The sequence below is a fragment of the Dyella sp. RRB7 genome, assembly GCF_022761115.1.
Taxonomy (GTDB): domain Bacteria; phylum Pseudomonadota; class Gammaproteobacteria; order Xanthomonadales; family Rhodanobacteraceae; genus Dyella.
On the sequence record NZ_JAKWJS010000003.1, the window covers coordinates 1 to 57,671 of the forward strand.

Consider the following 57,671-nt stretch of genomic DNA (forward strand, 5'->3'; position numbering starts at 1 on the left):
ACCGACCTCCTCGACTGCCAGAAATTATGGCTCGAAGATGTCTACGAAAGGCTGGCCGGTCCAAAACGTGGTGTAACTATCGACTCTCTTCTGATTGCGGGTAGAAAGTCCAGCACGATGAAGGCAACCAAGAAAGCTGCCACAAAAGTGGTCAAGAAAGTGGTACGCAGGAAAGCCAAAGGCTGACCTTCTGCTCTGAACAACTAAAAAAGCCCCCGGATCTCTCCCGGGCTTTTTTTTATCCAATCTCGTTGAAATCCACATCCAACCCCAATCCACAAACACAGCGCAATAGCCCGCCTTTCCTATTTCTTAGCAGAAGAAATGCATTCTCTAACAGAGAATAAGCCGATGCGCAAAATCTCGTCCAATGACATAAGCACATCGCCGCGTAGATCGTCGGTCTTATTGAATGCAGAGAGCAATGAAGCGTGGGCACTTCTCAGCGATATGAGCCTGTATCTGCTGTTATAGAGAAACTCCATCTGGGCAATCCCAGAAGCCTCAAACGCAGTGAACTTAGTATTCGAGCTCACTCCTTCTTTAGCATCCGATAGCAACTTTTGCAAGTATTCTTCCAACTCTTTCTTATTCTCCGGTGTAAGAACGCTAACTTCCTTGTTCATAGCTGTTCTTGCCAGCTTTGCTATTGGCTCTCCTGCTGCCGCTTCCATCTTTTTCAAAGTGTCGCCACTATTGATAAGAGCCAGCATGAAGAAAAAATTCTCCAGAGCCAGCCTGTTCAGCGTTTCCGCCTCCTCAAGAAAATTTTCATCAATAAGCGCGACTGCGGCTTGTGAGTTATCCAACATTTTCTTCCAAAATACCAAGACCAACTTCTCGTTTTCCGCAGCGAGTGCTTGCACATTATGTTGGAGTTCGGACCTCGATTCCTTTATGAGGTTCAGAATGCTTTCTCGGATATCCATACCGTCCCTTTCCTTTCTGTTAGTTATACGAGTTAATCGAATAGAGTAAGTTCTCACCTTACCTCTATATGTCCTTCATACTCTGCAAAGAGTGATTCAATGCCGTAAGAACCGACATGGCTGGTTGATCAATAGGTTCGTTCCAGCACAAGTTAAACATGTTCAGTCTGGTAGGAAGAATGTTTCCATTCCTAAGCGTCGCGGTGGATGTTGGAAGGTACATCAGATATGCAGGGATAGACTTTTTACCCCTATACATATCGACCCAGTTATCTTCGCCAGAAGCAATGATGATTTCCTTTTTGAGCTTTTCTGAGAATTCTCGAAGCTTTCCAATAGGAATATCAGCGCTTGAATAGGCATCAAACACGTACTCTCCATCCGCACCCTTCTTCGCGCCCCACATCTCGTCATGAACAATAATATTCTTCGCATTGAGGACGGGAACACCCCTTTGCGCCGACGAATTTTCAATTTGAAGGATCGCCTTCTCGATGGCTTGCAACATTGTCATGCCAGACGTCGTATGTAAGGCCTTGCACGCAAACCCCCACCTCACACCTTCGAAGGTCGCAATCACATCGGGATTTTTTCCATCAGATTGGTCTGGGTTATCTAGCTCCACATCTGAAGCGCCAGCACCCAAACAAAGGCATGCAATAAACAACTCGAACAGTTTGTTGTTTCCCGAGTCTAGATATCCTGATTTGCTGTTCATCAGCGGAGAGGACTCATTCAGAAGCATGAGGTGTGGCTTCAAGGCCCCAAACGCCGGATGACCGCTTACTGAAACCAGCTTGGACGCGATGTCCATAAGGCCCAAGCACTCTCTATGGAATGGCCGTATGTCCTTGTCTCCCGCAGGCCTCAATTTAGGATTTTGGTACTGCTCAACCAACCTCATAACACTGTATGACATACCTTCCAGAAGGGAATTTGGTGCGATTTTTATATCAACGCCCCGAAGCACTCGCTCCAGCTCAAAAACCAATCTTTCCCCGCTTTCGTAGCTGTGTGTGTGCGCCATATCCATATACCACGCTCCTCTTTTATCAATGAAGGCAACCCATTAGTTGATTCCGTGTGACTTTCGCTGCCGCGTCACTAGAGAAAGCCGAAAGGTCATCCATGACCTGCGCATCTTCGTCCATTAGATTAGTACCGTCTTAGCGTCGGGCCCTTAGAGCATTGCCAAAATCAAATGCTTATATAATATGTAATTATATATTCATTAGACTAAAGGGAAACGCAGACTTCCTCAAAACCGATTTTTGGCGAAAGAAATTTTGAGGAAGTCGCTCATTTCAATATATCCAAAGAAACTGTATATCAATATGCCAGTTATTGGACGCTTGTCAATCAAAGAAGCGACCAGTCGATTTATGTGCACGCGACATTTTGACTCAACCAATAACTTATTATTCTTGATGTGATTTTCAGCAAATAAATTGAATTGACGAATCTCTGTCTGGTGTTAAACCAAGCGCCCCCTAAGCTTTGCTAGGAGGCCATCACCTAAGGAGACGTCATGCAAGACTTCGCACAACCCCAGCTTCAACCCTACACACACCCCTGCATCATTGAGCTACCCGGTGGATACCGGGTCTATGGTCAGGACAGAGACCGCTTGAATGAAGGACTGAGTGTCCTGCTTGAAAACGGCATCCAGTTTCCCTCCCCCAACCTCGTCCAGCACTACGCAGAACCCCCACCAAGGTATTTAGTACCGGCCGACTCCTCCTCTTCCAGCTCGATTTCCACACAAACGGTCACTGCAACGCCAGCCACCGTTGCAAAATCGGAAGAGGCGTTCAAACCGTTTGGGTACTACCGGGACTTGTATCTGCTTCGGCAGGACCGGCGAAACATCAATGATGAAACGTACGCATCGGACGCTTTCATCACCGAACTCGCCCAAGACAACCGCTTACGCGGCTTGATGCCAACGGACTCGCGATGGTCGTCATGATCGCTCCGAAGACACCAGACACCGTGATCGCCTAATGCCTCAAGAGCCTCTCCAGCCCATGTTTTCGCGAGGCTCACTGGCATTGCACTTGCTTGTTCAGTCCATGCGTTCCTGCATTGGCAGCAATCCACGGCTTGGGGATGTCCCCAAAATGCGCGTTCATTTGGTCAAAAGCCCACCCATCCCCCATATGGGGGATGGAGTCAGGCGGTGCGTGAGTGGATCATCAGAAACAAGTGATGGCATGCGCTGGGGACAATAGCTGGACCAAGGCATGGGACAGCGCCGTTGCGATCGCGGCTGCAGTTCGCATCGACGGTATCGCTTCACATCATTTTCCCGTCGTTTTCGATGGGGATTGTCGCGTGATTGGCCATGGGGGAATGGGGAAATGTGGGGACGCCCCTCAAAGCAACGCATGGCCGCCGGACATGTACGCCAAGCTACCACCGTGTCGCGCAGGGCATGCATCGGGCCAGTTTGCGTAGTACCTGATCGATCTGTCGCCGCATGGCTTGAAGGCCGCCCCGATACGTGTGTACTGGGGATGCCAACGCGTGATCGGCGCTCCTTTGGCCAACCACCATCCACAGTAGATTGATCCAATGCAGAAGGTTGACTGCCGGCACAGCGATTTTCTCGGGGCGACTCGCTGGGCGGCGCTCTTACTAACGGTCGCCATGCTTTGCGTGACCAGCCGCCTGCATGCGCAGGTCCAGAGCACGGTCACCGCGCCCGACTCCACCGCCACACGCGTGATGGCCTGTACGGCCTGCCATGGCGAGAAAGGCCAAGGTAGCCGTGACGACTACTTCCCGAGGCTTGCCGGCAAGCCAGCCGGGTATCTGTTCAATCAACTGGTCGCATTTCGTGATGGCCGGCGCAACTACCCGCCCATGAATTATCTGCTCGCCTACCTGCCGGATACCTATCTGCGGGAGATGGCCGATTACTTCGCGAACCAGCAAACGCCATTTCCGGCGCTGCCCAAACCCAATGTCACGCCGCAGGTGCTGGCCTTGGGGAAAAAACTGGCGTTGAACGGTGACGATGTACGCCACGTTCCCGCATGCGCTGCCTGTCATGGACCATCCTTGACGGGCGTCTCGCCCGATATCCCGGGCCTGCTGGGTTTGAACAGCAAGTACATCAGCGCACAGCTCGGGGCGACGCGCTATGGGACGCGCGTTACGACAGCAACCAACTGCATGCAGAAGGTAGCCGCGCAGCTCTCGGAAGGCGACATAGCGGCTGTTTCGGCTTGGCTGTCGTCGCTTCCCGCGCCCGCCAATCCCGCCCCGGCGCCCGCCGGTTCACTGAAGTTGGCTCTCACTTGCGAAAGCGCCGAAACGAGATGAGCACACTATTGCCACCTTCAATGGCTGGACGTCGTGCAGCGACCGTACGGCGAATGCTTTGCCTGGTGCCTGGTCTGTTTGCCCTGGCTTCGCTCGGGCACGGCCAGGACCTGTCGGTCATTGCGCAGGGCCAGTATCTGGCGCGCGCGGGCGACTGCGTCGCATGTCACAGCAATCCCGGCGATAAACCCTTTGGGGGACGCCGACCCATGGCAACGCCATTTGGCACGCTCTATTCGCCAAACATTTCGTCGGATCCGGCCACCGGCATCGGCGCATGGTCGTCCGATGAGTTCTACACCATGATGCATACCGGGCGAACGCGATCGGGCGAGCTGCTTTACCCGGCCATGCCATACGCCGCCTATACCAAGGTAACGCGGGCAGACTCCGATGCCATCTTCGCCTACCTGAAATCGGTGCCGCCGGTGCATCAACAAAACCGCGATCAGGACCTGCGGTTTCCCTACAACAATCGCAGTCTTCTCACCGGTTGGCGAACGCTCTACTTCAAGGAAGGCGAATACAAACCCGACCCTTCGAAATCGAGCGATTGGAACCGCGGCGCTTACCTGGTGGAAGGACTCGGGCACTGCTCGATGTGCCACACCGCCATCAATGCACTGGGCGGCAGTTCGGAGTCGTCCGCCTACCAGGGCGGCTTGATTCCGATGCAAGAGTGGTACGCGCCGTCACTGACATCCAATCGCGAAGCGGGGCTTGGTGATTGGACCATCGAGGACATCTCCGATCTCCTGCAGGCCGGCGTGTCAAAGCGAGGGGCTGTCTATGGGCCCATGGCGGAGGTCGTGTACAACAGCCTTCAATATCTATCAGACGCCGACATTCACGCCATGGCGGTCTACCTCAAGGACCTGCCATCGACCGGCGAGACGGCTGCCCCCACCCCGGCCGAAGCGCAGGACAAGCTGCGCCTCTTTCCCCTCGGAAAGAAAATCTACACGGTCCAGTGCGCCATGTGCCACGGCACCAATGGCGAAGGCAAGGGCTGGGATTTCCCGCCCCTTGCCGGGAATCAGTCGATCCAGATGACCTCATCCGTCAATCCGATTCGAATGGTCCTCAACGGCGGCTTTCCCCCTGGAACCACACGCAATCCAAGACCCTACGGCATGCCGCCATTTGCTCAAGAGTTATCCGACGAAGAAGTGGCCGCGGTGGTGACCTACATTCGCACGGCCTGGCAGAACCACGGAACAGCGATTGAGGCGAAGGACGTGAACGCATTGCGTTCGGCTCCGCTGAATTGAAGAGGGGCGACATCGGCATGAGCGGCAACGACGACGAATCTACCAAGAGTGAGGAACAGCGCGTTGAGGGCATCGTGCGCGCCGGGCCACGAGGCGCACTGGCGGTCACGGGTATCGCCGTGGCCATCGTCTTCGCCCTATGGTTCCTTTTTTACTTCCTGGTTTTTCTTCCACGTGGTGTGATTCATTAAAGGAAGGGTCATGGTCCAAGCGTCTCCGGCCGATCCACACGACAGCGCTGCGCTGACCGCGCGTATCGAGAAGCGCTGGGCCCTCATGGTCGTCAGCATCGTCGCCCTACTGGTGGCGATGGTGATCTTCACCGGCCTGCACTGGGCCATGATGCCGCCTTCCCGTGTCGAAACGGCCGACCCGACCACCTTGCACGTGTCGGGAGAATTCGTCGAGAGCAATCTCGGCAGCTCGGTCGAAGCCGATGGTTCGGTGACGGTGAGAATGATCGGTCAGCAGTATTCCTTCACGCCGCAATGCATCGTCGTGCCGGCGCAAACGCCTATCACGTTCCGGGCGACAAGCGCGGACGTCGTGCACGGCATGCTCATTACCGGGACCAACATCAACTCGATGATCGAGCCCGGCTACATCTCGACGTTCAAGACGGAGTTCGACAAGCCGGGGAACCACCTGATGCCATGCCATGAGTTCTGCGGTGTCGGCCACGAGGCCATGTGGGCCAATGTGAAGGTCGTGGACAAGGGTACGTTCTCGAAAATGGCGGCCGATACGCGGAGACTGACTTGTGATCTCTAACAAGCGACTCGTGCTTGCCCATTTCTGGCTGGCGTTTGCCATTTTCGGCCTGGCCGTTCTCCTGGGCGAATGGCAAATGTTCATCCGAAGCCCGCTGCATGGCTGGATACACAATCCCGATCTGTACTATCGATCGGTGACCGCGCACGGCACGGTGATGGGTTACGTGTTCCCCACGCTCATCGCGATGGGGTTCGGCTACGCCATTGCCGAGCTTTCCTTGAACCAGCCCCTCATAGGGCGGCGCTGGGCGTGGGCGGGTTACGCGTTGATCATCGTCGGCTCGATCTCGGCCGTGATACCGGTGGCGATGGGGCTCGATTCGGTGCTGTACACCTTTTATCCCCCCATGATCGGAAACGCGTTCTACTACATCGGCGTGGTGCTCGTGGTCGTCGGATCGTGGATCTGGGTCGCCCTCATGGGCATCAACCTCCATGCGTGGAAGCGCGCCCATCCGGGGGCGCCGGTGCCGCTGGCGATGTTCGCCAATGTTGCCGGGGCCTACCTTTGGGGATGGACCGCCATTGGCGCGGCCCTTGAACTGCTGTTCCAGATCCTGCCGGTGGCGCTCGGGCTATCCCACACCATCAATGCGGGGCTTTCGCGGGTGTTGTTCTCCTGGACGCTGCACGCCATTGTTTATTTCTGGCTGATGCCGGCTTATATCGCCTTCTACACCATCGTTCCCCGCGCCATCGGCGGACGTCTGTACAGCGACACCATGGCCCGCATTTCGTTTGTGCTCTTTCTGGTGTTCGCGATGCCGATCGGCATCCATCATCTATTTGCCGACCCGCAGATAGGTTCAGGCTTCAAGTTCGTCCATTCCGTGTTTACCGCCATGGTTTCGGTGCCGACCTTGCTGACGGTGTTCACCATCTGTGCTTCCGTGGAAATCGCGGCACGCCTGCGCGGCGGCAAGGGCGCCTTTGGTTGGCTCAAGGCGCTTCCCTGGGACAACCCGCAAATGCTCGCCCTGACCTTCTCGTTTGTGATGCTGGGTTTTGGCGGGGCCGGTGGCTTGATCAACATGAGCTATCAGCTCGACTCCACCATCCATAACACCCAATGGGTCACCGGCCATTTCCATCTGATCTTCGGCGGCGCGATCGTAATCATGTATTTCGCCATTGCCTACGACCTGTGGCCGCATCTCACCGGCCGGGCAATGCAAGACCTCAGGCTGATCCGCACCCAGCTATGGCTGTGGTTCATCGGCATGATCGTGACCACGTTTCCGTGGCACTACGTGGGCATCCTTGGCATGCCGAGGCGCATGGCTTATTACGACTACACGGCGCCGGGCATGTCCGCCGAAGGCGTCGCTGTCGTCATGTCGGCGGTGGGCGGCGCGTTGCTGGTGCTATCGGCGCTGCTGTTCCTTACGATCCTGTACCGCAATCACTCGGCAAACCGGGTTGAGCCCGCGCCGTTCACTTTTAGCCAGGCCATCCACGAACCCACGTCGCTGCCATTGGCATTGAACGGCTTGGGCCTCTGGGTCGGCCTGATGATTGCGCTGACGATCACGAACTATGGCTATCCCATTCTTCAGCTTATCGGGTTGCACGATGCCGACGTGCCTGCGGTCTATAGCGGGGGGCAGCAATGAACGACAAACGATCGCGCCTCGTGTCGCTCCGAAACCCTTGGTTTACCACGAGCGTCGGTGCCACCCTCGCACTGTTTCTCTTTTCGGCCTTCGTGGGTTTCATTTGGCTGCCTTCCGCGCAAGACGACGCCCTGTTCAAAGGCCTGCTGAACGCCATTTGCGGTGCGGCGGGCATTCCCAGGACGTGGCTCAGTGAAACGAACCCTCCGGTGGCTCCGAAGGTGCCGTTGTCCACGGTGATTCTCACGCCGGAAATGTTGAGCGGGCCGGGCATGCGCGAGTCGGTTGGGCGGGGCGCGACCCTGGCGTTGCGCTGCACCATGTGTCATGGCGCCCGCGGGGTAAGTGCCGCGAATACGCCAAACCTGGCCGGACAGTACAGTCCATCGATCTACAAGGAACTTCGCGACTTCCAAACCGGCGCGCGTACCAGTGCCATCATGGCTCCCATGGTCGTTGGACTAAGCGACCAGGATTTGCGCGACCTGTCGATCTATTACGCGTCGCTGCCTCGCGAACCGTCGCCTGGTGCTGACGACGCATCACCCGCACTCGGCATCGTTGCCACAGGATCGCCGATGCGGAACATCGCTCCCTGCGGTTCCTGCCATGGAAGCCTAGCGAACAAGCTGGGTGCCCCGTGGTTGAGCCCCCAGCCACGCGCCTACCTGAAATCCCAGCTTGAGGCATTCGCCAACGGGACCCGCCACAACGACGTTAGCGGCCAGATGCGAAATGTCGCACGCCATATGACGCAGGATGAAATCAACGCGTCGGTCGACTATTACGCAGAAAAAAGATGAGTGGGATGCTTCGCGCAAGCGTCTCACGCCCAGCGCCGTGATCCATGACGAGGAATCCGGGGCCGGCAATATCTGCATGCGTTACGCTGCCCATCGATTTTGAAACGGACGACGATAGGCGTTCGGTCACTCGGAAGGCCCAGCACACTTTGGCTATCGCAAGGATGCTACGCGCCAAACGACCAGGTCTTCCAACCGTGCCATGGTCCTTTGATAGACGCCATTTCCATCCAGCCCGGCAAGCGATCGCCGGGCGTTTTGCGTCCTGCGGGCGAGACGCGAAGTCGGCAATGCATCGGTCGCAGGCGCTTTTCGCGAATTGTCCACGAAGACCTTGTTCTGATTCCCCGGCCCCGGGACCTTGGCAAGCCAGCCGAACGAAAAGGAACGCGGGGCGCGTCTGTTTGCCAAGCCCGCTGTCCGGGTCAAAGCCCTCAGCGGCCCATCATTGGACACGACACATCCAGGGCGCTCCGCTGTCATGCATCGCAATGCGACTCCCGGCGACTCCATCAATCGGCGATTCCACTACATCGTTTCTGTTATCTATCTGGTCGTCCTCACGCTGGTGCTGTGGTTATGCCTGGAACAGTGGCGTGGATACCGGGACGCGCGAGAAGCGCAAAGGGAATTCGTGATATTGCAGGCGGCGTTGCGATCCATGGCAAACATATCCGCGGAACGCCGGCCGACGTTTGTCTGGCTGATTGAAGCCTCGCAGGCTCCGGGCCAGCGCATGCAGGCATTGAAGGAGGCGCGCTACGCCACGGATGCCGACCTGAGCGAACTCGACGCTTCGCTGCAAAACCCCCGGTGCAAGAACTGCGCGCCGCTGCTGGCGACATTCGCACGAGCGAAGTCGATCGTGGCCGAGGCGCGGCGGGATCTCGATGTGAGCTATCAGCATGCGCCAACCGAGCTTGTCGTTGCGGAGGTTCTGCACGCCATCGATCACCTGGTTAGCGCGATACCGTTGCTCTCTTCCATCGCCGACACGAATGCGATGGGCGTCATCCGCGAGAATGCGGACGTGCAAAGCTACCTGCTGGCCGCGCGACTGGCGGCGCTTTTGCGCGAGCAGACTGGGCGGCTAGGCTCCGATTTCGTGCCGGCGGTGGCGTCCCACCGTGCGCTGACCCATGACAAAGCAGCCGACGTCGCCCGTACGCTCGGCGCGATCGAGCAGCTGAGGGTCCTTCTGGTGCCGAGTATCCGCAGCCTGCCACCCCGGCTGCAGGCGGACTATGCCCAAGTCGATCAAGACTTCTTTGGTAAGGAGCTCACGGATGTCAATCGCATATTGTCGATGCCCGCTCCCGAGGTCGATACCTCGCCGGCAGAGCTGGCCGAAAAATATGCATCGCGGATAGCCCCCATCAACCGCTTCCGCGACGATACCCTGGCACTGGCAAGCGACACGATCCGCTCGAACCTCCACTGGCATATGGCACTGCTGGGCGGCACGGCCCTGCTCGCCGGGGCGTTGACCGGAACATTGCTGCTGATGAGCTGGCGCTTCCGCGAAAAGATCGTGCGCCCGTTCGTGGAAGCCCGGCGGCTGATCCTCGCCATCGCCTCGGGTGACCTGTCGGTGACCATTCCGCAAACCGGCTATGGCGGGGAGATCAAGGACCTGTTTGGTGCACTGAACCTACTGAAGCAGCACAGCGCCGAGCGCATCCGGCTTGAGCAGGAGCGCAAGCGCCTGATCGGCGAACTGCAGACCATAGCAGAGACGGACCCGTTGACCGGACTGTTGAACCGGCGCGCCTTCGAAAGCCGGGCTGCCATGTTGTTATCCGACAAACGCGGTAACGACCCCGTCGTGGCCCTGATCATGCTGGACATCGATCACTTCAAGCGTGTCAACGATACCTACGGTCACGAAACCGGCGATCGTGCCCTGATTAAACTCGCGACCGTATGCCGCGAGACCATTCGCTCGGGAGACGTGGTCGCCCGCATCGGCGGCGAAGAATTCGCCATACTGTTGCGGGTACCGAACCACCTTCAGGCCTATGAACTGGCGCAGCGGCTGCATGGACGGCTTCATGAAGAAACCATCGTGGCGGTAAGCAGTGAGGTTTTCGGCGTCACGGCCAGCTTCGGCATCGCCCTGGCACGACGCGCCGACGACCCGGAAACCGCCGAGCTGTTGCGGCGGGCCGACACCCTGCTCTACCAGGCCAAGGCAAAGGGTCGTGACCGTATCGAAATGGATGCCACGGTATGAATGCCTTCGTGCTGTGGCGCTGATCTTCGGCGCGGCCGTCGCGGCTGCCCTGCCGACTCACCGCTCGCACGGGTCGTCGCTGTCGTCTTGCAGTACCGCTACCAGCAACGGCCATCGTTGTTTGGCGGCAAGCCAGACGTCCCGCGCCTGGCTGTCGAAATAACGCGCCGGGTCGATGCCCTCGGCGTAGTTGGCATACGTGTCCACATCGTTCGGCACCAGCATCAAGCGTGGATCGGGCGGCATGGCCATCACTTGCCCTCCATCCAGACGCCTTCGGGCGTGTGGATCACATAGCCGCTGGGCGTGCTCAGGGTCACGGTGTTTTCGTTCTCGCCCACCATGCGCGTCTGCGGCAGCTCATTGGCGTACTGCGCCAGCGGTGGCGCTCCCGCCTTGAACGGACTGTTGGCCACCAGGCCTGACAGCAGCTGCGCCAGCGCAAGGTAGCTGGTGGGCGTGTCGATGACGACACCAGGCCCATGCCGTTGCTCGGCCGCCGGTAATCCGACCAGCGTGACGCCCACGGGCACGTGGATGATGCGCGGCGTCGGGATCTCGCGCAGGCCGGATATCTGGCCGGCGTCACCGCGTAGCGCCGCGCCATGCTCGGGCACGAAAACCACTACGGCCTTGCGCCCCGAATGGGCGATCAGCTCCAGCAGGCGATCGATATCACCCAGCAGCTTCTTCAGGCGGATCGGATAGGACTCCGCGCTGCTCAGATTGCTGTTGGGCAGGCGATTGCCGTCGTGCAACGAGACCGTGTTGTAGTACAGCGCCACCGGGCCACCGCCCTGACCGATGCGCCCCTGATACCAACGGGCCAACGCATCGTAATCGTCCACCAGCGGCGAGCCGTCGAACTCCTTCATGGCGACCGGCAGGCCCTCGGTCGAGTGCGGCTGGATGCCCGCGCGGCCGATCTCCCGCTGCACCACGCCGCGGAAATCGTCGAAGTGGCCATCGTGGTTCATCATGAACTGCACGTCGTAACCGGCCGCCGCGAGGTCGGCAAATACGTGGCAATCCTCCGACGTCTGGCTGTAGAGATCCTGGTGCGCATCCTGGCCGCAGGAGGCACGCAGCACGCGGATCGCAGCAGGCCCGCTGTAACTGGCCGCGCTGCTGAAGTTCTTGAAGATGTAGTCGAACCGGCTGAACAACGGATTGTCGGTCATGCTGACCACATCGAGGTCGTCCCACGAGAGCGAACAGATGTGGATGACGATGATGTCGAACTGCGCGGCCGGGTCCTTGCTCATCGGGAAGAAGGCAACGCGCCGGCTCTTCTCGCTGTGATGGAACGCGGCGAGCTGCTCGTCGTAGCTGCCAGTGGCACTTGCCGCGCCAGCATTGGCCATGCCCGCATCGGCACCGGCGCTGACCGCAAGCTTCGACGACGCCACGGACTTGGCAATCAGCGTATCGATGCCCTGCCACAGCGGCAGCACCAGCAGCGCCAACAGTACGAACGTGGTGACGCGCACCCAGCGATTGACCACGACGTAGATCACCACCGCGAGGATGGGAATGTAGACCATGGCGGGCATGAACACGCGCCGCGCCAGCTCCATCATGTAACCCGGTGAGAACGAAGCGAGTCCCGGTATCTGCTTCAGCACATAGCCGAACGGCGGCAGGTTCGATTCGTGATACATCAACGCCGCCGCCACCAGCAACCCCACGACAACTCGCAGCACGCGATGCCAGCGACGATGCAGCGGCACGATCAGGGCCAGCGCGAACAGCAGGTTGAGCCACCACAGCGGCTTGAGCTTGCCGACCGAGGCCAGATAGATCTTGGCGATGAAATAGAGATTCCAGAATCCCATGGGCAATCCCGTTATCCAGGCGGCTGGCGCGGCCGGCGAAGCATGGTGGCCTCGACCGCATCCAGGCAGGCGTCAAAGAGCCGGAGCACGCCCTGGTAGCCCATTTCGACCACCTCGACGAAGCTGCGCAGAGGGCTATCGGGTACCAGCGCCTCTTCCCAGCGCACCCATGCATCCGCGCGACCGAACGTGCACTGGACGAGCTGCGCCTCCTTCTCGTAGGACCAGTCCTCGAACTTGAGACCCAGATGAAGGCCGCTATGGCGCGCAACCGCCGCGCGGAAGTAGTAGTCGGTGGAACCGCGCGACAAGGTCACGCCGATGGTACTGCCTCGCTCCAGCGAGAGCTGTGCCGGCAGCACGATGCCCAGGCCACCAGTGGAATAGTTCTCGGTGTGGCAAGCGATGGTCTTGCCGTCGGGCAGGATCAAGGTGGCAGGCACATGCAGCGGCACATGGTGCGCCACCCGGACCTGCCTGGCTTCCTTCGCCACGCCCACGGCGGCGCCGAGCATGGCTACGTTGAACAACGCCCACACCATGTTCATCAATACGGTGGCCGGCTCGTCGCTCTGCGTGGTGAAAATGCGCACGACGCCCACGACCAGGCCGGCCAGATTGACGGCGAGCAGCCACACATAGGGCTTGGAAGTCGCCCAATCGAGGTATTCCCGCTCGATGAGGCCACCCTTGGCGGTCACGTTGAACTTGCCCTTCTTGGGATTGATGAAGGCGATGGTGGTGGGCAGCACGGTGTACCAGGCCAACACCGACTCATACACTTCGGCCCAGAACGAGTGGCGGTACTGGCCCTGGATGCGTGAATTGGCCATGCCGGAAATAAACAGGTAAGGCAGCACATAGGCCATCACCGATACCGCGTCGGCATTGAACACGTGCAGGCCAAAATACAGATAGGCACACGGCATCAGCAGGAAGACCAGGCGTGGAACGCCGTAGAAGAAATGCAGCATCGCGTTGCTGTAGCAGATGCGCTGGAAGAAGCTGAGGCCCTTGCCGGTCCACGGGTTGTCGAGGCGGAAGATCTGCGCCATGCCCCGCGCCCAGCGGATGCGCTGCCCGATATGTCCCGACAGGCTTTCCGTCGCCAACCCCGCCGCCTGCACGATGCGCAGGTAGGCGCTGCGATAACCGCGACGATGCATCTTCAGCGAGGTGTGGGCATCCTCGGTGACGGTCTCCACGGCGATGCCGCCTACCTCCTCCAAGGGCGCGCGCTTGATCACCGCGCACGAGCCGCAGAAAAACGTGGCGTTCCAGAAATCGTTGCCGTCCTGCACCAGCCCATAGAACAGGCTGCCCTCGTTGGGAATGCGCAGAAACGTGTCGTAGTTGCGCTCGAACGGGTCAGGCGAGAAGAAATGGTGCGGCGTCTGCACCATCGAGCACTTGGGATCGGCCAGGAACTCGCCCATGGTGGTCTGCAGGAACGAACGGGTGGGAATGTGATCGCAATCGAAGATGGCGATGTACTCGCCACTGGTCAGCCGCAGCGCGTGATTGATGTTGCCGGCCTTGGCGAAGTGATGCTCCTCGCGGGTGAGGTAGCCCACGCCCACTTCGGCCGCAAACTGCTGGAACGCCTCGCGGCTGCCGTCATCGAGCACGTACACGCGCAGCTTGTCGCGCGGCCAGTCCATGCTCTTGGCCGCCAGCACGGTGGGCGTCACCACGGACAGCGGCTCGTTGTAGGTGGGGATATAGATATCCACCGTAGGCCAGCTGCCGGGGTCCTCAGGCAAGGGCTTGGGATGCCGATTCAACGGCCACGCCGTCTGGACATAGCCGAAGAGCAGCACGATCCAGGTGTAGATTTCCGCCGAGTAGAGCAGGTAGCCGAACACCGCCTCGATCGGCGAAGCGAAATGCAGCGTCTGCGTGGTTCGCCACCAGATGTAGCGCCCCGCCATCAGGATGGAGAGCGATACCATCAGCATGGTTGGCCAGCGACCAGGAATGCGCCGTGCCACCGCCATCACCACGCACATCAAGATAAACAGCTCGAACTGGGCGGCCAGCGGCACCGGCGTGGTCCAGAAAGCCAGCGCAACCAACAAGGCCATCAGCAGGATCAGCGTCTTGATATACGGCATGCGGTCGAGCGCGGCAGACCACTGGTTGACGTCATCGCTCACCCGCTGCCAGGGTACGCTGGGCAAGCGGGATGAAACCGCGCGACCGGCGCGGCCGGCCACGCCATACACGGGCTTGAGCCAGCCGCTGATCCTGCCGAGCAGCATAGAGCGCCCCTGCCTGCCGCGCTGACGACGCGCCTGCCGCAGGTCGGCCGCCAGGTGCCCACGCCGACGGCGGGGCCGGAAGCACAGGCGCGTGAGCCAGGCGCCCGCAGACTCGCCATCGCGCATGGCCAGCTCGTTGTGCAGATAGCGAGCCAATGCCTCGCTCCCGCGTGCCGCCCAGTCGCGCTGGCCCGGCCCAGGCGGCCGAAACACCAACCGCACCAGCCACAGGCGCATGCCATCGCCCGGCTCGACGCCGAGCCGTCGCGCTACCAGCGCCCTGATGCGCGCTACGCCGCGCAGGGATGCCTGCTCGCTCATGGCGCACCTCCCGCCACCTGCGCGGAGGCGCGCGATGCCTGCTTGATCCACGAGGACAGCCACGATGCCAGGCCCTGCAGGTCGTGCGCGGCCTGCGAGTGCGGCGCGGCGAGATGAAAGCTCTGGTTGCGCGCCAGCGCCTCGGGGATGCCCGTGTCCGCATGGATGCGATAGGCGGACAGCTCCGACCCCAATGCATGACGCAGCAGGGCAAGGATGTCGGTGTGCAACTGCGACGCCGGCGACACCGCGTTGGCGACATACAGGCTGAACTTGTCACGCGCCTTCAGCTCGGCGCGCAGGCGCGGCAACGTGGCGCAAGCCAGCGGCTGCGGCGGCACCAACACCAGCACCAGATCGGCCGCCTCGATCGCCTGGACGGCATGCACCGAGGGCCAGGTCGCCGCATCCACCAGGATCACGCCATGGGCAGGAAGATCGACCCGTGCCAGCAGGTCGCGCAGCCACGAGGGTTGTGCATGCAAGATCGCCGAAACCGCCCTGGCCTGCTCCGGGTCCGGTCCAGCGCCGCCGTCCCGGGCACCGCCCCAGGGCAACCACAGCACTCCATCGTCACTTTGCAACGCCGCTTCGGCCACGTGTCCGGCGGGTGCCAACACATACGAAGCCAGGCCTTGACGGGCCGGTTCGCGCAAACCGCCATAGAGCGCCAGCACATTGCTCGGGTCACATTCCACCGCCAGCGCTGCGTGCTTGCGCGCCATCAGCAGACTGGCCAGCGTGGCACTCAACGTCGTGCGTCCCGCGCCACCCACGCTGGAAACCACGGCAATGGTTTTCATAGGACGCCTCCCCGGCCGCCATGCCGACGCTTGCCACGGATCACCAGCGGCTGCAGCTGCGATGGCAGATGCAAGGTGCGACGAAGCAACCGCGAACGCAGGCGCGGCAGCCAATAGCGCAGGCGAAACCGCCAGGACAGCCACCACAGCGGCGCGGCAAGCATCAGGCCCCACACGAAATAGCCGAGGAAGATCTGCATGACGCTGCTATCCCCCCGCCTTGAGCGGCAGTGAAGCGGGACGTGGAGGACGCACCATCGCCGTGGAAACGGCAGTCTCCGGATCCTCCCCGCTCGTATCCGCGAGGCCCCATAGGGGCAGGCTGCTGGATGCCGTTGCCGGTGCGCCGGTGGACTCCGCGACGGGCAGCCCCTCTGCATAAGCGATGTCGCCGTCGGCCGGAGCCACGGCGACCTGAGTCGATTCCACCAGGCCGGAATAATCCGGCGGCGGCAACTCGGCGATTTCGTTTTCCAGCGCTTCCAGCGCGGCCATGATCGAATCGCGATCGCCGCAACGCAGCTCGCCACGGAACAGTTCCGCCAAGGGTCGGTCAAACACCTTGCCGATCGCCTTGGCGGCATCATCGACGTGGCAAGCGAAGAAAAATACGTAGACGCTGTCGCCGCTGGCCGTGCACAGGTCGCCGGCACGGCGCACCCGGCACGCTCTCACCGCGTCGAGCCCCGCCACGTTCGTTTCCAGCTTCAGCTGCAACAGCACGTTCGGCAGGCGAATGGGGCGACTGCGCTCGATCGCCTCGCGCACCAGGCTTGCAAAACGTTGCGCGGGTACGTAGCCGGTGGTGGAGTCGCGCATCGCGGCGGCGAGTGCGGCGCGATAGTCCTCCGGCACCGGGCGCGAGAACAATTGGCCCTGCACGCCATCGATGCGGATCTGCACCTGGGCCATGGAGGTGCCGCGTGGGATGATGGCGTTGGCCCCCAGGCTCAACAGCAGCAACTCGTAGCGGATGCTGACGTTGTCCTCGCGGATGAGAATCTTCAGTGCCCTGCCGCCTTGCCGGCGCAGAAAGTTCACCTGCTTGGCCAGCTTGGCCAGGTTTTCGCGGATGCCGTAATGCAGCACCACGGTGGCGGCCACGGCCTGGCTGGCCGCCGCCACCAGGGCGTCATTGTCGGGCAGTATCCGCCAGTCGCTGGGGGCCGAGCGCTCATGCATGATGGCGTCGCGCGACACCATCACCACGGCCTCGTCGGGCGCCAGCAACCCGGTGCATGGCTGCGTTTCGTCAATCACTGCCACCAGTCGGTGATCGGTGGGCGAGAAACGCAGGGGGATCGATTCACTGCCCGTCAGGGTGCCGCTGTTGCCGCGCCAGAACGCCACCTCCCAGCGAAACTCGCCTTGCACCTGGCGTAGCTGCGCCGCGCCGCCAAAGCGGATCTGGAAATCGGTCAACGGCAGGAAACCACCCTGCTCCACCAATGGCGGCAGCATCACCAGCAGCACGCTGTGCCGGGTTTTGCTGCACCACTCGGCCAAGGCCGCGCCCTGGTGAATCAGCCTGGCGCGATCCTGCCAGGCAAAACACGCCGCAGCACCTTCGATGAGGAACTGCGTGGCCGGCGAGGCGCACTGCTCGGACATGGCCTGCAGTGCCTCGATCAATACGTCGCAACCGTCACGATCGGGCGACATGCGCAGGGCGCACACATTGGAACGCGGATGCACCGCGCCGGGCTGGTCGATATCCAGGCCGTGCAGCTTCAACGCCAGTGCCACGTCGTCCGGCGAACGCGTGGACAACACGTTCACCGGCGTGAGCAAGGCGTGGGCCGCGGTCTTCCAGAACAGCGCGTCGCGTGCGGGCGAGCGGCTTGCGTACACCGCATAGACGTATCCCGTCGCCATCGCGGCCAGCGACGGTGGCAGCCCATCGATGGCCAACGACTGGTTCAGGCGCAGCCTGGCCGGCGCAAAGTGGCGTTGCGGTGGTTCAGGCGCTTGTTCGGGAAGATTCGTCACGGTGTTCATCCCAGGTGGCGGCGCTGCCGGTCAGTACGCGGAATATGGTTTCACCGGGTTCGGTGGGTACGGCACCGGCAAACGCTGCCGATCGAAGAAATAGCGCAGATAGATCGTGCCAAGGTTGGGGGCGTAATCGCGTGAACGGTCGAGCTTGAAGCGCGTGCCGATCACCCAGTGCGGTGTCATGCGGTACTCCAGCGCCCCAGCCACGGTGTAGCTGAAGCCACCGCCGGCACCGCCGCCGAAATACGGCGAGCCAAGGTCGGCCGCCTCCATGCGGGCCAGCGCCTGTTGCTGCAGGTCGGGACGCGTGGGGAAGTACGGTGATTCGTCCTCGCGCGTCCACGACTGGCCCAGCGAGGCTTCCAGTTCCCACGACCAGCGGCCGTGGCGACCTGTCCAGTCCAGCGGAATGGAGACGGAGAAGTACTTCTGCGGGCTGTAGTAGCCACCGTTGCCGAAGGTATAGAAGTGCTGGTTGTTGTCGTAATGCCAGTAGTTGATCACCAGCCCGCTGCTGAAACGCTGGTCCGGCTGGACGAATACCGGCCAGTCGATGCCGGTACGCACCTTGAACTCGTGGTTGTCCTCGGTGTTGCGACCGGTGAGCACGCCATAACCCACCGAGGCGAACAACGTGGTGATGCCCACGTCCCGCGCGCCGCGCACGGTGACACCGCTGCGCACCACGCCGCCCCAGGTTTCGCCCGAAGCGGGATCCCTGGCGCCCGCGTAGGACACCATGCTGCTGGTGACTGGCCGACGCGAGGCATCCACCGTCACCGAGGCATCATAGAAATCGTGGCGATACAAAAAACCGCCCAGCAGATGGGGCACGGTAAAACCCAGCGGCGTCGTGCCGATGTCGGCACGCCAGCTGTTGTTGGCGCCATCGAAATCGTAGCCCGCCGCCAATGCCACGCCCTTGTCGTTCTGCTGCGCCGGCAGCAGGCCCGCGTTGCCCAGCGCGGCGATCTGGCCGTACTTGTAGGCGGGATCGAACTGGTCGGCCGGCAGGCGGCCGGCATTGAGCAACACCGTGTCGGCGTGGAAGAAGTAGTGCCCGGTATAGCCGTCCGGAATGCGCAGGTAGATCGGGATCTCGGTGTCGTCCAGTCGTGACATGCCACTGCTGCCGGATTCGTTGGACTGGATCACCGCGGTGGCCACCTGCCCCTGGCGCCGATCATCCAACCCTTGCAGCGCGCGGCCCGCGGAAGTCAGGCCGTCCACTGGACTGGGCGTCTCGCCCTCGCCCTGCTCCTGCGTCAATGCCGTGCGATAGAGCCCAGCGGCGCCATTGAAGTCGCCCTGCGACTGCGCCACGCGGCCCGACTGCAAGGTGACATCGGAACGATCGGGATATTGCTGGCGCAGCGGATCGACCACCGCCCGCGCATCGTCGCTCCGGCCCAGCGCGGTATAGCGCCGCGCAATGGCCAGGCGCGTATCCACGTCGTCGTCGGCGGTATCGGCCAGCACCTCACGCACGGTCTGCTCCGCCTGCTTGCGCTGCCCAAGATGGGCCTGCATGCGGGCGATGGCCAGCGGCGCATCGGCGTCGCCGGGATGCGTCGCCAGCAGCTGGCGCGCGACGGCTTCGGCGCCCCGGTAATCGCGCTTCGCCTCCAGCAAGTCCACCTGCGCCAGCAGCCAGCGGCGATCGGCCTTGCCCGCCGCCGGCACCGCGTCCAGCGTGCGCCCGGCGCCCTCCAGGTCACCGGCATCGATCTGCCGCCCCGCGGTACGCAACGAAAGCCGCAGCAGCTGATCGTCGAGCTGTGCCTGCTGTTCGGGAGTCACGCCGGGACGCGCACGCACCTCGGCCATCCATGCGGGCAGTGCGTCATCGCGGTTGGCGGCCGCCAGCAGCTCGCCATAGCGCAGGCGCACGCCGATCGCCGGATCACCGGGATGCGCATCGAGCCAATCGCGCACCAGCTTCAGGCCCTTGTCCGGCTCGCCCAACGCGATCCACTCGCGCCCCACGCTGGCCAGCATCTGCGGGTCGTCGCGCGCTTCGGCGGCAACGCGATCGAGCCGTTGCCCCGCCTCCTGCCGTCGTCCCTGCACTGCCAGCTGGCGCACTTCGCGCAGGTCGCGCTGTGCCTTGAGGTTGGCGGCCAGTTCGCGCATGCCCGCGGAGCGATCCGCCTCGGGCACCTGCGCCAACACCGTGCCGGCGGTATCGATGTCGTCCAGCGAGTTGAGATAGAGCGCGCTGGCATAGCGCATGTCCGGCGTTGGCGCGACCTGCAGTCCATCCTGCATCACCGAGCGCCCCAGCGCGGGCAGGCCCATATCGCGATATTGCCGGGCCAGGGTGTAGCGCAGCCACGCATCCTGCGGGGTGAGCCGCACGGCCTCCTCCAGCGTCAGCAGCGCCGCGCCGTGCTTCTCCTGCGCCATGAACTGGTCGGCCTGGATCGACAGCAACTGCGCGCGCAACTTGCGCATGGCCTCGCTGGAACCCGCATAGCGCCGTTCCGCGCGATCGATCAGCGGCGTGACCTCGTCGGCGCGCTGCGTCTCGATCAACAGCTTGGCCAGCAGCTCCAGTGCATCCACGTCCGGCTGCGGCGCCTCCACCAAGGGGCGCAGCACCGCCTCCGCCTCGCCCCACTGCTTCTGCGCGATCAGTGCAGTGGCCAGCACGCGCTTGGCATCGACCTGGTTCGGCTGCTGGCGCAGCGCCTCGCGCGCCAGTTGCTCGGCCTGCGCCGGGTGTCCCTGCTCATTGGCGGCGCGCGCTTTCGACAGCGTGCCCCAGAACGTGGCGGTCGCCATCAGGCTGCGCCATTTGGAGGCATCGTCGGGGTCCAGCGTCAGCGCCCGTGCGAACATGGCGCGCGCTTCGTCGTGGCGCCCTTCGCGCAACAAGGCGAGCCCCTGCGCTCCCGCCGCCGCGCCTTGGCGCACGGCAGCCGACGATACGGCGGTCGATCTGGAAGACGGCCCCGTCGCGGGCGACTGCGCCGGCTGCGCTGGCGGCACGTAGTTCGCGCCGCCCTTCCCGGCCAGGGTGGCCAGCGCGCTTTGTGCCGTCGTGTCGCCGGGCACTTCCTTGAGATAGCGCTGGTACCAGACGTAGTACGCGGGATCATCGCTGCCCGCGCTGTTGAGCGCGCGCCGCCACAAGTCCAGCGCACGCGCGCGGTTGCTGTCGGGCCGCTGGTAGACGCGGTAGATGATGTTCAGCCCTTCGAGGCGCGTGCCGCTGCGATCGGTCAGCAGGTTGGCCAGGATCAGCGCCAGATCGAGATCATCGGGGTGTTGCGCGGTGCGCTTGCGCAGTTCGTCCAGCGCGCGGTCGCGTCCACCGGTCGAGGCGGCCATCGCGCGGTAGTAATCATCCGCCAGCGCACCGCTCGGGGCGCCACGCGGAAACAGCGCCTGCATCTTCTGCCAGGCTTCGTCCGACTTGCCTGCCCGCGAGAGCAGGCGGGCCTGGGCCAGCGCCACCTTGTCGGTGGTCGCCACCCGGTAGGCATCGGCCAGTTCCAGCGTGGCCGGATGGGTGGGGTAAAGCGTCTGCAACTGTTGCAGCAGCTTGGCCGCCTCGGCAGGCCGGTTCGAGGTCAGCTCGATCTGGCCCAGCAGGCCGAGCGCGTCGGGCTGGGTGGGATCGATAAACAACGCCTTCTGCACGATGCCTCGCGCCATGTCCGGACGATTCTTGGCTTGCCATACCCGCGCGGAGTCCAGCAACTGTTTCATCTGCGGGCTGGGCGCGGAGGCCTGCGCCAGCACCAGGGCCGGTGCGCCGCCGATCACCAGCAGCACCGCCGCCGGCAACAGTGCGGGGATCAGTGGGCCGCAGGACATGTCGATGTCCAGGCGGGAATCACGGCGCCATCCGCATCGAAGCGGTACAGCCCGTCGAGATAACCCAGGCCAAACAACGCAAGCACCTGGCTGTAATAACCCAGCGGTGCTTCGCGCGCGAGCGAACGTGTGCGCTGCGCCTGTGCCCGGGCCAGGTCATCGTGTCCCAGCGCCGCCAGGTACGGCGCCACCGCGGCGGAGAAACCCGCATTGCCGGCGTTGCTGCCGGCCGTGCCGGTCTGCGTGTCCACCCGCTCGGGGGGAAAGCCGTGCGATGCCACGAAGTCCGCCATGGGTCGAAAAACCTCCAGCGCGGCGCCGCGCGATGGCGCATCGGCCGCCAGCATGCCGGCCCACAGATAGACGCGGATCGCGTTGTACGCGCTCTCGGCCTTCGACGCCTCGTCGGGCTGAAAACCCTTATCGCGCCGATACAGCACCCAGTCCGGCGAAAAACCGCGGGGGGCCGTAGCGGTGACCAGCTTGACCGAGCTGTCGTAGACAGCCGTCCATGCTGCCTGCTGCGGCAGCGCCGTCAGCAACCGCCGCATCACCTGCAGCGGGACGTAGCTGGGGTTGAGCCGCCACGCCTCTTCTTGCGGATGAAAGCCCACGGGCCCGGGCAACAGCGTGCGCCCGAGCCCGGGCAGCACCGCCGTCTCCTGGCTCAGGATGGTGCGTGCGAGCACCGTGCCCAACGCGGTGTAGCTGCGCTCATGCCACAGGCGCCCGGCCTCCAGCAGGCTGTAGGCGATCCACAGGTCCGCATCGGACGCCGGATTCGCATCGATGACGCCCCATCCCGGCGACGGGCTCTTGTCGCTTCCGGTCGCCTCCTTGGCCTCGTGACGCCCCCAGATCCACGCCGGCAGGTGCGCGGTGAGGTCACCCTGGGCAAGATTGTTCTGGGTCCAGTTCAACACCCGGTCGAAGGTGGGACGATCATTGGCCACCAACGCGAAGAACAGCGCGTAGGCCTGCCCTTCGGACACCGTAGCCTGCTGAGGCGTGCTGCGGTCGACAACGCGACCGTCCTCGCTCAACGTGCCCTGCTTGAAGCTGTCCCAGTCGGGCCACGCACAGGTGCCCGCCATCGCGCGGGCGGAAGCGATCATCGCGATACCCATCAGCAGCGCCCGTAGCAGCGGCATCAATGCGCCTCGCATGCATCACCTGTCGAGACGACGCGCGGCGATACGACCCAAGGCCCAGAACACGGTAAGCGCGACGAACAGCCCCGCCAGGATGCCCGCGATCGCCATCAACGCGGGATACCGCGAAATATGCACCCACAGCCACGCGTACCACGGCAGGTGGCCGACGTAATAGGTGTTGCCCACGCTCAGCGCGGTGACGAGCTTGCCGCGCACCACGGTGAGATCGCCGCGCACTTCGCCCACCTTGGCATCGTCACCCAATACGTCGAGCAGACTGCCAAGCTGGTCCGACGTGTTGGCCGCCAGCGCCACCACGCTCCTGCGTTTGGCCAGCGGCGACTCGAAACCCACCAGGGCCGCCACGGGACCGTTGACGCTCATGGCGGCGCGCCCCATGGCGCCACTCACCACACGGCCATCCGGCGTGGACGGCTCGCGCAGCGAAAGCTCGGTCTGGCTGCTCGCGATCAACATCGGCAGCGCCTTGCCCCACTTCGCCAGCAACGCGCTGGACGAGCCGGTGCCGATGACCAGCAGGTCACGATCGCGCACGCTGTCCACCGCACTGGCAGGAACCAGTGAAACGCGCAGCGCAGGCAAGCCACTCCAGCGCCCCAGCTGGCCCAGCACGGTGAGCGCGGCCTCCGCCTCTTTCGCATCGGGCGTATCGGGCACCACCATGGCGGTATCGGCAAGGTCGGCCATGCGCGTGAACGGATAACCGCTGGTGGCGAAGAACGCCAGGTTCGGCATGGCCGTGTAGTGCACGAACTGGCTGAAGTCGATGCTGGAATCGGGCTCGATCCCGGCGCGCGCACTATCGGTGGCAGTGGAAACGCACAGCCCGGTCTTCTGCGAATCCATGTGGAACTGGAACTGGAACTGGTTGTTGCCGCCGATATGCAGCGCCGGCACGCGAATCTCCTCCTCGCCCCGCGCCTCCGTGCCTGCCAGCAACGGCACATTGAACTGCCGCTCCACGCCCGAAGGCGAGGCCGGCCGCAGTCGCACCGAACGCAGCAGCTGGTCGTTGATGCCGACATTGAGTACCGAGTCGTTGTATGCCGAAGGTGCGGTATAGCGATAGCGCACATCGAGCGGCACGCTGTGGCGCGCCCATGCGAACAAATCGGGCGGCAGCCGCATGTCGATGCGGATCGCCGGTGGGTTGAAGCCCGACGCCTGCAGCTGTCCCGGGTCGGTAACCAGTTCCTTGAACAGCACGGGCCGATTCACCGGCGTCCAGTTGGGCGCGTCATAGGGCTTGCGTTCGGGGCCCAGGTCCACCGTCTTCACGATGGCCTCGCTGCCGGACATGCCCGCCTGGCCCAACACCAGCGCGTTGGCGGCCAGCTGCAGCTCCTTTTCGTCACGACCCGCGATCACCAGCAACTTGTAGCCCGATTCGGGCGGGCTGGCCGGGTTGGGCATGACCCACACCGTCGGTCCCTTGATCTCGCCCAGGTTGAGGCCCGCTGGCTGTGCCTTGGGCAAGGCAAACGCAATGGCGTGACTGTCCGCAGGCGGTGTCTGCGCCACCGGGAAACGCGCGCCACGCCAACCGGCCAGCGCCCCGAGCCAGGAAGACACCACACCCGCCGCGCGCAACGTCGGCGCATCGACCTGCGCCGGCAACACGAACGGCACGACGAGGCGCCGGTTGTCGCGCCGGTCGAAAAAGGGCGCGGGCAACAAGGCCAGGCTATTGGGTAGACCGATGCGCGAGGTGGTGAGGTTCAACACCGTATCCGGGCTGATGTCCGCCCACAGCGACGAGTGATACGGGTCTTCGCAATGATCGAGCGTGTAGTGCGCAATCAGCTGCACGCTGACGCGATTGAAATCGGTGAACAGCCGCGGATCGAGATCGACCTCCCTGGTCACCGGCTGCCCGGCCAACGCCTTCTCCAGCGGCAACGTGGCGACCACCTCGCCGTTCAGATAAATCTTCAGGTGCGACAGCTCGTAGATCAGCGAAGGCGAATAGGTATAGCTGAGCTTGAGCTTGGCCGCCGTCACCACCTCGTCGTTGCGGATCGCCACGTTCAACGTGCTGGTGGGGTCCAGGCCACGCAGCTTGATCGCGCCATAGGCGCCCATCTGGCTCAATGAAACATCGCGCGCCTGGCCCGCAGGCGCATTCGCCGATGCAACGATCTCGCTGGCAGCGGGTGGCGTGGCCACCGCCGGTTTGTCGCCACCCGCAGCATCGCCGGCGTTCGCCGCGCCCGCGCTGCATGCGAGCCCACACCCCAAGAGCAGGACACCCAACCAAGCATGAAGAGAGAGCCGCATGGACTGTCGCCTTGGTCAGTGATGAAACATTGCGAACGGGTCGGCCCGCGCCACGGATTCCGTGCTCTGCGTTGTCGCTTCTTCCAACGACGGCCTGCCGCTCGATCCATCCCCTACGTCAAACCTGCAGTCTTGCGCATCCGCGCCGAAGCGTCGTGACGTGGGCGAGACGATCAAAGAACGTGGATAAAGGAAACGTGAATCGAAGGAATGTGCATTCCTTCGGCGGGCGCGATATCCCACGCCACGCTCAATGACAGCGCAAGTTACGACCGGCACGGCCGGCCGTGTTTTCAGATGACCGAGGCCTTGCCCCCATCCATGGGAATCACCGCCCCCGTGACGTAGCTGGCCAGCGGCGAGGCAAGAAACACCGCCACGTTGGCGATCTCCTGGGGCTCGGCCATGCGTCCCATGGGAATGTCGGCCAACTGCTCGGCGAGCAACTCATCCGTACCGCGACCACTGGCGCGAGAAGCGGCATCGAGACCCTCCTGCACACGACCGGTGCGGGTCATGCCGGGATTGACCACGTTGACGCGCACGCCTTGCGCGGCGTAGGCATTGGCATAGCCCACCGACGCGAGCATCAGCGCCGCATTGGCCGCGCCGCCGCCGATATGCAACGGATTGGCCTGGCGCCCTCCCTGCCCGACCACGTTGACGATGCTGCCGCGACCACGCGCCGCCATGTGGCGGATCACCGGATCGATCATGTGCATATAGGTGAAGTACTTAGCCTGCATCGATGCATGCATGGCATCGGCATGCAACTCGGCCACGGGCGTGCGCTTTGCCGCGCCCGCGCAATTGACCAGCACCTCGATGGGGCCGAATTCGTTCTCGATGTAATCGGTGACCATTTGCGCGGCCACGCTGTCGCGCAGATCGGCGGCCGCCACCTCCATATGCAGACCTTCGCGCTGCAGGTCGTGCTGGGCCGCATGCAGGTGGGCCAGGTCACGCGATACCCCCACCACCTTGGCGCCTTCACGTGCAAAGGCAAAGGCACAAGCCAGGCCGATGCCCTTGCTGGCGCCGGTGATAACGACGACACGTGCGCTCAAACCAAGATCCATGGATTCCGTCCTCTGGCGTTTCAACCGCATTGAACCACGGCGCATCCAAGGCAGTGTCCGGGTGATGCCTGTCATCCGCGATGGCTGATGGGCGGCCCTGCCCGGCGTCCGCCCCGGAGCGGACCATAACGCGCAAGAACGGGCCCGCGGGCCGCCCCATGGCCCGTTCAGCTTTATAGGCCATCAGTCATGTTGCCAATTCAAGCCCTGCCCTATTGACGATTCAAACTATGGTGTTATAGTTCACTACAACACCGGTCCACGAGAGCACTAAAGGAGAGCCGCCATGAAAGCGAACACCCTGCTAGCACTGACCGCCGCCGCCCTGTTCACCACGGTTGGCCTGGCCGCCATCAACTCCAACGTCCACAGTCTTCCTGCCAGCGAGATCAACGGCGTCAAGGTCATCACCCTGGCTCCGGTCGAGGTCCACCCCACGGCTGAGGACATGCGCGCCGCCGCGCTGCTGGCCGACGCCGGCATGGCCACCCTGACGATATCGCCGCTGCTGAACCCCGACGCCACTGCCAACAACAGCGCGCTCGGGGCCCAACTGGCCATGCCCTACTATTCGTTTGGCACCAAGCTCGGCCGTATCAGCAAGGAATAACCGTATGACCATCACCTGGAACGACAGCGTCCCGATCTACCGCCAGCTACGCGAACGCGTCGTGGCGATGATCCTGGACGGCGCCTTGAACGAGGGCGACCCGCTGCCGTCTGTGCGCCAGGTGGCAGCGGATTTCCAGATCAACCCGCTGACGGTTTCAAAGGCGTACCAGGAACTGGTCGACGATCAACTGGTTGAGAAAAGGAGGGGACTGGGCATGTTTGTCATCGATGGAGCCAGGGAGGCGCTGCTCAAATCCGAGCGCGAGCGGTTCCTGCGCGAGGAATGGCCGTCGCTTTACGCCCGCCTGCAGCGCCTCGGGCTGGATCTGAAAACCCTGTTGCGCGAAGCGCCGGACAATACGCCGGCCAGTGGGGAGAGCCAGTCATGAATGCCGTTGTCACCGCCCATGGCCTGACCAAGCGCTACAAGAATGCGCTGGCGCTGGACGACGTGAGCTTCCGGATCGACTCCGGCCGCATCGTGGGGCTCATCGGCCCCAACGGGGCGGGCAAGACCACGGCGTTGAAGGCCATTCTTGGCCTCACCGATTTCAAGGGCGAGTTGAATGTGCTGGGTTTCGACCCGCGCACGCATCGCGACCAGCTGATGGAACAGGTCTGCTTTATCGCCGACGTGGCCGTGCTGCCGCGCTGGATCCGGGTACGCGAGGCGGTCGATTTCGTGGCCAACGTGCATCCGCGCTTCAACCGCGCCAAATGCGAGGCCTTCCTGGCGCGCACCAAGCTCACCCCCAACCAGCGCGTGAAACAGATGTCCAAGGGCATGATCGTGCAGTTGCACCTGGCCCTGGTGATGGCCATCGATGCGCGCCTGCTGGTGCTGGACGAACCCACGCTGGGCCTGGACATCCTCTATCGCAAGCAGTTCTACCAGAGCCTGCTGGAGGACTACTTCGACGAAAACAAGACCATCATCGTCACCACCCACCAGGTGGAGGAGATCGAGCACATCCTCACCGACCTGATGTTCATCCGCGACGGCAAGCTGGTGCTGGATACCGACATGGATGCCGTGGGCGAGCGCTTTGCCGAACTGATGGTCAGCGCCGACCAGGCCGAGGCGGCCCGGCGGCTGAAGCCGCTGGACGAGCGTCAGGTGTTCGGCAAGAGCATTTTCCTGTTCGACGGTGCCGACCGCGCCACCCTGGAGAGCCTGGGTGAAGTACGCCGCCCCACCGTCAGCGACCTGTTTGTCGCCACCATGAAAGGGACTTACGCATGAAGACTTTCTACTGGCTTCTCAAGCGCGAGTACTGGGAGCATCGCGGCGGCTTTCTGTGGGCCCCGGTGATTGCCGGCGGCATTTACCTGTTGCTTACCCTGGTCGCCCTCGTCTCATCGTTGGGCAATCACGGGCCCATTATGATGATCGGCGGCCGGGATCTCGCCTGGGCCATCGACCATGCCGACCCCGAAAACCTGCAAAAAGCCGCTGCCGTCATCGACGGCATCATGATGGTCGCCGCAGTACAGGTGCTCGTAGTCACCGGCTTCGTCATGCTGTTCTACTTCATCGGCTGCCTGTACAACGACCGCGCCGACCGCAGCATCCTGTTCTGGAAATCGCTACCCATTTCCAACATCAACACGGTGCTGTCCAAGGCGGTCTGCGGCGGCTTGCTGGTTCCCGCATTTTCGGTGCTGATTGGCGTAACGGTGGGTGTACTGCAGTTGCTGATCATTGCGACGCTACTGGCCTTCCAGCACGTCAACGCCTGGCAGTTACTGCTGCTCGCCCACCCTGTTCACGCCACGGCGTCGCTGTTCAGCAGCATTCCACTGAATGCATTGTGGGCGCTGCCATCCATTGGCTGGCTGATGTTGTGCTCGTCATGGTCACGCACCAAGCCGTTCCTGTGGGCTGTACTGATTCCCGTCGTGGGCGGGCTGATGCTCACTTTCAGCGTTCTGCACCCGACGGGCGTGAACACTATCTGGATGTGGAAAAACATCATCCTGCGAGTGTTGCTCAGTGTGTTCCCCGGTTCCGGCTTCTTCTTCGAACATGGCCACATGGGTAACATCGGCAATGACGTCGATAGCAACAATCCGCTGGCCATGATCTCGCCCTTGCACACCTACCCGGATCTATTGTCCTCGCCCAACCTGTGGGTAGGCGTGGCGGCTGGCGCAGTGATGATTGCCTTGGCCATCTGGTTCCGCCGGGTACGCGACGACAGCTGACGGCCTTGCCCCGCTGGCACCTTCCGCACGGAGGCGGAGTGCTGGCGGGGCTCCCTTGCCCGATGGCACATCACGCGGATGACGCCACATGGCATGCTTCCCGGCATCGCATGAAGAAGGAACGCTACCCATGACTCCTCGACAGCTTCCCTTGCTGCTTGTCGTCGCGGCCCTGCTGTCAGCCTGCGGCAGCCACGGCGACGACACCCAGGTGTTCGGCGGTAATACCGATATCGTCAATCATCGCATCACGCTGCATGAGGGTCGCGTCACCATCAAGACGGGCGGAGCGCCCGATGCAGTGGTGGATGCGGAGGGCCAGTTGTCCATCGATGGCCACGACGTGCCGGTGAACGACGCGCAGCGCGCCTTGCTCAAGCGCTACAACGGTGCGGCCCAGGCCATGCGCGCCGATGCCCTCGCCACTGGCAAGGCCGGTGCCGCCACCGCCACCCAGGCGCTGAGTGCGGCGGCCGCCAAGGTGACTGGGAGCGACTCGGCCGAAACCGCCCGCGACAAGGTCGAGACGGCGGCCCGGCAGGTTCGCCAAGCCGCCGCCAAGATCTGCGATGACCTTGCCGAGATGAAAGCCGCGCAGGATGCGGTAGCAGCGCAGCTGGATGCGTTCAAACCCTATGCGGATGGGCTGGATACCACCAGCGTCGAGCGGTGCCGGGAACGCACCTCCTCCCACTGATGCCACCGCGCATGCGGTGGCGGTGCATTAACCGCCGCCACCGCCGCTGCCGTGGATGCCGCCACGCGTGAGGGTCATCGGATCGAGCAACTTCTGCAGCTCGCTCTTGGACAGCCCGGTGGTCTCCAGCGCCACGTCGAGAATCGGGCGCTTCTCCTTGTAGGCCTGCTTGGCGGTGGCGGCGCCCTTCTCGTAGCCGATCACCGGATTGAGCGCGGTGACCAGGATCGGGTTCTTGTCCAGCGCTTCCTTCACCCGCGCCGTATTCACCTTGAAGCCCGCGATGGCTTTGTCCGCCAGCAGCACGCTGACATTGGACAGGATGCCGATCGACTGCAGCAGGTTGTGCGCAATCAGCGGCAGCATCACGTTGAGCTGGAAGTTGCCGGACTGGCCGGCGATGGTGATGGCCGCATCGTTGCCGATGACCTGCGCGGCCACCATCGCGGTGGCCTCGGGAATCACCGGGTTCACCTTGCCCGGCATGATCGACGAACCCGGCTGCAATGCCGGCAGTTCGATCTCGCCCAGGCCAGCCAGCGGGCCCGAGTTCATCCAGCGTAGGTCGTTGGCGATCTTCATCAGCGCCACCGCCAGCGTCTTGAGCTGGCCGGACAGCTCCACCGCCGCATCCTGCGCGGCCATGCCTTCGAAATAATTGTCGGCCGGCTCGAAGCGAATATCGGTGAGCTTCTTCAGCTCGCGTGCCACGGCCGGCCCGAACTTCGGATCGGCATTGATGCCCGTACCCACCGCCGTGCCACCGAGCGGCAAGCGGCGCATGCGCTTCAGGCTGTCCTCGATGCGCTCGATCGCCGTGCCGATCTGTGCGGCCCAGCCGGAAAGTTCCTGCCCGAACGTCACTGGCATCGCATCCATCAGGTGCGTGCGGCCGGTCTTGGGTACGTTGCGCAGCTCGCGTGCGCGACGCTCGATGCTGCGCTTGAGATGCTTCAGCGCCGGCAGCAACTGCTCGCTGGTGGTGAGCGTGGCGCTGACGTGGATGGTGGTGGGAATCACGTCGTTGGAGCTCTGCCCATAGTTGACGTGATCGTTCGGGTGGATCTTGCCGCCGGCCTTGTTGGCCAGGTGCGCGATCACCTCGTTGGCATTCATGTTGGTGCTGGTGCCCGAGCCGGTCTGGAACACGTCGATGGGAAACTGGTCGTCGTACTCGCCCTCGGCCACCGCCAGCGCGGCCCGCCGAATGGCCGTGGCCTGGGTCTTCTTGAGATATCCCAGCGACAGGTTGGCATCCGCCGCGGCGGCCTTGACCAGGCCCAGCGCGCGAATGAAGGCGCGCGGCATGTGCAGGCCGGAGATCGGGAAATTGTCCACGGCACGCTGGGTCTGGGCGCCGTACAAGGCCGTGGATGGCACCTTGAGTTCGCCCATGCTGTCGTGTTCGATGCGGAACTGGCTCATATCCTTGCGATTCCTGCGGTGAAAGTTGCCTGACTATAGGCCCGGTTTCGTTAGCGCGCCGCCAAAAAGCGGACCGGACCGTGGCCGCCGGCGCCTGTTGTAAAATGCCCCCTTTCCCGTCTCCGGAAGTCTCCCCGATGTCCTCCCATGCCCTGACCGCCCTGTCGCCGCTGGACGGCCGCTATGCCAGCAAGGTCGAAACGCTGCGCCCCATCTTCAGCGAATTCGGCCTGATGCACCGCCGCGTGCAGGTGGAGATCGAATGGCTGCTGGCGCTGGCCGCCGACCCGGGCATCGTGGAACTGTCGGCGTTCTCGCCCGCGCAGATCGAAAAGCTCAAGGGCATCGCAGCGGATTTCAGCGTCGATGACGGCGCCCGCATCAAGGCCATCGAGGCCACCACCAACCACGACGTGAAGGCGGTGGAGTATTTCATCAAGGAGCGCATCGGCAACGACGCGTCGCTGGCCCAGGCCAAGGAATTCGTGCACTTCGCCTGCACCAGCGAAGACATCAACAACCTTTCCTACGCCCTGATGCTGCGCGATGCGCGCACGCAGGTACTGCTGCCGGCCATCGACGGCATCATCGCCCAGCTGCGCGAACTGGCCCACGCCAACGCCGGCCTGCCGATGCTGTCGCGCACGCACGGCCAGACCGCCTCGCCCAGCACGCTGGGCAAGGAACTGGCCAATGTGGTGGCGCGCCTGGAGCGCCAGCGCAAGCAGCTCGCCGCGCTGGAAGTGCCGGGCAAGATCAACGGCGCCGTGGGCAACTACAACGCCCACGCCATCACCTATCCCGAGCTGGACTGGCGCGGTTTCTCGCAGCGCTTCGTGGAAAGCCTGGGCCTGGACTACAACGCCTACACCACGCAGATCGAGCCGCATGACGGCGTGGCCGAATACTGCGACGCGGTGCGCCGCGCCAACATCATCCTGATCGATCTGGCGCGCGACATCTGGGGCTATATCTCGCTGGGTTACTTCAAGCAGGCACTGAAGGCTGGCGAGGTGGGTTCGTCCACCATGCCGCACAAGGTCAACCCGATCGACTTCGAGAATGCCGAAGGCAACTTCGGCCTCGCCAACGCCCTGCTCGGCCACTTCGCCGAGAAGCTGCCGATCAGCCGCTGGCAGCGCGACCTCACCGATTCCACCGTGCTGCGCGCGCTGGGCACCGCGTTCGGCCACACGCTGGTGGCACTGGAATCGCTGAAGAAGGGCCTGGGCAAGCTCACCGTGAATGCCGACCGCCTCGCCGCCGACCTCGACGCCAGCTGGGAAGTGCTGGCCGAAGCCGTGCAGACGGTGATGCGCCGCTATGGCCTGCCGGAACCGTATGAACAGCTCAAGGCGCTGACCCGCGGCCAGGGCATCACCAGGGATTCCATGCGCAGCTTCATCACCGGCCTCGACCTGCCGGCCGATGCCAAGCAGCGCCTGCTCGATCTCACGCCGGGCAGGTACATCGGTTTGGCCGAGCCGCTGGCGCGCGATATCTGATCGCACGGGCGGCCGGCGCAAGGCCGCTCGCCCGCCATTCGGTCACCGCAGTTTGCTCTCCGGCTTCATCAGGTCGCGCAGCACGAGCGTCATAGCAATACCGCGCTCCTTGCAAGGCTGATATGCAGGAGCGCACGCTGCGCGCGAGCGGTCCGCGACGAGGCGATCACTCCACCTCGTCGGACCCTTCGTTGACGCCTTCGAACAGGAAGGTGGACAGATAGCGCTCGCCGGTATCCGGCAGCATGGCCAGCAACACCGAGCCCTCCGGCGCATCCTGTGCCACCTTGAGTGCGGCGGCCACGGTGGCACCTGCCGAGATGCCGACGAAAATGCCCTCTTTCTGCGCCAGCTCGCGCGAGGTATCGCGCGCCAGCACATCGTCCACCGGCAGGATCTGGTGCACCACCTCGCGATTGAGCACGCCCGGCACGAAGTCCGGCGTCCAGCCCTGGATCTTGTGCGGCTGCCATGGGTTGCCCGTCAGCAAGGCCGCGCCCGCAGGCTCGCTGGCGATCAGCTTCACTTCCGGGCGCGCCACCCGCAGCACTTCGCCCACGCCGGTCAGCGTGCCACCGGTACCCCAGCCGGTGACGAAATAATCCAGTCGCTTGCCGGCGAAATCGCGCAGGATTTCCGGCGCCGTGGTGTTGCGGTGATAGGCCGGGTTGGCCGGGTTATCGAACTGCTGCGCCAGGAACCAGCCATGCTTGTCGGCCAGCTCCTTGGCCTTGCGCACCATGCCGCTGCCGCGTTCGGCGGCCGGGGTCAGCAACACCTTGCCACCATAGGCGCGGATGAGCTTGCGCCGTTCGATCGAGAAGGTTTCGGTCATCACGGCCACGAAGGGGTAGCCACGTGCCGCGCACACTGCGGCAAGCGCCACGCCGGTATTGCCGGAGGTCGCTTCCACCACGGTCTGGCCCGGCTTGAGCACGCCGCGCTTCTCGGCGTCGATGATGATGGCGTAGGCCAGGCGATCCTTCACCGAGCCGGCAGGATTGAATGCCTCCACCTTGGCATACAGCGTCACGTGCTTCGGCGCCAGCCGATGAAGGCGCACGATGGGCGTGTTGCCGATGGTGTCGAGAATACTGTCGTAAATCATGGAATTACTCCGTGGCACGGCATGGATGGAAAACGGTGGGCGGCGCGCCGGATGGTGCGCCAGTTCAAGGTTAAGGCTGCGTCAAGCCATCAAGGTCTCGGGCAGGCGCGATGGCAAAGGCTGCGCGCTGCCCAGCGGCGGCGGCCCAAACCATGCCAGCGATGTCGCCAGCGATGCGACCTCGCCGATGATCAGCAAGGCGGGCGAACGAACCTGGTGTTCGGCGGCGCGCTCGACCAGGGTCGACAACGTGCCGGTAACCACGCGCTGCTCCGGCCGCGAGCCGTTTTCGACCAGGGCGAATGGCGTGGTGGCGGCACGACCATGGGCCAGCAGCTGTTGCTGTAGCGCGGGCAGTTCGCTGGTGCCCATGTAGACGGCCAGGGTCTGGCGTTCCTGCGCCAGTGCCCGCCAGTCAAGCGTATCGACCGAACCCTGGCAATGCGCCGTCACCAGGCGCACCGATTGCGCGTGATCGCGGTGGGTCAGCGGCACGCCGGCATAGGCGGCACAGGCCAGCGCGGCGGTGATGCCGGGCACCACTTCATAGGGAATGCCATGCTCGCGCAGAAATTCCAGCTCCTCGCCCCCGCGACCGAACACAAAAGGGTCACCGCCCTTCAGGCGCACCACGCGCCGGCCCGCCGTCGCATGCTGCAACATCAATGCGTGAATCTGCTGCTGGGTCGCATGGTGATGGCCGGCCTGCTTGGCCACCTCGATACGCTCGGCATCGCGACGCGCCAGCGCCAGCACCTCGGCGCTGACCAGGCGGTCGTGCAGAATCACATCGGCCTCGTTGAGCGCGCGCAAGCCCTTGAGCGTAAGCAGGCCCGGATCGCCCGGCCCTGCGCCCAGCAGCACCACCGAGCCCAGCGGCTCGACCTCGGCCGATTCGAGCAGCCTGCTCACGGCCTCTTCGGCCAGCGCAAACTGCCCACGGCGCAGCAGGCTCTGCACGGGGCCGCGGATCAATCGATCATAGAAACGTCGGCGCGCCGCCAGATCCGGCAGGTGCGCCCGAATGCGATGGCGCATCTCGCCCAATAGCGAGGCGAGCGGCGCGATCACCGGATCGACCAGCGTCTCCAGCCGTTCGCGCAGCAGGCGCGCCAGCATGGGGGTACGGCCACCGCTGGAGATGGCGATGGTGACGGGCGCGCGGTCGATCACCGCCGGCACGTGGAAGCTCGACAGCGATGCGTCATCCACCACATTGGCGAACAGGTGCCGGCCCTGTGCCAATGCCGCGATGCGGCCATGCAGGGCCGCATCGTCGGTGGCCGCAATCACCAGCCATACGCCGTCGAGCCACGCTTCCTCGAAGCAACCCGGGCGCCACCACACCTGCCCCTGCTCCACCCAGCCGCGCAACGCGGAAGTCAGTTCCGGCGCCCCGACGGTGACGCGCGCCCCTGCGTCCAGCAAGGCTGCCACCTTGCGTTCGCCAATCACGCCACCGCCCACCACCAGTACCTGGCGTCCGGAGAGATCCGCGAACAACGGGTACAGCTTCATGGATACGGGAGGCTCCATCGAGGAAAGACGCCGGAACCGGCCCATTCCACGCTAGGCAGCCGCCCGCAAGGACACAAATAATTTGTGTGGCGGTACATATACCTGGCGGTTATAAGGCGCTGCCCGCCCGGCCCCGTTTGTTACAAAGTATTGACGCGCTGCACCAACGGCTGTATAGACGTCTAATTCACGCTCACTGCCACGTTGCCATTGCCGCCATGGACAGCCTTCGCCAACCTCGCTACATCGATGCCGCCGCCCGCGCGGGCGGTCGCGTGTCCAGGAGGATGACGCGATGTATCCGCTCTGCGACCACGAGCACCCACCCTCTCGATCGCCCGCGGAATCCCTGCCATGACTCTCACCCAATTGCGCTACCTGGTCGCCATCGCTGACGCCGGACTCAACATCACCCTGGCCGCCGAACGGGTGCACGCCACCCAGCCCGGCCTGAGCAAACTGCTGCGCCAACTGGAAGACGAACTCGGCTTCCAGCTGTTCCACCGCAAGGGTCGCAGCCTGCACGCGATCACCCACGCCGGCACGCATGTGCTCGAGCGGGCCCGCGTCATCCTGGCCGAGGCGGCCAATATCCGCTCCATTGCGGCCAATCTGCGCAACGAGTCGCGCGGCACGCTGCGCATCGCCACCACGCATACCCAGGCCCGCTTTGCACTGCCCAGCGCGGTGGCCGCACTGAGCCGCAGCTACCCGCAGGTGAGCGTGCACCTGCAGCCGGTCAGCGATGCCGATGTGATCTCCCTGCTCGATGGCGGGCACGTCGACCTGGCCATCGTCAGCACGGCGGCCGGGGCACCGCCGCCCAATGGCATCGCCCTGCCCGCCTATCGATGGAACCGCATCGTGGTGGTGCCCCACGGGCATCCGCTGGGTCGCCAGCCCAAGGCGCCCACGCTGGAGCAGCTGGCCGCCTACCCGCTGATCAGCTACGACTCCTCGCTGAAGCCCGAATCCTCGTTGGCGCGGGCCTTCCATGCGGCAAGCCTGCACCCGCAGATCGCCATGACGGCCAGCGACGCCGACCTGATCAAGACCTATGTGCGCGAGGGCCTGGGCATTGGCGTGCTGGCCGAGATGGCGTTCCAGCCCGAGCACGACACCGATCTGCGAGAACTGAGCGCCGACGGACTGTTCTCGCCCTGCACCACCTGGATCGTGCTGCGCCGGGAAAGCGTGCTGCGCGAGTACACCCTGGATTTCATCAACGTATTCGCCCCCCATCTGGAACGCCGCGCGGTCAGCCGGGCGCTCGCCACCGGCGGCGCCGGCACCTCGCACTGGCCGGGCGTGCCGCATTGGCGCGAGCGACAGGTACCGCTCCGCGTGGCCGAGGCACTGGTCGAAGCGCAGTAAGCGCTTTACCCGTCATTCCCGCGAAAGCGGGAATGACGGGCGAGAACACAAAACTGCGCTAGCCCTGCAACAAACCACGCCGTCGCAACAACCCCAGAATATCCCGCGCCAATGCCACCGGCTCAGCCGCATGGCCATCCAGGCGCAGCTCGGGATGCTCCGGTACTTCGTAGGGATCGCTGATGCCGGTGAAGTGCGCAATCGTGCCGGCTCGCGCCTGGGCATACAGCCCCTTGCGATCGCGCGACTCGCACACGTCCAGCGGCGTGGCCACGTGGATCTCGATGAAGTCGCCGTGCGCCTCGACCAGTGCGCGGGCCTCGGCACGCGCATCGGCATACGGTGCGATCGGCGCGCATACGGCGATGCCGCCATGCCGCACGATCTCGCTGGCGACATAACCAATGCGCGTGACATTGGCGCTGCGGTCCTCCCGCGAATAACCCAGGCCGCGCGACAGGTGCTTGCGCACCTCGTCACCGTCCAGCACGGTCACCGCGCGACTGGTCTGCTCCAGCAGCTTCGCTACCACCGCCTGGGCGATGGTCGATTTGCCGGCGCCGGAAAGCCCGGTGAAGAACAACGCGAAACCGCGCGGCGCCTGCGCCGGATGGCGCTCGCGCAGAATCTCCACCACCTCGGGGAAACTGAACCAGGAAGGGATGTCGCTGCCTTCCTGCAAATGCCGGCGTAGCTGGGTGCCGGAGATATCGCGCACCTCGTCATCGGGCCGCACTTCGGTCGATGGCAGATAGGTATCGCGATTGGCGACATAGACCATGGCCGGAAACGGCACGATACGGATGCCCAGCTCGTCCTGGTGCTGTTCAAGCAGATGCTGGGCATCGAACGGACCATAGAACGGCTGGCCGCTCGCGTCCGTGCCGGGGCCGGCGTGATCGCGCCCCACGATGAAATGGCTGGCGCCATAGTTCTTGCGGATGATCGCGTGCCACAGCGCCTCGCGCGGGCCGCCCATGCGCATGGCCAGCGGCAGCAGCGAAAGCCGCACGCTGTTGGCCGGATACTGCGGCAGCAGCGCCTGATAGCAGCGCACCCGCGTGTAATGATCGATATCGCCCGGCTTGGTGCGCCCCACCGACGGCTGCAACAGCAGCTTGGCGCCCACCTGCTGGGCGGCGCGCAGGGTCAGCTCGCGGTGGGCGCGATGCATCGGGTTGCGCGTCTGGAATGCCACGATGCGATGCCAGCCATGCGCCGCGAACCACTCGCGCGAGGAACGCGGCGTATCGCGCAGCTCGGCAAAGTCGTAATGCGCCGGCGCCTGGATGCCGCGCACCCGGCCGCCCAGGTTCACCGGTCGATAGCGATCGAGCAGTTCGGCCACGCCGGGATGCGCGCGATCGGTGGTACCGAACACGCGGGCCGCTTCGTGCTCGCGATCGGGGCGGTAGATATCCTCCACGTCGAGCACGGCCAGCGGCACGCCCTGCGAATCGCGCAGCACCACCTCGCTGCCCGGCGCCAGTCGCGCAGCGAAGGCTTCACTGACATCCAGCGTGATGGGCATGGGCCACAACGTGCCATCGGCCAGCCGCAACCCATCCACCACGCTGCGATAGTCGCGTTGCGTCAGGAACCCTTCCAGCGGCGAAAACGCGCCATTCAACAGCAACTCCAGATCGCACAGCTGGCGCGTATCGAGATCGATCCCCGGCAATCCGGCACTACGCTGCTTCAGCTGCCCGGCCGCCTCCGATGGCAGATACAACTCCTTGAGCACGCCGCCATGCGGCGCGATCAGATCGGCGGATGCATTCGGTGCGGGGAAGAGGACGTCGGCTTGGGCAAGGGCGTTTTGACTCATCTTGGCTGCTTGTTTTATCGGGGATAACGGCCTGCGCGAGGCACGCAGCAAACTCATGCGTCGCACGCGGATGAGGCCAGGCCGTGAAGGCCGCATTCGCGCTTGAGTCCGAAGAAACGGGTCGAATCGATGTCCTTGCCAGGCTCCCAGCGATGCGAGGTGTGAACGTCGCCGATGGAGAGATAACCCTGTTCCCACAGGGGGTGGTAAGGCAGCTTGTGCTTAGCCAGGTATTGGCCCACGTCGTAGTCGGTCCAGTCCGCGATGGGATGGAACTTCCATCGCCCATCGTGCCGTTCCGCGTAGTGGATGGCCGCACGCGAACGGGCCTGGCCGCGCCGCAAACCGGCGAACCACGAGCCCGCGCCCAGCGCGGCCAGTGCCTGCCGCATGGGCTCGACCTTGCGCATCTGGTTGTAACGATCGATGCCGGTCACGCCCTGCTCCCATAAGCGCCCCTCGCGGGCCTCCATCCAGGCGGGACTCTGCGGTGCGCTGTACACCTTGAGGTTCAGCGCCAGGCGGTCGCTCAGTTCGTCGACGAAGCGATAGGTCTCGGGAAACAGATACCCCGTGTCGATCAACACCACCGGCAACGCGGCCCGCCGGCGCGTCAGCAGATGCAGCGACACCGCGGCCTGCGCGCCAAAGCTCGACGACAGCACATGCTCCCCCGGCGCGTGTTCGAGCGCCCATTCCACGCGTGCTTCCGCCGTGAGCGTATCCAGCCATTGGTTCAGCGCATCCAGTGCCTTGGCGTCGTGCCACGCTTCCTCCAACTGCGATGGATTCACGCCACGCCCTCCAAAGGAATCTGCCGGGATGATGTATCGATCACGTGGCTGCGCAGGAGGAAGTCGCCAAAATGTTCGCCCGTTGCGCGTTCCGCCGCATAGCGCGCGAACAGCGGCGAAAGTGCGTCGAGAATCGCCGCCTCGTCCACATTCTCGGCATAGAGGCGGTTGAGGCGCTGGCCGCGGAAGTCGGCACCCAGGCGCAAGTCATAGCGCCCTGGCCCGCGCCCCACCAGGGCGATCTCGCCCAGATAAGGCCGCGAGCACCCATTGGGGCAACCGGAGAGCCGCAGCAGGATGGGTTCATCATGAAGACCATGCGATGCGAGCAAGGATTCCAGCCTGGGCAAGAGCTGCGGCAGGTAGCGCTCGGCCTCGGCCATGGCCAGCCCGCAAGTGGGCAGCGCCACGCACGCCACCGCGTGGCGACGGATACCGCTGTGCGTGCGGTAACCATCCAGGCCATGCGCGGCGACGATGGCGTCGATGCGCGCGCGCTGATCGGCCGATACGTTGGCGACGATGACGTTCTGGTTGCAGGTAAGACGGAAGTCGCCTTCATGGACCTGCGCCAACTCGCGCAGCCCGCTGAGCCAGCGACGCTCGCCCACGTCGGCCAGGCGGCCGGATTCAATCTGCAAGGTGAGGTGCCAGCGACCATCGGCGCCTTCCACCCAGCCGTAGCGGTCGCCGTTGTGCTCGAAGCGGTAGGCGCGCTCGGGCAGCAGCGCGAAACCCAGCCTTGCTTCCACCTCGGCCTTGAACACATCGAGCCCGCGATGGTCGATGGTGTACTTCAGCCTGGCGTGCTTGCGCTCGGCGCGGTTGCCCCAGTCTCGCTGCACGGCCACCACCGCCTCGGCCACGGCGAACAACTGCCCGGGCGTCACGAAGCCGATCACGCTGGCCAGGCGCGGATACGTACTGGGATCGCCATGACTGGCGCCCATGCCACCGCCCACCGCTACGTTGAAACCCTGCAGCTGGCCATCCTGGATGATGGCGATCAGGCCCAGGTCCTGCGCGAACACATCGACATCGTTGAGCGGCGGGATCGCCAGCCCGATCTTGAACTTGCGCGGCAGGTAGGTGGCGCCGTAGAGCGGCTCCTCGTCCTTCGGCTCGCCCACCAGCGGCTCGCCGTCGAGCCATATCTCGTGATAGGCACGCGTGCGCGGCGCCAACCCGTCGGACAGCCGCGTCGCCCATGCGTAGGCCAGTGCATGCGCCGACGATTCGATGGGATTGGGCGTGCTCACCACGTTGCGCACCACGTCGCCGCAGGCGGCAATGGTGGTGGCCAGGGCGTCGTGGATGGCGGCGATGGTCGGCTTCAGGTCGTGCTTGATGATGCCGTGCCACTGGAACGTCTGCCGCGTGGTGATGCGCAGCGTGCCATTGGCATACTCGCGCGCCAGGCGGTCATAGACCAGCCATTGCGCCGGCGTCACCACGCCGGAGGGAAGTCGCGCACGCAGCATGAAAGCGTACGCCGGCTCCAGCTTCTGCTTGCGGCGTTCCTCGCGCAGGTCGCGATCGTCCTGCAGATAGCTGCCATGGAATTTCAGCAGCTTGTTGTCATCGTCGCTGATGGCGTTGGTGACGGGATCGCGCAGACCTTCGGCAATGGTGCCGCGCAGGTAGCGGCTGCCGGCCTTGATGCGCTCGAAATCGGAAAGTGGCGTGGTCATGTCAGTACACGTCGCGGGCGTAGCGGCCCTGTTGCAGCAAGCCGGCCAGCCACTCCCGTGCCTGGTCGGGTGATTGGCCGCCATGCGTCACGGCCACCTCGATGAGCGCCGCGTGCACATCCCTGGCCATGCGGCTGGCATCGCCGCAGACATACAGGTGCGCGCCGTCCCGCAGCCAGGCGTAGAGTTCGCGGCCCTGCTCGCGCAGTCGCTGTTGCACATAGACCTTGGCGGCGCCGTCGCGCGAGAAAGCCAGGTCGAGCCGATGCAGCGAACCGTCACGCAAGGCGGCCTGCCACTCCACCTGGTAAAGGAATTCGCTGGTGAAATGACGGTTGCCGAAGAACAGCCAGTTGCGTCCACGCGCGCCGGTCTCGCGGCGCTCCTGCAGGAACGCGCGGAACGGCGCGACGCCGGTACCGGGGCCGATCATGATGATGTCGCGGGCATCGTCCGGCGGCAGGCGGAAACGTTCGTTCGCTTCGATATAGACCGGCAGCCGCTGCTCGTCGCCAGCCGCCGCAATGAAGGACGATGCGGCCCCCCAATGCGACTCGCCATCGGCACGATAGTCGACCACAGCCACGGTGAGGTGCACCTCATCGCCCACCGCTTTCTGGCTGGACGCAATGGAGTACAAGCGGGGCGTCAACGGCCGCAGCGCGGCGACCAGTGCCTCGGGCGACCACGCCGCCGGATGGCGTCGCCACAGGTCGATCGGCTGGTGATCGTTCAACAAGGCGGCCAGCGCGCCGGACTGGTCCGGCCGCAGTAGCCGCGCCAGCTCCGCGTCGCCGCTGACATCGGCGAGCGCGACCACCAGCGGACGGCTCAATCGCGTCAGCTCGCGTTCGCGCGCCAGCCAGTCACGCAACGGCAGGGTGCGGCTTTCATGGGTCACCGCCTGCTCGCCATCCAGCTTCAACACCGACAGCCATTGCCGCACCAGCGCGGGCGGGTTGCTCGGCCATACGCCCAGCGCATCGCCCGGCTGATAGGCGAGGCCCGAGCCTTCCAGCGACAACTCGACATGCCGCACGTCACGCCCGGCGTCACGCGCCACGATGGTCTGGTTTTCCAGCACGGCAGCGGCAAACGGACGCTCGCGCGAGAACAGCGGCCGGCTCGGCACCGGTTGCAGGGTGGCCACGCGCGCCGTGGGTTGCGCGGTCCCCAGCACGTCCCTTGCCTGCTCCAGCGCGTATTCCACCCACGGCCCGGCCACCGCGTCGACATCCACGTCGGCTTCGCCGAGCGGCGCGAATCGCAACGCCCCCAGCTCGGCCAGGCGCGCATCGAGCTGGCGGCCTATCGCGCAGAACTGCGGGTAGCTGGAGTCGCCCAGCCCAAGCACGGCAAAACGCAGGTTCGGCAGCCGCGGGGCACGCTTGCCCAGCACGAATTCGACCAGGGCGCGGGCATCGTCCGGCGGCTCGGCATCGCCCTGGGTGCTGATCACCACCACGAGATGGGTTTCCTTGGCCAGTTCCCGCTGCGGATAGCCATCGGCACGCACCAGGCGCACCGCCAGGCCGGCCGCCTCGGCGCGCACGCTCAACTCGCTGGCAATGCGCTTGGCCTGCCCCGTCTGGCTGCCGTAGAGAATGGTCAACCGCTCGCCGGCGGCCTTGGCCGTCGCCGGGTCGGGTTGCGGGTGCCCCCGCAGGCGCTCTGCCCGGGCGGCACTCCAGGCGGCGAGCCAGTAGAGTTCGGCGGCGCTCAGCCCCTCAGCCAGTCGTTCGAGCGTGGCAAGACGTTCGCCATCCAGGGATGCCAGCCGGTTCTCTGCCACCACCGCATTCACATCGGCTTCCTTTGGACGTCCATACCGCTAGGCGCTCAAAGTAGTCACCAGCCGCTCTCATGTGAAAGGACGTCTTGGCATATGTATATGTCCACTCGCTCATTTCCCATGGGGCGTGAGACTGCCTAGACTGGCGTCATCCACCCTTTCCGCCGGCCCATGTTCACGGATTTTCTTACGTCGGCGCTGATCGGCGCGATGGCTCAGCTGGTCGATGGCGCCCTGGGCATGGCCTATGGCGTCACCTCGGCGGCCCTGCTGCTGGCGCTGGGCATGCCGCCGGCACTGGCCAGTGCGAGCGTGCACTATGCGGAAACCTTCACCTGTGGCGCTTCCGGCGTCAGTCACCTGGTGGCCGGCAACGTGCTGCGCCGGCTGTTCTGGTCGCTGGTCATCCCTGGCGCCATCGGCGCCACCCTCGGCGTGTACGTGGTCAGCCATGTGCCGCCGGCCTGGATGAAGCTGGCGTTGACGCCCTACCTGATTGGCGTGGGGCTGTTCCTGCTGCTGCGCCCATTCCGCGGACGCCGCCTGCATGACGAGACGCCCGCCATCACCCGCCCGCTGGGATTGGCCGCCGGTTTTGCCGATGCCGTGGCCGGCGGCGGCTGGAGCGCGCTCACCGTCACCACCCTGGTGGCCCGCGGGGTCAGGCCACGCATGGTCATCGGCACGGTGCACCTGGCCAAGTGCGTGGTCAGTGCCGTGGCCAGCATCAGCTTCCTCGTGCAGGTCGGCCTGCCCCATGGCGCCTCGGTGCTTGGCCTGATTGCCGGCGGAGTCGTCGCCGCTCCGCTCAGCGCGATACTGGCTCGACGCATGCCGCCGCGCGTGGCGACCCTGCTGGCCGCCATCGCGGTACTGGCCATCGGCCTCAACAACGTGGCCCATAGCTTCCCGTCGCACTGATCGCGATCAAGCGGCCCTTTCGCACCATTCGCTTAGAATGCCCGGATGAGCACACCCCGCCCCCTCCCCATCGAAGTCCGCGGCAGCACCAGGCAGCCGTTGGGCATGAGCCCCACCCAGTTCCTGCGCGACTACTGGCAGAAACACCCGCTGCTGATCCGCCAGGCCTTTCCCGACTTCGTCTCGCCGATCGAGCCGGACGACCTGGCCGGCCTCGCCTGCGAGGAATCAGCCCTGTCGCGGCTGATCGTGCATGACGAAAAGCGCGACCGCTGGCAAGTAAAGACCGGCCCGCTCAGCGAGGCCGACTTCGCCAAGACGCCCGCCAGCAACTGGACCCTGCTGGTGCAGGACGTGGACAAGTGGGATGCCGACGTCGCCGGCCTGCTCCAGCACTTCACCTTCCTGCCCAGCTGGCGGCTGGACGACATCATGATTTCCTATGCCGAGCCCGGTGGCGGCGTCGGCCCCCACGTGGACCAGTACGACGTGTTCCTGCTGCAGGGCATCGGCCAGCGCCACTGGGCCATCAGCACCGACCCGAAGGCGCCGAAGGATTTCCGTCCCGACATCGAACTCAAGCAGTTGCAGCAATTCGAGCCCACCCACGAGTGGCTGCTGGAACCGGGCGACATGCTCTACCTGCCCCCGGGCGTGCCACATGACGGCATCGCCTTCGGCGGCCCCTGCATGACCATCTCGGTGGGCATGCGCGCGCCCTCGCAGGCGGAACTCACCGGCGACCTGGCCGACTACCTGGCCGAACGCCTGCCCGACGAATTGCGCTATGGCGATGCCGACCTGGCCCCGGCCAAGGCCGTCGGCGAAATCGATCGCGCCGCCGTCGCACGCCTCAAGCAGGCGTTGCCGTTCGCCGCCGGCATGGACGAGCCCACCCTGGTCGACTGGTTCGGCCGCTTCATCACCCGCTACCGCAATGCGCAGGTGCCGGTGCCGCCCGAAAAGCCGGTCACCGAAGCTGCGCTGGCCAAGCAGCTCGACGGTGGCGCGCAGCTGTTGCGCCATCCGTGGGCGCGCATGGCCTGGGCGCGCGTCAAGGGCGGGGCCACGCTGTTCGTGAATGGCCACGCCTATCCCGCCTCGGTCGAGCTGGCCGAACGCCTGTGCCGCGAGCGTACGCTGAGTCCGGGCAAGAAAATCCCCGCCGCCGAACGCGACCTGCTGCTCGCCCTGGTCAACGACGGCCACCTGGTCGCCCGGAAGCCGCGGCGTCGATGAGCCGGCAGGAGGGCCCCGGCGAGCATACCAACGGGTCTCGCGCCGATGAGCGCGAGGTCCTGCTCGCCGGCAACCGCAGCGAAATGGCCGCCAGCCGGCTCCAGCTATTGGCCGGCGCGCGTTATCGCCTCGATATCTACCAGCCGACCCTGCCCTCCGACGTCTATGGCAGCCAGGAAGAACTGGCCGAGCTTCGCCGCCTCGCCACGGCCGGCCGCGGCGCCCAGATCCGCGTGCTGCTGCATCACCCCGAAGCGGCGCTGCGCGGCAGCCACCGCCTGATCGCGCTGGCGCAACGCCTGCCCAGCGTCATCCAGATACGCACGCCGCAGGAAGACCTCGACCTGGCCTACCCCTCCGCCTACCTGCTCACCGACCAGGGCGGTTACCTGTTCCAGCCCGATGCCCAGCGTCCCAGCGGACGCGCGGCCGGGCATGATCGCGCCGCCCAGGCGCCGCTGCTCCAGCATTTCAATGACGTATGGGAACGCTCGGTACGCGCCACGGCGCTGAACCCGCTCGATCTCTAGCCGCTGGCTGAACGACGCGACAAGCGCGAGGGCGCGCACGCCATGCTCACAAACCACCGGGTTCGCTATGGAAAACGGTGGTCTACGACGATGGTCGGTACCCCGGGACTCGAAATATCTTCCATCAACCCCACTTTGATAGGGCTTCGCGGGTTGCCGCGTCGCAGCAGCACAGGGCTATAATTAACGGGATTTTTCCCAGCCATCCGGCCACCCCCGGTCGGACAGCTGCATGCCTCCCTTCCTCACCGGTGGTGACGTGAGCACTAATCTGATCCGCGAGTTCTTCGAATCCTCCCAACTCGCCGGCGGCAACGCCGATTATGTCGAACAGCTCTATGAATCCTGGTTGGCGGACCCCTTTTCGGTCCCCGCTGACTGGAACAAATATTTCGAGACTTTCAAAGGCCGCGAGTCGGGGGACGTACCCCACTCAGCGGCCATTGCGCGTATAGAGGCCGCACAAAAGCAGCGCCGTAACGGCGTCGCCGCCGGCCCGATCGACGACGCCCACGCCCGCAAGCAGGCTGGCGTGCTGCGCATCCTCACCGCCTATCGCTCGCGCGGCCACCTGGCTGCCGACCTCGATCCGCTGGGCCTGGCCGAGAAGCTGCCCGCACCGGATCTGGAACCGGCCTTCCACGGCCTGAGCGATGCCGACCTGGACACCGAGTTCGATTGCGGCAACTTCGCCGGCGGCGGCCAGCGCATGAAGCTTCGTGACCTGATCGCGCGCCTGAAGAAGGTGTACACCAGCACCCTCGGCGTCGAGTTCATGCACATCAGCAACCATGAACAGCGCAACTGGATCTATACCCGCCTCGAACAGGCCAACGGCAATGCCGGCCTGGACAAGGCCGGCAAGCTGCGCATCCTGGCCGAGCTGACCGCGGCCGAGGGCCTGGAACGCTACCTGCACACCAAGTACGTCGGCCAGAAGCGCTTCTCGCTGGAAGGCGGCGACAGCCTGATCCCAATGGTGGACGACGTGGTCCGCGCCGCGGGCGACAACGGCATCAAGGAAGTGGTGATCGGCATGGCCCATCGCGGCCGCCTCAACGTGCTGGTCAACATCCTGGGCAAGCCGCCGCGCACGCTGTTCAACGAGTTCGAAGGCAAGTTCGACCATCCGGACGATCCGGCCCACTCGGGCGACGTGAAGTACCACATGGGCTTCTCCGCCGACGTCAAGACGCCCAACGGCGGCACCCACGTCGCGCTGGCGTTCAACCCGTCGCACCTGGAAATCGTCAACCCGGTGGTGGCCGGTTCCGTGCACGCGCGCCAGACGCGCCGCCGCGACACCGAGCGCAAGCAGTCGCTGGCCGTGCTGGTGCACGGCGACGCGGCGCTGGCCGGCCAGGGCGTGAACATGGAACTGTTCAACATGTCCCAGGCCCGCGGCTTCAAGATCGGCGGCAGCCTGCACATCGTGGTGAACAACCAGGTGGGCTTCACCACCTCCAACCCGCAGGACGCCCGCTCCACGCTGTACTGCACCGACCTGGCAAAGATGGTCAACGCGCCGGTGTTCCACGTGAACGGCGACGACCCGGAAGCGGTGATCCAGGCCACCCGCCTGGCCTACGACTTCCGCAAGCAGTTCCGCAAGGACGTCGTGCTCGACCTGGTGTGCTACCGCCGCCATGGCCACAACGAGGCCGACGAGCCGGCAGCGACCCAGCCGGTGATGTACCAGATCATCCGCAAGCGCCCGACCACCCGCGACCTGTACGCGCAGCAGCTGGTGAAGGGCGGCGTCATCGCCGACGGCGACGCGCAGAAGATGTTCGACGATTACCGCGCGCGCCTGGAAGGCGGCGAGCCGATGACCGAGCTGACCACCGCCCTGATCAAGGACATCGAGGTCGATTGGGACGTCTTCATCGGCGGCAAGCTGTCCACCCAGACCGATACCGGCGTGCCCAAGCAACGTCTGGTCGAGCTGGCCAACCAGATCCTCAAGTACCCCAAGGACCTGACCCTGCAGTCGCGCGTCGCCAAGATCTACGACGACCGCGCCAAGATGGCCAGCGGCGAGCAGCCCGGCGACTGGGGCTTCGCCGAGAACCTGGCCTACGCCACGCTCATCGATGAAAACTACAACCTGCGCCTGGTGGGCCAGGACTGCGGCCGCGGCACGTTCTTCCATCGCCACGCCGTGCTGCACGACCAGAACACCGGCTACACCTACATGCCGCTGGCCAATGTGCGCGACGGCGCCGACGTCGAGGTGATCGACTCGCTGCTCAGCGAAGAAGCAGTCATGGCGTTCGAGTACGGCAGCGCCACCACCGACCCCTACACCCTGCACATCTGGGAAGGCCAGTTCGGCGACTTCGCCAACGGTGCGCAGGTGGTGATCGACCAGTTCATCAGCTCGGGCGAAGCAAAGTGGAACCGCCTGTGCGGCCTGGCGCTGTTCCTGCCCCACGGCTATGAAGGCCAGGGTCCGGAGCATTCCTCGGCCCGCCTGGAGCGCTTCCTGCAGCTGTGCGCGCTGGACAACATGCAGGTCTGCGTGCCCACCACGCCGGCCCAGGCATTCCACATGATCCGTCGCCAGATGGTGCGCCCGACGCGCAAGCCGCTGATCGTGATGACGCCCAAGTCGCTGCTGCGCCACAAGCTGGCCGTGTCCACCCTGGACGAACTGGCCACCGGCAGCTTCCAGCTGGTGATCCCGGAACATCGCGAGCTGGCCGCCAAGAAGGTCAAGCGCGTGGTGCTGTGCTCGGGCAAGGTCTACTACGACCTGCTCGAAGACGCCGAGAAGCGCGGCCTCACCGATGTCGCCATCGTGCGCGTGGAACAGCTGTATCCGTTCCCGCGCCCGCAAGTGGTCGCGGAGCTGGAGAAGTATCCGGCCGCCAAGGAAGTCATCTGGTGTCAGGAAGAACCGATGAACCAGGGCGCCTGGTTCCAGATCCGTCATCACCTGCAGGCCTGCGTGGGCAGCAAGCAGAGTCTCTCGTACGCGGGACGCGCTCGCTCGCCGGCACCGGCCGCCGGCCACCTCAATACCCATGTCGCCGAGCAGGCGGCGCTGGTCGAGCAGGCCTTGGTGGCACCGATCGGCACCGACCACGCGGCAGAATAAAGACACTTGAGAGTGCGGCCATGGATGGCCGCTTTTTGACTCTGGCGTTCAAGGAAGAACGTACCGAAATGCTGGTGCAGCCATGGACGGCCGCTTTCTGACTTTGGCGTTCAAGGATGAGCGCACCAAAATACGAGTGCGGCCATGGATCGCCGCTTTGATCTTAGCGCTCCGGGATGAGCGCCTCACCTAAGGGTTATTTATGTCCATCGAAGTCAAAGTCCCCGTTCTGCCCGAGTCCGTCTCCGACGCCACCATCGCGACCTGGCACAAGAAAGCCGGCGACGCCGTGAAGCGCGACGAGAACCTGGTTGACCTCGAAACCGACAAGGTGGTGCTGGAAGTGCCCGCCCCGGTCGACGGCGTAATCAAGGAGCTGAAGTTCCAGACCGGCGACACCGTGACCAGCCAGCAGGTCATCGCAGTGATCGAGGAAGGCGCCGTAGCGGCCGCACCGGCTGCCGCCCCCGCCGCTGCCGCCCCGGCTCCGGCCGCTGCCGCCCCGGCCGCTCCGCAGGCAGCCGCGCACGGCAATGCCGACCTTTCGCCGGCCGGCCTGCGCGTGGCCACCGAGCAGCACATCGACGCCTCCAAGGTCGCCGGCACCGGCCGCGATGGCCGCGTGACCAAGGAAGACCTGGTCAACTACGGCAAGGGTGGCAGCGCCGCCGCAGCACCGGCCGCCGCGCCGACGCCGGGCTCCCGTCCGGAAGAGCGCGTGCCGATGACGCGCATGCGCGCACGCATTGCCGAGCGCCTGATGCAGTCGAAGAACTCCATCGCCATGCTGACCTCGTTCAACGAGGTGAACCTGGCCGAAGTGGTGAAGATGCGCAAGACGCTGGGCGAGTCGTTCGAAAAGGCCAACGGCGTGAAGCTGGGCTTCATGAGCTTCTTCGTGAAGGCCGCCGCCGAAGCGCTGAAGCGCCACCCCGTGGTCAATGCCTCGGTCGACGGCAACGACATCATCTATCACGGCTACCAGGACATCTCGATCGCCGTGTCCACCGACAAGGGCCTGGTGACGCCGGTGCTGCGCGACGTGCAGGACAAGAGCTTCGCCGATATCGAGAAGGGCATCCTCGACTACGCCAAGAAGGCGCGCGACGGCAAGCTCGGCCTGGACGACCTGCAGGGCGGCACCTTCACCATCACCAACGGCGGCACCTTCGGCTCGCTGCTGTCGACCCCGATCGTCAACCCGCCGCAGAGCGCCATCCTGGGCATGCACGCCATCAAGGAGCGCGCCATCGTCGAGAACGGCCAGGTGATCGCCGCGCCGATGATGTACCTGGCGCTGAGCTACGACCACCGCATCATCGACGGCAAGGACGCGGTGCTGTTCCTGGTCGACATCAAGAACCAGCTTGAGAATCCGCAGCGCATGCTGCTCGGCATTTGAGCGCGCACGGATCGCCTCGGCGATCCGTGCAAATAAGCAACGAAGCTCTGGTGGCGAGACGTGCGACCCCCTCCACGCTCGCCGCACCACCAGATCCCCCGCTCCACCCCGCCGCGCTCCCTGGGTACGGCTGAAAGCTAAGGAACAACCATGAGCGACAAATTCGACGTCATCGTCATCGGCGGCGGCCCCGCCGGCTACCACGCCGCGATCCGCGCCGCACAGCTGGGCCTGAAGACCGCCGTCATCGACGCCTTCGTGGGCAAGGACGGCAAGCAGGCCCTCGGCGGCACCTGCCTCAACGTGGGCTGCATCCCGTCCAAGGCGCTGCTCGATTCGTCCAAGCAGTTCTACAACATCGCGCACAACCTGCCGGTGCATGGCATCACGGTGGAGAACGCCAAGGTCGACCTGGGCACTTTCATCGGCCGCAAGGACAAGATCGTCAAGCAGTTCACCGGCGGCGTGGCCCAGCTATTCAAGGCCAACAAGATCACCAGCTACTTCGGCACCGGCAAGCTGCTGAAGGGCAACCAGGTGGAAATCACCGGCAACGACGGCTCCAAGCAGACCATCAGCGCCACCAACGTGATCCTCGCCTCCGGCTCGGTGCCGATCGAGCTGCCGTTCGCCAAGTTCGACGGCAAGTACATCATCGACAACGCCGGCGCGCTGGACATCAACGACGTGCCCAAGCGCCTGGGCGTGATCGGCGCCGGCGTGATCGGCCTGGAACTGGGCAGCGTTTGGAACCGCCTGGGCTCGGAAGTGACCGTGATCGAAGCGCTGCCCGATTTCCTCGGTGCCGCCGACGCGGACATCGCCAAGATCGCGCTGAAGGAATTCACCAAGCAGGGCCTCGCCATCAAGCTGGGCGCCAAGCTGGCCAAGGCCGAGGTGAAGGGCAACGAGGTGCACCTCACCTATACCGACAAGGACGGTGACCACGACCTGGTCGTGGACAAGCTGCTGGTGGCCGTGGGCCGTCGCGCCTATACCGCCGGCCTGCTGGCCGACGACACCGGCGTGAAGCTGGACGAGCGCGGTCGCATCGTGGTCGACGAGCATTGCCACACCGGCGTGGATGGCGTGTGGGCCGTGGGCGACGCCGTGCGCGGCCCGATGCTCGCGCACAAGGGCTTCGAGGAAGGCGTGGCGGTGGCCGAGTGGATCGCCGGCAAGGCCGGCCACGTCAGCTACGACACCATGCCGTGGGTGATCTACACCGAGCCGGAAATCGCCTGGGTTGGCAAGACCGAGAAGGAATTGAAGGAAGCCGGCGTGCCCTACAAGGTCGGCACCTTCCCGTTCGCCGCCATCGGCCGCGCCGTGGCCATGAACGAGGCCGTCGGCCAGGTGAAGATGATCGCCCACGCCGAGACGGATCGCATCCTGGGCGTGCACATGGTGGGCCCGGGCGTGTCCGAGCTGATCGCCGAGTGCGTGGTGGCGATGGAGTTCAAGGGCTCCTCCGAAGACCTGGCCCGTATCGTCCACGCGCATCCGACGCTGTCCGAAGCCGTGCACGAGGCCGCTCTGTCGGTGGACAAGCGCGCCATCCACAAGGGCAACTAAGGCGGGATGCCCTAGTCCCGTGCAGGCCATGGATGGCCGATGACACGGGACCCACGGCCCGCTCGTGGCGACATGAGCGGGCCGTTTGCTTTTGTGGCCGGGATCAACGCACCCTACCTACCCGTCATTCCCGCGAAAGCGGGAATGACGGACTTTCCTCCACGCACTACGACATTCCCATGCCCCAACCCACCGCCCTCTGCGTCTATTGCGGCTCCAGCAACGGCAAGCATCCCGAATACACCGAACAGGCCCGTGCTTTTGGCGCGGAAATGGCACGGCGAGGCATCAAGCTGGTCTATGGCGGTGGCAACGTGGGCCTGATGGGCACGGTGGCCGACGCGGTGCTGGCGCATGGCGGCACGGCAATCGGGGTGATCCCGCGCCAGCTGGTCGAGCGCGAAGTGGCGCATCGCCAACTGAGCGAACTGGTGGTGGTGGACACCATGCACCAGCGCAAGACGCGCATGTACGAGCTGTCCGATGCCTTCGTCGCCCTGCCCGGTGGCTTCGGCACCATGGATGAGATGTTCGAGATGCTCACCTGGGCCCAGCTGGGCCTGCACCGTTATCCCTGCGCTTTCCTCAATGTGCGCGGGTACTACGACCGCTTGCGCGATATGGTGGACCATATGGCCAACGAAGGTTTCATCACGCCAGGGCAGCGCGAGAGTGTATGGTTTGGCCAGGACATGACGAACCTGTTCGACTGGATGCCCACCTACCAAGGTGAGCGGGCATCGCATCTGGTCGACAAACGTATCGTCGACGCCTGATCCAAGCGCACGACGCCGTTGCATCAAGGAATAGGAATACCCCATGACTTCCCCCTCAGCGTTCCGGGCTTTTCGCATCCACAACGACGACGCCGGCTACCGTGGTGGCCTGGAGACGATCAGCGCCGACGCGCTGTCGCCGGGCGAGGTGCTGGTCCAGGTGGCGTATTCGTCGATCAACTTCAAGGATGCGCTGGCCGGTACCGGCAAGGGCAAGATCCTCCGCCAGTACCCGCTCAATGGCGGCATCGATGTCGCCGGCCACGTGGTGGCTTCCACCGACCCTGCTTTCAAGGAAGGCGATGCGGTGCTGTGCACCGGCAGCGGCCTTTCCGAAACGCGTGACGGTGGCTATGGCGAATACATCCGCCTGACGTCGAAGTGGACCATCCCGCTGCCGAAGGGCCTGAGCCTGCGCGAAAGCATGATCATCGGTACGGCCGGCTTTACGGCTGCGCTGGCCCTGCTGCGCATGCAGGACAACCGCCAGACGCCGGCCATGGGGCCGCTCGCCGTCACCGGCGCCACCGGCGGCGTGGGCATGCTGGCCATCGATATCTTCACGCGCGCCGGCTATGCCGTGCATGCCATCAGCGGCAAGGCTGCGCATTTCGACTTCCTACGCGATCTCGGCGCCGCCGAATGCCTCGACCGTCACCAGCTCGCTTTCAGTGGCAAGCCGATGGATTCGGCTCGCTTCGGTGGCGCCCTGGACAATGTCGGCGGTGCCATGCTCGCCGGCCTGCTGCCGCTGATCGCGCCCTACGGCAACGTCGCCATCTGCGGCAACGCGGGTGGCATCGGTCTCGAAACCACGGTGATGCCCTTCATTATTCGCGGAGCCAGCCTGCTGGGCATTGCCTCGGCCGGCACGGCGCGCGATATCCGCGATCGCGTATGGGAACATCTCTCCAGCGACTGGAAGCCGCAACATCTTGAGCGTATTGCCACGCGGGAAGTCACCTTGGAGCAGTTGCCCGAGGTGTTCCATCGCATGCTTGCCGGCGAATCCTTTGGTCGTACGCTGGTGCGCGTAGGTGCAGCACCCTGATTGCTGCGCTTGGAAGCTCGGCACCAGCGTCTTAGAATCCACGCAAACAACAAGGGGAATCTCACCTTATGGCACGCATCCTGATCGTCGACGATTCGCCGTCGCAGTTGCTTGGCATCAAGCGTATCGTCGAGAAGCTCGGGCATGAGGCCCTGACCGCCGAAGACGGCGCAGCGGGCGTGGAAGCGGCCAGGCGTGAGCGTCCCGACCTGATCCTGATGGACGTGGTGATGCCCAATCTCAATGGTTTCCAGGCCACCCGCACGATCAGCAAGGATCCGGATACGTCGCATATCCCGGTCGTGCTGGTCACCACCAAGGACCAGGAAACCGACAAGGTGTGGGGCCTGCGCCAGGGCGCCAAGGCTTATGTCACCAAGCCGATCAAGGAAGAGGAACTGGTCACCACGCTCAAGGAGCTGTTGCCGGTCTGACCGGCCGGCGGCCTCCAAACAAAAAACGGCGCCCTGGGGCGCCGTTTTTTTTGCCACCCGGATGGCTGGCTCAATGCCGGGGATCGTAGTCCGCAAATGCGTTGCGCAATGCCTCATAGGCAGCCCGCTGCGCCTCGGTGTCGGCTGACGGTGCCCGGATCGACAGCTCCACCAGCTGGTCACCCGGGTGCGCACCAGGCAGGCCACGCCCCTTCAGGCGCAGCTTGCGCCCCGATTGCGAGCCCGCCGGTATACGCAGATCCACCGCACCCGCCAGGGTCGGCACCGGCACCGTCGCCCCGAGTGCGGCCTCCCACGGGGCGATAGGCAGCACGTGCAGCACATTGCGCCCATCCAGGCGGAAGCGTGCATCGTCGCGGATGCCCACCTCCAGCAACAGGTCGCCATTGGGCGCACCGCCCATGCCGGCGTGCCCCTGGCCAGCCAGGCGGATCACCTGCCCCGGCTGGATGCCGGCCGGGATCTTCACCTCCAGCACGCGCTCGCCACCGCTGCTGTCCTGCAGGGCCAGTCGCGTACGGCCACCATCAAAAGCCGTCTGCAGATCGATCTGCACGTGGGCATGCACATCCCCGCCACGACGCGCGCGCGGCGCACCGCGCGGACCGGCGCCACCACCTGCCCGCCCGAACAGGCTCTCGAAGAAATCGCTGAAGTCGCCGCCGCCATCGCCACCGAAGTCGAAGCCGCGGTTCTGCTCCCAGCCCGGCGGTGGACGGAACTGCTCCCCGCCCCGGTAACCGCCAGCACGCAGCTCATCGTAGGCACGACGCTTTTCGGCATCGCGAAGCACTTCGTTCGCTTCGTTGATGGCCTTGAATTTCTCTTCCGCCCCGGCGTCCTTGTTCTTGTCCGGGTGATACTTGCGCGCCAGCTTGCGATAGGCGGCCTTGATCTCGGCCTCCGTCGCCTCCGGCTTGACGCCCAGGATCTCGTAATAGTCTTTGAATTCCACTGCCACTCCCCGGCGAAACGCCAGCCGACTCGGCTCTGCGGAGATCATCGTTCCCCACTGACCGGCCCGCAAGGCAGGGCTCGCCCAATTCTTCGATATAGGTGATGCATGGCGATATCTCGCCACCCTCTGTATCGCGAAGTGGGTGCGAAAACGGCGTGATTCAAGGCGACAAGCGCTTCGGCTGGCGCTAGCATCCGTTTCCCTTCCTCATTCCACAGGCGTCCCGCCATGAGCATCCAGGTCGGCCAGACCGTACCCGACGTCGAGATCCGCACCATTGGTGCCGAGATCGAACAAACCCAGACCGGTCCGTTGTTCGCCGGCCGCAAGGTGGTGATGTTCGCCGTGCCCGGCGCCTTCACCCCGACCTGCTCCAACCGCCACCTGCCGGGCTACGTGAAGCACTTCGCCGAATTCCAGGCGCGCGGCATCGAGGTGATGTGCCTGGCGGTCAATGACGCCTATGTGATGCAGGCATGGGCCGCCTCCCAACAGGTACCACCCCAGCTGCTGATGCTTGCCGACGGCAATGGCAGCTTCACCCGCGCCCTGGGCCTGGAACTCGATGGCAGTGCCTATGGCATGGGCCTGCGGGCCAAGCGCTTTGCGCTGTACGCGGAAGATGGCGTGGTGAAACTACTGCAGGTCGAGGCACCCGGCGAATTCCGCGTGTCGACGGCCGAAGCGATGCTGGAAGCTATTGGGTAATGCCGAGCAAGGGCCTGCCTCCAAGCAGCGGAGAGCAAAAAGCGGAGCGCACACGCAAACGCCACACCCTTAGTGTCAGCGTCTTCGTGATCGTGCGCGATGCTCAACAGATCCTGCTACTGCGTCGCGCACAGACCGGCTGGAAAGACGGCTATTTGAGCCTGCCTGCTGGAGCCCACGATGGCGAAGAAACGCTGGAGCAGGCTGCGGTACGCGAGCTTCGCGAAGAAACGGGCCTGCATGCGCAATCGGAGGATCTGCGGCTCGTCCATCTTCTGCATTGCAAGACCGGCGATAGCGGCAACGAGTGGCTGGGCGCATTCTTTCTTGCCGAGCACTGGCACGGCGTACCTGTGCTAAGCGAGCCGGACAAGCACGATCAGCTCGGCTGGCATCCCCTGGATGACTTGCCGGAAGAGCTGCTCGCCTACACTCGGCAAGGCCTCGAACAAGGCCTGCAAGGCATACCGTTCTCGACCTTTGGCTGGTCGGACACTCATCGCTAAGCGCTCCGGCAATCCCCCCGCAAGCTATGCATGCATCGAACTACATACATGCACCTTTCTCGCGCGTAAAAGTGCCACGTCACCAGAGCAGTAAAGCACCTGCACTTGCTGACAAGAAGCCCGCGCAAAGGCTTCCGCCTTCCTCTACGTTATCGCGAGGACCGTTTATGAAGAAGATACTTCTTGCAATCGCTGGACTGATGTCCGCGTTGTGGGCATTCAATGCCTCGGCAGCCTCATATGCCTATGTATGCAATGCATGCTCGACTTCTCAAACTCGGGACATGGTGCTTGGATCGCGAACAGGCGACTATTTCGTATACGACATGATTAATCGAAAGATCACACATTGGGCTGTCGGCACAGGCAAGGATATCGATCACTTACCGATCTCGCAGGTTGCCATCACTCCGGCCGTCCAGAATCAATTCGATCATGTGCAGGCACTGTTTGACGTTTCACGAACGCTGGAAATCAATGTTGCGTTCACTATGCCGCCCATGCCGAAAATAACCTCAATCAGCACCATGCGTGACAACACCATCGACTAGTCGATAGCGCCGCCCTCGGACAGGCGCAGAATTTCCGCAACATCGGCTTACCCGTAGGCGTGCCAGTTTTTCGCAACGGTTCCAATTGGACCGTAGCCTGCGTTCGGGTTGGGGGACCTAGCGGCACGGTCAGCTGTACCGCCTCGCCGACCATGTGAGGATTACTAAAGCCAGCTGCCATCTTGGAGTTGGCTTCCCTCAATTCGGGAGATAGCCCATGAATGAAATAGCCCGTTACGTACGCGCCTTAACCAATATTTTCATCTCGGGCGTTCTGCTGATGCTTGCCATCGTCAACTTGAACTCGACCCTTGAGGCACCGCCCAACATACAGTCCGTTGCGGGCAAGATCACGGCATCCGGAATCTTGTCTCTGGTTGTCTATCTGGCCTTGGTGCTTGTCACCGGGCTGTTTGCCTGGGCCTTTTGGCGACGTCGCGCCACCGGCAACTCGTCTTTCGTGTCAGCAATACTCAATGCCATCGCCTGCCTCCTTCTTGTGACAGCCGGCGTTTACCACCTGATACCTCAATGACGATCAAAGCGAACCGCGCAAAGTTGATCGCTTCGCCCGATGATGAATATCAGGGAGCGAGCAATCTGCTTTGGCCAGCCGATCGGTATCCATACAAGCTTCCTGTAAACCGCCTGAAACAAGAAACCCGGCCATAGCCGGGTTTCTTGCAAACACTGCATCAACGATTACTCACCGTCGGCGGGCGAGTCCGGTGCTTCGGGCGCGGTTTCCACCGGGCCGTCCTCACCCTCGCCACTCTCCGCATCCAGGCGCACCACGCTGACCAGCGATTCGTCCGCCGGCAGACGGATGAGTG

50 protein-coding genes (1 of these 50 running past the window's edge) are annotated in these 57,671 nt (G+C 64.1%); 29 read left to right on the forward strand and 21 right to left on the reverse strand.

What is annotated here, in order from left to right; translation table 11 throughout:
• Positions 1-186, forward strand: a 186-nt coding sequence (locus tag MJ606_RS09010) for a hypothetical protein (protein WP_243049198.1), incomplete at its 5' end; no start/stop codon positions are given.
• 119 nt (positions 187-305) lie between these two features.
• Here MJ606_RS09010 and MJ606_RS09015 read toward each other — a convergent pair.
• Together MJ606_RS09015 and MJ606_RS09020 are read right to left on the reverse strand one after the other, a co-directional pair.
• Complete coding sequence (locus MJ606_RS09015) at positions 306-929, reverse strand: DUF5677 domain-containing protein (protein ID WP_243049199.1); 624 nt, start codon at positions 927-929, stop codon at positions 306-308.
• Positions 930-993: 64 nt separating this feature from the next.
• Entirely contained in the window at positions 994-1,962 is a 969-nt protein-coding gene (locus MJ606_RS09020) for a hypothetical protein (RefSeq protein ID WP_243049200.1), read from the reverse strand.
• 495 nt (positions 1,963-2,457) lie between these two features.
• Here MJ606_RS09020 and MJ606_RS09025 point away from each other — a divergent pair, with 495 nt between their 5' ends.
• The 8 genes from MJ606_RS09025 to MJ606_RS09060 all read left to right on the forward strand — a co-directional run bounded on the left by MJ606_RS09025 (position 2,458) and on the right by MJ606_RS09060 (position 10,949).
• On the forward strand, positions 2,458-2,898 hold the full coding sequence (locus tag MJ606_RS09025) for a hypothetical protein (RefSeq protein WP_243049201.1): 441 nt from the start codon (positions 2,458-2,460) through the stop codon (positions 2,896-2,898).
• 605 nt (positions 2,899-3,503) lie between these two features.
• On the forward strand, positions 3,504-4,256 hold the full coding sequence (locus MJ606_RS09030) for a c-type cytochrome (protein ID WP_243049202.1): 753 nt from the start codon (positions 3,504-3,506) through the stop codon (positions 4,254-4,256).
• A complete protein-coding gene (locus MJ606_RS09035; RefSeq protein WP_243049203.1) occupies positions 4,253-5,527 on the forward strand; it encodes a cytochrome c in 1,275 nt (424 codons plus the stop codon). The genes MJ606_RS09030 and MJ606_RS09035 overlap by 4 nt, the downstream gene beginning before the upstream one ends.
• Positions 5,528-5,544: 17 nt before the next feature.
• Positions 5,545-5,718 (forward strand): hypothetical protein, encoded by a 174-nt coding sequence (locus MJ606_RS09040; RefSeq protein WP_243049204.1) that lies wholly within the window; start codon positions 5,545-5,547, stop codon positions 5,716-5,718.
• A gap of 10 nt (positions 5,719-5,728) precedes the next feature.
• Entirely contained in the window at positions 5,729-6,298 is a 570-nt protein-coding gene (locus MJ606_RS09045; protein WP_243049205.1) for a hypothetical protein, read from the forward strand.
• A complete protein-coding gene (locus MJ606_RS09050; protein WP_243049206.1) occupies positions 6,288-7,913 on the forward strand; it encodes a b(o/a)3-type cytochrome-c oxidase subunit 1 in 1,626 nt (541 codons plus the stop codon). The genes MJ606_RS09045 and MJ606_RS09050 overlap by 11 nt, the downstream gene beginning before the upstream one ends.
• Positions 7,910-8,716, forward strand: coding sequence for a c-type cytochrome (locus MJ606_RS09055; protein ID WP_243049207.1), 807 nt, complete (start codon positions 7,910-7,912; stop codon positions 8,714-8,716). The genes MJ606_RS09050 and MJ606_RS09055 overlap by 4 nt, the downstream gene beginning before the upstream one ends.
• 481 nt (positions 8,717-9,197) lie before the next feature.
• A complete protein-coding gene (locus tag MJ606_RS09060) occupies positions 9,198-10,949 on the forward strand; it encodes a GGDEF domain-containing protein (RefSeq protein ID WP_243049208.1) in 1,752 nt (583 codons plus the stop codon).
• A 57-nt stretch (positions 10,950-11,006) separates the two neighbouring features.
• On the opposite strand, the gene MJ606_RS09065 is transcribed toward MJ606_RS09060, so the two are convergent.
• The 10 genes from MJ606_RS09065 to MJ606_RS09110 form a co-directional block, all read right to left on the reverse strand.
• Positions 11,007-11,201, reverse strand: a complete 195-nt coding sequence (locus tag MJ606_RS09065) for a hypothetical protein (RefSeq protein WP_243049209.1) — start codon at positions 11,199-11,201, stop codon at positions 11,007-11,009.
• Positions 11,201-12,784 (reverse strand): cellulose biosynthesis protein BcsG, encoded by a 1,584-nt coding sequence (bcsG, locus tag MJ606_RS09070; protein ID WP_243049210.1) that lies wholly within the window; start codon positions 12,782-12,784, stop codon positions 11,201-11,203. The genes MJ606_RS09065 and bcsG overlap by 1 nt, the downstream gene beginning before the upstream one ends.
• Before the next feature lie 11 nt (positions 12,785-12,795).
• Positions 12,796-15,366, reverse strand: a complete 2,571-nt coding sequence (bcsA, locus tag MJ606_RS09075; protein ID WP_243049211.1) for a UDP-forming cellulose synthase catalytic subunit — start codon at positions 15,364-15,366, stop codon at positions 12,796-12,798.
• Positions 15,363-16,169, reverse strand: a complete 807-nt coding sequence (bcsQ, locus tag MJ606_RS09080; RefSeq protein WP_243049212.1) for a cellulose biosynthesis protein BcsQ — start codon at positions 16,167-16,169, stop codon at positions 15,363-15,365. Before bcsQ ends, bcsA begins: the two co-directional genes overlap by 4 nt.
• The gene (locus tag MJ606_RS09085; protein WP_243049213.1) at positions 16,166-16,369 is read right to left on the reverse strand and encodes a hypothetical protein; all 204 of its coding nucleotides are present in this window, start codon (positions 16,367-16,369) and stop codon (positions 16,166-16,168) included. Before MJ606_RS09085 ends, bcsQ begins: the two co-directional genes overlap by 4 nt.
• 7 nt (positions 16,370-16,376) lie before the next feature.
• Entirely contained in the window at positions 16,377-18,158 is a 1,782-nt protein-coding gene (gene bcsE, locus MJ606_RS09090; protein WP_243049214.1) for a cellulose biosynthesis protein BcsE, read from the reverse strand.
• A 30-nt stretch (positions 18,159-18,188) separates the two neighbouring features.
• Complete coding sequence (locus MJ606_RS09095) at positions 18,189-21,986, reverse strand: cellulose biosynthesis protein BcsC (protein WP_243049215.1); 3,798 nt, start codon at positions 21,984-21,986, stop codon at positions 18,189-18,191.
• On the reverse strand, positions 21,968-23,137 hold the full coding sequence (gene bcsZ / locus MJ606_RS09100) for a cellulose synthase complex periplasmic endoglucanase BcsZ (RefSeq protein WP_243049216.1): 1,170 nt from the start codon (positions 23,135-23,137) through the stop codon (positions 21,968-21,970). Before bcsZ ends, MJ606_RS09095 begins: the two co-directional genes overlap by 19 nt.
• An 18-nt stretch (positions 23,138-23,155) precedes the next feature.
• Entirely contained in the window at positions 23,156-25,327 is a 2,172-nt protein-coding gene (bcsB, locus tag MJ606_RS09105; protein WP_243049217.1) for a cellulose biosynthesis cyclic di-GMP-binding regulatory protein BcsB, read from the reverse strand.
• A 404-nt stretch (positions 25,328-25,731) separates the two neighbouring features.
• The gene (locus MJ606_RS09110) at positions 25,732-26,505 is read right to left on the reverse strand and encodes an SDR family oxidoreductase (RefSeq protein ID WP_243049218.1); all 774 of its coding nucleotides are present in this window, start codon (positions 26,503-26,505) and stop codon (positions 25,732-25,734) included.
• A gap of 298 nt (positions 26,506-26,803) precedes the next feature.
• Here MJ606_RS09110 and MJ606_RS09115 point away from each other — a divergent pair, with 298 nt between their 5' ends.
• The 5 genes from MJ606_RS09115 (at position 26,804) to MJ606_RS09135 (ending at position 30,031) form a co-directional block, all read left to right on the forward strand.
• Positions 26,804-27,127 (forward strand): hypothetical protein, encoded by a 324-nt coding sequence (locus tag MJ606_RS09115; RefSeq protein WP_243049219.1) that lies wholly within the window; start codon positions 26,804-26,806, stop codon positions 27,125-27,127.
• A gap of 4 nt (positions 27,128-27,131) precedes the next feature.
• Positions 27,132-27,518 (forward strand): GntR family transcriptional regulator, encoded by a 387-nt coding sequence (locus MJ606_RS09120; protein WP_243049220.1) that lies wholly within the window; start codon positions 27,132-27,134, stop codon positions 27,516-27,518.
• Entirely contained in the window at positions 27,515-28,372 is an 858-nt protein-coding gene (locus tag MJ606_RS09125; RefSeq protein WP_243049221.1) for an ABC transporter ATP-binding protein, read from the forward strand. The genes MJ606_RS09120 and MJ606_RS09125 overlap by 4 nt, the downstream gene beginning before the upstream one ends.
• The gene (locus tag MJ606_RS09130; protein ID WP_243049222.1) at positions 28,369-29,334 is read left to right on the forward strand and encodes a hypothetical protein; all 966 of its coding nucleotides are present in this window, start codon (positions 28,369-28,371) and stop codon (positions 29,332-29,334) included. Before MJ606_RS09125 ends, MJ606_RS09130 begins: the two co-directional genes overlap by 4 nt.
• 130 nt (positions 29,335-29,464) lie before the next feature.
• Positions 29,465-30,031, forward strand: a complete 567-nt coding sequence (locus MJ606_RS09135) for a DUF2884 family protein (protein ID WP_243049223.1) — start codon at positions 29,465-29,467, stop codon at positions 30,029-30,031.
• 27 nt (positions 30,032-30,058) lie between these two features.
• On the opposite strand, the gene MJ606_RS09140 is transcribed toward MJ606_RS09135, so the two are convergent.
• Complete coding sequence (locus tag MJ606_RS09140) at positions 30,059-31,456, reverse strand: class II fumarate hydratase (protein WP_243049224.1); 1,398 nt, start codon at positions 31,454-31,456, stop codon at positions 30,059-30,061.
• Between the two features lie 137 nt (positions 31,457-31,593).
• Between MJ606_RS09140 and purB the strand changes: the two genes are divergently transcribed.
• On the forward strand, positions 31,594-32,961 hold the full coding sequence (gene purB, locus MJ606_RS09145; RefSeq protein ID WP_243049225.1) for an adenylosuccinate lyase: 1,368 nt from the start codon (positions 31,594-31,596) through the stop codon (positions 32,959-32,961).
• Positions 32,962-33,127: 166 nt separating this feature from the next.
• On the opposite strand, the gene cysK is transcribed toward purB, so the two are convergent.
• Both cysK and cysG read right to left on the reverse strand, forming a co-directional pair.
• Positions 33,128-34,069 carry a cysteine synthase A gene (gene cysK / locus MJ606_RS09150; RefSeq protein ID WP_243049226.1) on the reverse strand — a complete coding sequence of 314 codons (942 nt, stop codon included), beginning with the start codon at positions 34,067-34,069 and terminating at the stop codon, positions 33,128-33,130.
• An 81-nt stretch (positions 34,070-34,150) separates the two neighbouring features.
• The gene (gene cysG / locus MJ606_RS09155) at positions 34,151-35,587 is read right to left on the reverse strand and encodes a siroheme synthase CysG (protein ID WP_243049227.1); all 1,437 of its coding nucleotides are present in this window, start codon (positions 35,585-35,587) and stop codon (positions 34,151-34,153) included.
• 354 nt (positions 35,588-35,941) lie between these two features.
• Between cysG and MJ606_RS09160 the strand changes: the two genes are divergently transcribed.
• Positions 35,942-36,961 carry a LysR substrate-binding domain-containing protein gene (locus MJ606_RS09160; RefSeq protein WP_243049228.1) on the forward strand — a complete coding sequence of 340 codons (1,020 nt, stop codon included), beginning with the start codon at positions 35,942-35,944 and terminating at the stop codon, positions 36,959-36,961.
• Between the two features lie 58 nt (positions 36,962-37,019).
• On the opposite strand, the gene MJ606_RS09165 is transcribed toward MJ606_RS09160, so the two are convergent.
• From MJ606_RS09165 to MJ606_RS09180, 4 genes are read right to left on the reverse strand one after another with little or no spacing between them, the layout of a single operon-like run.
• The gene (locus MJ606_RS09165) at positions 37,020-38,789 is read right to left on the reverse strand and encodes a bifunctional sulfate adenylyltransferase/adenylylsulfate kinase (RefSeq protein WP_243049229.1); all 1,770 of its coding nucleotides are present in this window, start codon (positions 38,787-38,789) and stop codon (positions 37,020-37,022) included.
• Positions 38,790-38,842: 53 nt separating this feature from the next.
• On the reverse strand, positions 38,843-39,583 hold the full coding sequence (locus MJ606_RS09170) for a phosphoadenylyl-sulfate reductase (protein ID WP_243049230.1): 741 nt from the start codon (positions 39,581-39,583) through the stop codon (positions 38,843-38,845).
• A complete protein-coding gene (gene cysI / locus MJ606_RS09175) occupies positions 39,580-41,274 on the reverse strand; it encodes an assimilatory sulfite reductase (NADPH) hemoprotein subunit (protein ID WP_243049231.1) in 1,695 nt (564 codons plus the stop codon). The genes MJ606_RS09170 and cysI overlap by 4 nt, the downstream gene beginning before the upstream one ends.
• 1 nt (position 41,275) lies before the next feature.
• Entirely contained in the window at positions 41,276-43,078 is a 1,803-nt protein-coding gene (locus tag MJ606_RS09180; protein WP_243049232.1) for an assimilatory sulfite reductase (NADPH) flavoprotein subunit, read from the reverse strand.
• Between the two features lie 159 nt (positions 43,079-43,237).
• Between MJ606_RS09180 and MJ606_RS09185 the strand changes: the two genes are divergently transcribed.
• The 9 genes from MJ606_RS09185 (at position 43,238) to pilH (ending at position 54,094) form a co-directional block, all read left to right on the forward strand.
• Positions 43,238-43,987 (forward strand): sulfite exporter TauE/SafE family protein, encoded by a 750-nt coding sequence (locus MJ606_RS09185; protein WP_243049233.1) that lies wholly within the window; start codon positions 43,238-43,240, stop codon positions 43,985-43,987.
• Positions 43,988-44,032: 45 nt separating this feature from the next.
• Entirely contained in the window at positions 44,033-45,226 is a 1,194-nt protein-coding gene (locus tag MJ606_RS09190; protein WP_243049234.1) for a cupin domain-containing protein, read from the forward strand.
• Positions 45,223-45,756, forward strand: coding sequence for a hypothetical protein (locus MJ606_RS09195; RefSeq protein ID WP_243049235.1), 534 nt, complete (start codon positions 45,223-45,225; stop codon positions 45,754-45,756). Before MJ606_RS09190 ends, MJ606_RS09195 begins: the two co-directional genes overlap by 4 nt.
• A 232-nt stretch (positions 45,757-45,988) precedes the next feature.
• Complete coding sequence (locus MJ606_RS09200) at positions 45,989-48,856, forward strand: 2-oxoglutarate dehydrogenase E1 component (protein ID WP_243049236.1); 2,868 nt, start codon at positions 45,989-45,991, stop codon at positions 48,854-48,856.
• A 202-nt stretch (positions 48,857-49,058) separates the two neighbouring features.
• Positions 49,059-50,258 (forward strand): 2-oxoglutarate dehydrogenase complex dihydrolipoyllysine-residue succinyltransferase, encoded by a 1,200-nt coding sequence (gene odhB, locus MJ606_RS09205; protein WP_243049237.1) that lies wholly within the window; start codon positions 49,059-49,061, stop codon positions 50,256-50,258.
• A gap of 150 nt (positions 50,259-50,408) precedes the next feature.
• On the forward strand, positions 50,409-51,833 hold the full coding sequence (lpdA, locus tag MJ606_RS09210; RefSeq protein WP_243049238.1) for a dihydrolipoyl dehydrogenase: 1,425 nt from the start codon (positions 50,409-50,411) through the stop codon (positions 51,831-51,833).
• A 179-nt stretch (positions 51,834-52,012) separates the two neighbouring features.
• Entirely contained in the window at positions 52,013-52,609 is a 597-nt protein-coding gene (locus MJ606_RS09215) for a TIGR00730 family Rossman fold protein (protein ID WP_243049239.1), read from the forward strand.
• A gap of 43 nt (positions 52,610-52,652) precedes the next feature.
• Positions 52,653-53,660 (forward strand): oxidoreductase, encoded by a 1,008-nt coding sequence (locus MJ606_RS09220; RefSeq protein WP_243049240.1) that lies wholly within the window; start codon positions 52,653-52,655, stop codon positions 53,658-53,660.
• Between the two features lie 68 nt (positions 53,661-53,728).
• Entirely contained in the window at positions 53,729-54,094 is a 366-nt protein-coding gene (gene pilH / locus MJ606_RS09225) for a twitching motility response regulator PilH (RefSeq protein ID WP_243049241.1), read from the forward strand.
• A gap of 70 nt (positions 54,095-54,164) precedes the next feature.
• Here the strand turns inward: pilH and MJ606_RS09230 are convergent, their stop codons facing one another.
• Positions 54,165-55,070 (reverse strand): DnaJ C-terminal domain-containing protein, encoded by a 906-nt coding sequence (locus tag MJ606_RS09230; RefSeq protein WP_243049242.1) that lies wholly within the window; start codon positions 55,068-55,070, stop codon positions 54,165-54,167.
• A 231-nt stretch (positions 55,071-55,301) separates the two neighbouring features.
• Here MJ606_RS09230 and MJ606_RS09235 point away from each other — a divergent pair, with 231 nt between their 5' ends.
• The 4 genes from MJ606_RS09235 (at position 55,302) to MJ606_RS09250 (ending at position 57,373) form a co-directional block, all read left to right on the forward strand.
• The gene (locus MJ606_RS09235) at positions 55,302-55,781 is read left to right on the forward strand and encodes a peroxiredoxin (protein WP_243049243.1); all 480 of its coding nucleotides are present in this window, start codon (positions 55,302-55,304) and stop codon (positions 55,779-55,781) included.
• Positions 55,781-56,287: an NUDIX domain-containing protein gene (locus tag MJ606_RS09240; RefSeq protein ID WP_243049244.1), complete on the forward strand. Its 507-nt coding sequence runs from the start codon at positions 55,781-55,783 to the stop codon at positions 56,285-56,287. Before MJ606_RS09235 ends, MJ606_RS09240 begins: the two co-directional genes overlap by 1 nt.
• A 167-nt stretch (positions 56,288-56,454) precedes the next feature.
• Positions 56,455-56,838, forward strand: a complete 384-nt coding sequence (locus MJ606_RS09245; protein ID WP_243049245.1) for a hypothetical protein — start codon at positions 56,455-56,457, stop codon at positions 56,836-56,838.
• A gap of 217 nt (positions 56,839-57,055) precedes the next feature.
• Positions 57,056-57,373: a hypothetical protein gene (locus MJ606_RS09250; protein ID WP_243049246.1), complete on the forward strand. Its 318-nt coding sequence runs from the start codon at positions 57,056-57,058 to the stop codon at positions 57,371-57,373.
• Positions 57,374-57,540: 167 nt separating this feature from the next.
• Here MJ606_RS09250 and gyrA read toward each other — a convergent pair whose 3' ends face one another.
• Positions 57,541-57,671 carry the 3' end of a DNA gyrase subunit A gene (gene gyrA, locus MJ606_RS09255; RefSeq protein ID WP_243049247.1) on the reverse strand. 2,461 nt of this gene lie beyond the right edge of the window, so only the last 131 of its 2,592 coding nucleotides appear in the window; its start codon lies beyond the right edge, outside the window; its stop codon occupies positions 57,541-57,543.

What these genes read in the sequence shown, in the direction of transcription:
- MJ606_RS09015 (WP_243049199.1), bottom strand. Translation starts at nt 929, where the DNA reads ATGGATATCCGAGAAAGCATTCTGAACCTCATAAAGGAATCGAGGTCC.
- MJ606_RS09020 (WP_243049200.1), bottom strand. Translation starts at nt 1,962, where the DNA reads ATGGATATGGCGCACACACACAGCTACGAAAGCGGGGAAAGATTGGTT.
- MJ606_RS09025 (WP_243049201.1), top strand. Translation starts at nt 2,458, where the DNA reads ATGCAAGACTTCGCACAACCCCAGCTTCAACCCTACACACACCCCTGC.
- MJ606_RS09030 (WP_243049202.1), top strand. Translation starts at nt 3,504, where the DNA reads ATGCAGAAGGTTGACTGCCGGCACAGCGATTTTCTCGGGGCGACTCGC.
- MJ606_RS09035 (WP_243049203.1), top strand. Translation starts at nt 4,253, where the DNA reads ATGAGCACACTATTGCCACCTTCAATGGCTGGACGTCGTGCAGCGACC.
- MJ606_RS09040 (WP_243049204.1), top strand. Translation starts at nt 5,545, where the DNA reads ATGAGCGGCAACGACGACGAATCTACCAAGAGTGAGGAACAGCGCGTT.
- MJ606_RS09045 (WP_243049205.1), top strand. Translation starts at nt 5,729, where the DNA reads ATGGTCCAAGCGTCTCCGGCCGATCCACACGACAGCGCTGCGCTGACC.
- MJ606_RS09055 (WP_243049207.1), top strand. Translation starts at nt 7,910, where the DNA reads ATGAACGACAAACGATCGCGCCTCGTGTCGCTCCGAAACCCTTGGTTT.
- MJ606_RS09060 (WP_243049208.1), top strand. Translation starts at nt 9,198, where the DNA reads ATGCATCGCAATGCGACTCCCGGCGACTCCATCAATCGGCGATTCCAC.
- MJ606_RS09065 (WP_243049209.1), bottom strand. Translation starts at nt 11,201, where the DNA reads ATGGCCATGCCGCCCGATCCACGCTTGATGCTGGTGCCGAACGATGTG.
- bcsG (WP_243049210.1), bottom strand. Translation starts at nt 12,784, where the DNA reads ATGGGATTCTGGAATCTCTATTTCATCGCCAAGATCTATCTGGCCTCG.
- bcsA (WP_243049211.1), bottom strand. Translation starts at nt 15,366, where the DNA reads ATGAGCGAGCAGGCATCCCTGCGCGGCGTAGCGCGCATCAGGGCGCTG.
- bcsQ (WP_243049212.1), bottom strand. Translation starts at nt 16,169, where the DNA reads ATGAAAACCATTGCCGTGGTTTCCAGCGTGGGTGGCGCGGGACGCACG.
- MJ606_RS09085 (WP_243049213.1), bottom strand. Translation starts at nt 16,369, where the DNA reads ATGCAGATCTTCCTCGGCTATTTCGTGTGGGGCCTGATGCTTGCCGCG.
- MJ606_RS09095 (WP_243049215.1), bottom strand. Translation starts at nt 21,986, where the DNA reads ATGTCCTGCGGCCCACTGATCCCCGCACTGTTGCCGGCGGCGGTGCTG.
- bcsZ (WP_243049216.1), bottom strand. Translation starts at nt 23,137, where the DNA reads ATGCCGCTGCTACGGGCGCTGCTGATGGGTATCGCGATGATCGCTTCC.
- MJ606_RS09115 (WP_243049219.1), top strand. Translation starts at nt 26,804, where the DNA reads ATGAAAGCGAACACCCTGCTAGCACTGACCGCCGCCGCCCTGTTCACC.
- MJ606_RS09120 (WP_243049220.1), top strand. Translation starts at nt 27,132, where the DNA reads ATGACCATCACCTGGAACGACAGCGTCCCGATCTACCGCCAGCTACGC.
- MJ606_RS09125 (WP_243049221.1), top strand. Translation starts at nt 27,515, where the DNA reads ATGAATGCCGTTGTCACCGCCCATGGCCTGACCAAGCGCTACAAGAAT.
- MJ606_RS09130 (WP_243049222.1), top strand. Translation starts at nt 28,369, where the DNA reads ATGAAGACTTTCTACTGGCTTCTCAAGCGCGAGTACTGGGAGCATCGC.
- MJ606_RS09135 (WP_243049223.1), top strand. Translation starts at nt 29,465, where the DNA reads ATGACTCCTCGACAGCTTCCCTTGCTGCTTGTCGTCGCGGCCCTGCTG.
- MJ606_RS09140 (WP_243049224.1), bottom strand. Translation starts at nt 31,456, where the DNA reads ATGAGCCAGTTCCGCATCGAACACGACAGCATGGGCGAACTCAAGGTG.
- purB (WP_243049225.1), top strand. Translation starts at nt 31,594, where the DNA reads ATGTCCTCCCATGCCCTGACCGCCCTGTCGCCGCTGGACGGCCGCTAT.
- cysK (WP_243049226.1), bottom strand. Translation starts at nt 34,069, where the DNA reads ATGATTTACGACAGTATTCTCGACACCATCGGCAACACGCCCATCGTG.
- cysG (WP_243049227.1), bottom strand. Translation starts at nt 35,587, where the DNA reads ATGAAGCTGTACCCGTTGTTCGCGGATCTCTCCGGACGCCAGGTACTG.
- MJ606_RS09160 (WP_243049228.1), top strand. Translation starts at nt 35,942, where the DNA reads ATGACTCTCACCCAATTGCGCTACCTGGTCGCCATCGCTGACGCCGGA.
- MJ606_RS09165 (WP_243049229.1), bottom strand. Translation starts at nt 38,789, where the DNA reads ATGAGTCAAAACGCCCTTGCCCAAGCCGACGTCCTCTTCCCCGCACCG.
- cysI (WP_243049231.1), bottom strand. Translation starts at nt 41,274, where the DNA reads ATGACCACGCCACTTTCCGATTTCGAGCGCATCAAGGCCGGCAGCCGC.
- MJ606_RS09185 (WP_243049233.1), top strand. Translation starts at nt 43,238, where the DNA reads ATGTTCACGGATTTTCTTACGTCGGCGCTGATCGGCGCGATGGCTCAG.
- MJ606_RS09190 (WP_243049234.1), top strand. Translation starts at nt 44,033, where the DNA reads ATGAGCACACCCCGCCCCCTCCCCATCGAAGTCCGCGGCAGCACCAGG.
- MJ606_RS09195 (WP_243049235.1), top strand. Translation starts at nt 45,223, where the DNA reads ATGAGCCGGCAGGAGGGCCCCGGCGAGCATACCAACGGGTCTCGCGCC.
- MJ606_RS09200 (WP_243049236.1), top strand. Translation starts at nt 45,989, where the DNA reads ATGCCTCCCTTCCTCACCGGTGGTGACGTGAGCACTAATCTGATCCGC.
- odhB (WP_243049237.1), top strand. Translation starts at nt 49,059, where the DNA reads ATGTCCATCGAAGTCAAAGTCCCCGTTCTGCCCGAGTCCGTCTCCGAC.
- lpdA (WP_243049238.1), top strand. Translation starts at nt 50,409, where the DNA reads ATGAGCGACAAATTCGACGTCATCGTCATCGGCGGCGGCCCCGCCGGC.
- MJ606_RS09215 (WP_243049239.1), top strand. Translation starts at nt 52,013, where the DNA reads ATGCCCCAACCCACCGCCCTCTGCGTCTATTGCGGCTCCAGCAACGGC.
- MJ606_RS09220 (WP_243049240.1), top strand. Translation starts at nt 52,653, where the DNA reads ATGACTTCCCCCTCAGCGTTCCGGGCTTTTCGCATCCACAACGACGAC.
- pilH (WP_243049241.1), top strand. Translation starts at nt 53,729, where the DNA reads ATGGCACGCATCCTGATCGTCGACGATTCGCCGTCGCAGTTGCTTGGC.
- MJ606_RS09235 (WP_243049243.1), top strand. Translation starts at nt 55,302, where the DNA reads ATGAGCATCCAGGTCGGCCAGACCGTACCCGACGTCGAGATCCGCACC.
- MJ606_RS09240 (WP_243049244.1), top strand. Translation starts at nt 55,781, where the DNA reads ATGCCGAGCAAGGGCCTGCCTCCAAGCAGCGGAGAGCAAAAAGCGGAG.
- MJ606_RS09245 (WP_243049245.1), top strand. Translation starts at nt 56,455, where the DNA reads ATGAAGAAGATACTTCTTGCAATCGCTGGACTGATGTCCGCGTTGTGG.
- MJ606_RS09250 (WP_243049246.1), top strand. Translation starts at nt 57,056, where the DNA reads ATGAATGAAATAGCCCGTTACGTACGCGCCTTAACCAATATTTTCATC.